Here is a 56,484-nt window from a genome sequence, read left to right as displayed (position 1 = left end):
TGGATGGCAGCATGAAGCTTACCAAAGACTCTAACATTGAATTTTCCATGATGCAAAGATAAGATTTTTTTTCTTTCCCCACTATTTATCGGGTGAGCCGTAATTAAAGCATGTTTGGTATTTAGCATATTGTTTTTGTTATTTACCGTTAAGGCTAGTGCCGCAGGTTTAGATGAGATTCATTATATAGGTAATCAGCTACATCTGACATCAACAAAAGTTGATGAGAGTAGTGTGGGCAATCAGGTGCCGCGTGCTCCTATGGCACCGTTGACTATAAGTATTGACGGCAATACGCTTTATCTGTATGAACAGTTTACAGAAATGTCGCTTGAACTTTCTGATGAAAGCGGTGTTGTCTTTACTGACTATATTGCCGGAGGTGCATACAATACAAGCCTTCCTTCAGACCTTAAAGGCACTTATGAGCTTTTGATGAATGATGGTGAGTATATTTATACATGTACTCTTGTTATAGAATAAATTATACTTTATAAAATATATGTCCGTGTAATACCTATGTTTACATTTTAAACTAAGAGTCTAAATCTCTCTCGAATTAAGGTTTGTTGATTATTGCACGGACGGGTTAAATTGAGATTTTCTCTCAATCGGCACAAAACTTTTATATATATATGAAAGCGCAGCAGTTTTGTATTAATTAATACAGGCTGCTGCTGTTTTTCTTTTGGTATTTTGACAGGTGGTTATTGCTTACTAACGATAAAATGCAGTCTTTATATCTTTAAGATGATATCAAAAAATGTGATTATGTTATGCTGCCGCATAAATCTTTCGTGTAAAGCGACTCTTTGCGTGTATAAACTAAAATATAAGGTCGTTATGGAATATACGATTTTCTTGGCTGAATGCTGAATCGTTAATCCTGTGGGCAATTTGTTATTTTGGATAAAATCGTTTTTTGTTACAGACTTTGTGTATAATCCTCTTGACTATTGTTAGGGGAGTGGGAGCTGTGCATCGTAGTTTGACGTCAGATGTCCCTAATATTTACGTAACCGTTCATTACAGCATAGATGGTAAGTGCCGACACACTTTTCACTTGGAGCTTTTCCATGATATTGTGACGGTGTGTTACAACTGTAGACAGGCCGATGTTAAGTTTGTCGGCAATCTCTTTATTTATAAGCCCTTTGACAATAAGGGACATCACTTCAATTTCTCTGTCAGAAAGAATTTTGGCGTGCCTCACGGCATTGGTCTTTGGCAGATGGCGTCCTTCAGAATGGGCCATCTGTTCGAGCCATAAAAGAGATTTGATTAGCTCGTTTTCTTTCTTGTCTGTATATAGACAATGAAAGGCTGTAAGCTGTTGGTTAATATCAGCTGACGAACTAGTCAGCATGATTGTTTTCTTTATATTACTTAAGTAAAAGTCTTTATCTTCAAGAATGATGTTAGCTGAGGCAAAATAATGATAGTATTTATCCGGTTGTGCGTTCAGCAAATCCTGGGTTGAATTGAATATTTCGACAGACATCATGGGAATAATATTCTGTAGAATGCTTTTCAGCCCAATGGCTGCAAGCGTATTGTTGTCGATTATGGATATCTGAGGAAATTTGCTGTACATATGTGATGTGTGTTATGTTATCTGTTGAAAACAAATGTAGGGACAAAAACATCAGTTTGTCCCTACATTTTAATTTATACCTTTGATTTAATTTTATTGAATCCTTATGACAAGAATCCGAGAAGAGCACCGGCAGCAACGGCTGAACCGATAACTCCTGCTACGTTCGGACCCATAGCGTGCATCAGAAGGAAGTTGTGGCGGTCGTATTCGAGTCCCAGGTTGTTTGATATACGCGCACTCATAGGTACGGCGCTGACGCCGGCATTACCGATAAGCGGGTTTATCTTCTTGCTCTTGGGCAAGAACAGGTTCATCAGTTTCACGAAGAGTACTCCTGATGTAGATGCCACGATGAAAGAGAATGCACCCAGAACGAAGATGAATATTGTGTTCATTGTGAGGAACTCGCTTGCCTGAGTTGAGCATCCTACAGTAAGGCCAAGCAATATTACGACGATATCGTTCAGTGAACTGCCTGCAGTTTTTGCCAGACGTGTTGTCTTGCCTGATTCTTTCAGAAGGTTACCGAAGAACAGCATACCGAGCAGCGGCAGACCTGACGGAACGATGAATGTGGTAAGCAACAGACCGATAATAGGGAACATAATACGCTCTGTCTGGCTTACGTGGCGTGCCGGCTTCATGTGGATTACACGCTCCTTCTTTGTTGTGAGCAGACGCATCAAAGGAGGCTGGATAACCGGTACCAGTGCCATGTATGAGTAAGCACATACTGCAATGGCTCCCATGAGGTTCGGACTCAGCTTGGATGACAGGAAGATAGCCGTAGGACCGTCGGCACCACCGATGATGGCGATACCTGCAGCCTGATTGGGCTCAAATCCGAATGCAAGTGCAAGCATATAAGCTCCGAAGATACCAAACTGAGCTGCTGCTCCGATAAGGATAAGCTTAGGGTTGCTGATCAGTGCAGAGAAGTCTGTCATTGCACCAATGCCAAGGAATACCAAAGGAGGATACCATCCTTGACGTACACCCTGATAGAATATGTTAAGTACAGAATTGTCTTCGTAAAGTCCTATTTCAAGTCCGGCTTCAGCCTTGAACGGAATGTTTCCGAGGATGATGCCAAGGCCGATTGGAACAAGCAGCAATGGTTCGAAGTCTTTTTTAATGGCCAGCCATATGAAGAATATGCCGGCAGCAATCATGATGATGTTACCCACTTCGGCATTTGCGAATCCCGTATAGGTAATGAAATCATAAAAATTGCTTTGAATAAAATCTATAAATCCCATGGTAGTTAAATTATCCGATTGTTATTAAAGCATCACCTTCCATTACGGTGTCACCCTTGTTTACTAAAACAGATGTAACAGTACCGCTGCATTCAGCTTCGATATTGTTTTGCATCTTCATAGCTTCGAGTATTATTACAGTGTCACCGTCTTTCACAGTATCGCCAACTTTAACTTTGATGTCTGTGATCGTTCCTGGCAGCGGAGCAGTAACCTTCATTCCTGCACCAGCTGGAGCTTCAGCCTTGGGCTTGTCGGCTACCGGAGCAGCAACAGGCTGAGCAGCAGGAGCTACCGGAGCAGCAACCTTAGGCTTATGAGGCTTTGTTGCCGGATTAATAGGACGTTTCATCTCCACTTCGAATGAAATGCCGTTTACATTAACTTTGGCAATGTTGCCTTCTACATCCACGATCTCAACGTCATAGTCAACGCCTTGTACTTTATATTGATATTTGTTCATTTCTTTATTTTGTTAAAGGTGTTAGTAAATATTATTGTTGTTTTTCCTATTAAGGTATTATTGGTTCTTCAGGATGAATGTTCCAATATGTATGGTGAGGTTTGATCGTTATCACGTTGCTTTCTATATCGTGTACGTCATCTTCGTATTGTTTCAGTGCCATGGCGATGACGGCGATATAAATTTCTTTGTCGATACCTCCAGTCTGCAAACCGTCTTTAAGGATAACCTTAGTCTTATGTCCGGTTTCGGCAATCTTTTCACCTGTTTTCACAGCGGCCTTGATAGGCTGAATCTTGCCGGCTTTCTTAATGGCTTGTTTATGTGCCATAAACAGACCTAATATTCTGAAGAACACATACAGCAGTGCGAGACAAGAGAACACAATGCCCATTGACAGAACAGTTATACCAAATCCGTGTGGGTCTTCTCTTTTCAGTTTGGCAATCTTTGTCTCATTTGCGTGGATGTAATTTTCAATTCCGGGTGTTACGCAGTCAGACGTTTTAACAGCCCATTGGTCGGCACCGTCTTTAATTCGTGCATAAGACTGGTTGGCAGCCAATGGCGGAACTGTTACTGAGTCGATAATGTCGACGGCATTTCCGTCATAGAGCGCAATCCAAGTAGGCTTGTCCTTGCTGATCTGGGCTGACAAATGTAGTGTACCGTGAGAAGGATTGCTGTTGAAGAAGAACAGCAAATGTTCGCGCGCAGACATTGATGTGCGGTTGTCTCCGTTAGGAATACAACTCATCATCTTGATGCGTTGCGGAACAGAAAGTCCTTTGTTAAGAACTCTGCGGTCTGTTGTGATGTACATACCGCGTACGTCATAAGTGGAAAAAGAAGTATTGGCCAATTCAATCCAGGCCCTTCTGTTTCCGAATTCGTCTTGAAGGTTAGCTGTGTTGTTTGTCAGCACTTCATTTATCTTAATGTTTTTGGCTCCTTGGCCATACATCGTCAGAATGCCGGCAAACATGGTACAAAGCAGTAAACCAAACTTTTTCATATTAGAGTATTAAAATTAAGTAATTATATTCCGCAGAAGAACAGCACAATGATTTGTGCAGTGAATATTCTAAGGAACATGCTCAGCGGATAAACTGTAGAATATCCTATTGATGGCGCTTCCTTCGAACATATAGAGTTAGCATAAGCAAGTGCAGGTGGGTCGGTGTATGTTCCTGCAATCATACCCATTATTGTGAAATAATTAAATTTATATTTCTTTCTTGCAATGATGCCTATAATAAGAATAGGTATAATGGTTATCAAGAAACCTGTGTATACATATTTAACTCCGTCTCCTTGTATCACAGTCTCAAGGAATCCGTCACCGGCCTTGATTCCGACACTTGCCAAGAATAGCATCAATCCTATTTCTCGCAGCATCATATTGGCACTTGTCGTAGTGTACGTTACAAGATGCACTTTGTAGCCGTAGCGTCCGATAAGGATGGCTATGATAAGCGGTCCTCCGGCTATACCTAATTTTATAGGTACAGGAATACCAGAAATGGCCACAGGTATGCTTCCGAAAAGAATACCGATAAATACTCCGACAAATATTGTTGCGATGTTAGGAGCATCGAGACGCTTGATAGAGTTTCCCATAACGGCAGCCACTCTATTTACAGCGTCTTCTGGTCCTACAACCATTATGCGGTCGCCAACCTGTAATGACAGGCTAGGGATGGCAAACAAGTCCATACCCTGACGTGTGACACGAGTGACATTTACTCCATAGGCACTTGAGAAATGCATCTGTCCGAGAGTCTTTCCGTTTATTGAAGAGCGGGTAACAAGGATTCTCTTGCTGACCATAGGCTCATCCTGCTTTTTCCAGTCGACATTTATTGTCGGACCGATAAATGCAATGATAGCTTCTGCGTCATTTTCAGCGCAAACAACAAACAGTTTGTCGCCAATATGGAAGATGGTGCTACCGTTAGGTATGCTTACGTGTCCGTCATGCAATATGCGTGAACATACGAAGTCGCGGTTAAGGAAGTTGTGGACCTGAGCCAATGTCTTTCCTTCAAGGTATAGATTGGTTACCTCAAGATCCATAAAATGAGGCTTTACGTCATCATTGTCCTCTTCTTCTTTGGCCAACTCTTCCTCCTCCTTTTCCAACTTTATACCGAATATGTATTTTATGGCAATTGTTGCTCCGATAATGCCCAGTACACCTAATGGATATGCACAGGCATAACCAGAGGCTATCTGTGGCACTTCGCCTTTGTCGAAGATAGAGTAGAGCGTCTCATTGGCAGCTCCAAGACCCGGGGTGTTTGTTACTGCACCATAAAGAGTACCCACCATCATCGGTAAGTTCTTAGGGTCTGATGTGTCAAAGAAGATGTAATAACATGCAAACATCACAATAACGTTCAGAACAACCATTACGGTTGACAGGAGGTTTAGGGTTATTCCGTCTTTTCTGAAGCTCTCCAGAAAACCAGGACCGACCTGAAGTCCGATCATGAACACAAAGAGTATCAGTCCGAACTCTTGGAGAAATGATAGAATGTTTGTTGGTGCGGTAAAGCCAATATGTCCTGCGGCAATACCTGCAAAGAGTACAAATGTCACTCCGATGGAAATACCTCCGATTTTTATTTTCCCAAGGTATACTCCCACGGCAATCACAATCGCATAGAGCAGCACTATGTGTGCCACTGAATCTGTAGTAGTAAATAAATTAATCAGCCAATCCATAACATGTTTTTACGATTTTGCAAAAGTAGATAAAATATTACTCATTTAATAATTTTTGTGCAATTATTTTATGCCTAATTTTCCCGTTTTTGTATTTTTCACGGTTATAAATTAATTTCTGTTCTTTTTTTGTCGTTTGTTTGAAAAAATACTATCTTTGCAAAATAGAATTACGTGATTTCCAAGTGTGATGATTTCATTTTGTCATTTTGGTCGTTGTGTGTTCTATATTTGACGGTTAGAATGCGTGTGAGCCTTAGCCGCATTTATAATGCCCTGTCTCACGCATCGTGTCCTTTGCCGTGTTAACGAAGCTGATATATATAAAAACATAAAACAACTTATATAATATTACACTTATGTCAAACTGCAAAGAAAAGCTCTTTACTGAGTTTGTTGCGCCTTCCAAGCAAGAATGGCTTGATAAGATTCAGGTCGATCTGAAAGGTGCCGATTTTGATAAACGCCTTGTATGGCGTACGAACGAGGGTTTCAACGTGCAGCCTTTTTATTTAAGAGAGGATGTTGAAAAGTTGAAGACACCAGAATCTTTACCAGGAGAATTTCCTTTTGTTCGCGGTAACAAAAAGAATGACAACGAATGGTATGTGCGCCAGAATATTAAGGTAGATGACGCCAAGACTGCTAATGAGAAAGCCTTAAGCTTGCTCAACAAGGGTATTGACTCTCTGGGATTCAAGATTTCCGGAGATAATGTAAATAAGGATTTTGTAGAGACTCTGCTGGATGGTATCGTATGTGATGCCGTTGAACTGAACTTCTGCACATGCAAACGTCATACATTGGCTTTGGCTCAGATCCTTACAGAGTATTTTGAGCAGAAAGGCTATGATAAGGCTAAGATTGTAGGCTCTCTTGACTGGGATCCTATGGAGAAGGTGGTTATGAAGGGAAAGGACGTTACTCCTATCTTGGACATAGCTCCTGAACTTGTAAAGGCTTTGGTCGCTTATCCTAATTTCCGTTGCATTGCAGTTAATGCTGTTTCTTTGAATAATGCCGGTTCTTATATCGTTCAGGAATTAGGATATGCTTTGGCATGGGGAAATGATTATCTTAACAAGCTCGTTGAGGCTGGTGTTGATGTTGACCTCGCAGCAAGTAAGATAAAGTTCAACATGGGCATTTCTGAAAACTTCTTTATGGAGATTGCCAAGTTCCGCGCTGCACGTATGCTGTGGGCTGAAATCGTTAAGCAGTATGAGCCGAAGAGCGATGAGTCATGCAAGATGTGCGTTAATGCCGTTACTTCAAAATACAATATGACATTGTTCGACAGCTATGTTAACCTGCTCCGTTCTCAGACTGAGACAATGAGTGCTGCATTGGCTGGCGTTCATTCTATTGTCGTAACTCCGTTCGACGCTGTATATGAAACTCCTAATGAGTTCTCAGAGCGTATAGCACGTAACCAGCAGCTGTTGCTTAAAGAGGAAAGCCACTTTGACAAGGTTGTTGACCCGGGTGCAGGAAGCTACTTTATCGAGGAACTTACAACATCTCTTGCTAACGAAGGATGGAAGATCTTCTTGAACGTAGAAGATAACGGCGGCTTCCTTGAAGCTGCAAAGAAGGGCATGATTCAGGACGATATAAATGCTACCAACGCCAAGCGCCATGAGGCTGCTGCAAAGCGTAAGGAATTTATCCTTGGTACAAACCAGTTCCCGAACTTTACAGAAAAGTCTGAAGGCAAGCGTGCTCTGACATGTTGTTGCTCTTGTGGAGATGAACATGAGGCTGCATTTAAGTCTATCAACTCTTCACGTCTGGCTGCTGATTATGAAGACCTTCGTATAAAGGTTGAAAACAGTGAGAAAGTGCCTGTTGCATTTATGCTTACTATCGGTAATCTTGCCATGCGTCAGGCTCGTGCTCAGTTTAGTTGTAACTTCTTGGCATGTGCCGGTTATAAGGTTGTTGACAACCTTGGATTCAGCACAGTCGAAGAAGGTGTTGATGCCGCATTGAAAGCCGGTGCAGACATTGTTGTTCTGTGCTCAAGCGATGACGAGTATGCAGAATATGCAATTCCTGCATACAAGTATCTTGACGGCAGAGCCATGTTTGTTGTTGCCGGTGCTCCTGCTTGCATGGAAGACCTTAAGGCTGCCGGCATAGAGAACTTCATACACGTACGTTGCAACGTTCTTGAAACATTGAAAGAGTATAACGCTAAATTGGGTATAAAATGAGAAAGAATTTTAAAGACATCGATATATTTTCAGGAATAAATCCTGTTGATGGAAACGAATGGCAGAAAGCCAACGGGATAACTCCTAATTGGAAAACTCCTGAACACATAGAGGTTAAGCCCGTATATACAAAAGAAGATCTTGAGGGCATGGAGCACCTCGACTATACAGCCGGACTTCCTCCTTTCCTGCGTGGTCCGTACAGCATGATGTATCCTTTCCGCCCGTGGACTATCCGTCAGTATGCCGGTTTCTCAACTGCAGAGGAGAGTAACGCATTCTATCGCCGCAACCTGGCCAGTGGACAGAAAGGTTTGTCTGTTGCGTTCGACCTTCCTACCCACCGTGGTTACGACCCAGACAACGCACGTGTAGTAGGTGACGTAGGTAAGGCAGGTGTGTCTATCTGTTCTGTTGAAAATATGAAGGTTTTGTTCAACGGAATTCCTTTGAACAAGATGTCTGTTTCAATGACAATGAACGGTGCCGTTCTTCCTGTTATGGCATTCTATATCGTTGCCGGACTGGAGCAGGGCGCTAAGCTTGAAGAAATGGCCGGAACAATTCAGAACGATATTCTGAAAGAGTTCATGGTGCGCAACACATATATCTATCCGCCTGCATTCTCAATGAGAATCATCAGCGATATCTTTGGCTATACGTCAAAGCTGATGCCTAAGTTCAACTCAATATCTATTTCTGGTTATCACATGCAGGAAGCCGGTGCTACAGCTGATATCGAGTTGGCTTACACAATTGCCGACGGTCTTGAGTATGTTCGTGCCGGTGTCAATGCAGGTATCGATATCGATGCTTTTGCTCCGCGTCTGTCTTTCTTCTGGGGTATCTCAATGAACCACTTCATGGAAGTTGCCAAGATGCGTGCCGCACGTATGCTTTGGGCTAAGGTTATCAAGCAGTTCAACCCGAAGAATCCTAAGTCTCTTATGTTGCGTACCCACTCTCAGACATCAGGTTGGTCGCTCACAGAGCAGGATCCGTTCAACAACGTAGGCCGTACATGTATCGAGGCTATGACAGCTGCTTTGGGCCATACACAGAGCTTGCACACCAACGCTCTTGATGAGGCTATTGCACTGCCTACTGACTTCTCTGCACGTATCGCACGTAATACTCAGATCTATATCCAGAACGAGACAAAGATCTGCAAGCATATCGATCCTTGGGCTGGTTCATATTATGTTGAGAGCCTTACAAATGAGCTTGCTCATAAGGCATGGGAGCATATTCAGGAAATCGAGAAACTCGGCGGTATGGCTAAGGCTATTGAAACCGGTGTGCCTAAGATGCGTATTGAAGAGGCTGCAGCCCGCACTCAGGCCCGTATCGACAGCGGCGCACAGACCATTGTCGGCACAAACAAGTATCGTCTTGAGCACGAGGATCCTATTGATATTCTTGAGGTTGACAACTCTGCTGTTCGTCAGGAGCAGGAAGAAGGACTTGCTCAGTTGCGCGCAAACCGTGACAACGAGAAAGTTAAGCAGACACTTGCTGCTCTTACAGAATGTGTCCGCACTGGCGAGGGTAACCTTCTTGAAAAGGCTGTTGAGTGTGCCAAGGCAAGAGCAACTCTCGGTGAGATAAGTGATGCCTGCGAGGAAATCGTTGGCCGTTATAAAGCAGTTATTAGAACAATTTCAGGCGTGTATTCATCAGAAAGTAAGAACGACTCAGACTTTGCTAAGGCATGTGAGTTGACAGAAGAGTTTGCAAAGAAGGAAGGTCGCCGTCCACGTATCTTTATTGCTAAGATGGGACAGGATGGTCACGACCGTGGTGCTAAAGTTGTTGCAACAGGATATGCTGACTGTGGTTTCGACGTCGACATGGGTCCGTTGTTCCAGACCCCGGCCGAGGCTGCTCGTGAGGCTGTAGAGAACGACGTTCATATCGTAGGTGCAAGTTCTCTTGCTGCAGGACACAAGACTCTCATTCCGCAGCTTATTGAGGAGCTGAAGAAACTTGGACGTGAGGATATCATGGTAATTGCCGGAGGTGTTATTCCTGCACAGGATTACGACTTCCTCTATAAGGCAGGCGTTGCTGCAATCTTTGGTCCTGGTACTTCTGTTGCCAAAGCTGCATGTGAGATGATGAACATCTTGCTCGATAAAGAATAAGTTTATTGATTGCAGTATTATATAAACGTGGAGCCGTAGATTTTTTTACGGCTCCATTTTTATTTGCCCCCAATCGGGCATTATGGTCCAGCCCGTATTTCTGTTTTATATTGATCGCATTTTTAATTCTTTGCAACTATATTAGACTGTGACTAAGAAAAGCGGCAATAGAAAACAAATAGTCGACAGAAAGTATAGATGCCCCAAACAGATGAAACTATATGCAGCCTAATTACAATTTGTGTTTATCGTTGTATGAATATAATGTTTTTCGTATTGTGAAACGTGACAAATCGAATTACAGAATGTATGCTTTTACACGATAAAATACGGCTTTTTACATCACAAAAGCACACCTTTTGCGGATGCCATAGATATCTATGGCATATAATGCTAAATAAAGTTTTTAAGAAACTCGTCACTCGTCACATTTACGCTTAACATATTGTATGTCAAAGTATTACAGCGTGATAAGTTGCGTTTTGAACTCATCACGCAAATACCATGCAAGCCATGTGTGATGAGTTGAAGTCTTAACTCGTCACATCGCAAATGTTTGGATCACAGGCGATTATGCTATGATGTGACGAGTGATGAGTTTCTTAAAAACTTTTTACAGTTATTGCATTGTCTTTTCCCAAATTTGGTTGACTTCAAAGAGTCCTTTCCCTGATTAAAGTTGACTTCTGTTAAACTTGTAACTGTTATTGGTTGTCAATACTTTATATTTGATACGCATATTTTTCCAAGCAACAATTTTATGTATAGGCGCTAAGAAACGTGCTTTGCAGATATAAACAAAGGCATCTGTAGTAATTACAGACGCCTTTGTTAATGCTGTTTAAGAATATATTATTCGTTGATAGCAGCAACACCGGGAAGAACTTTTCCTTCGATAGCTTCGAGCAGAGCACCACCACCGGTAGAGATGTATGACACTTTGTCTGCCATACCGAACTTGTTGATACATGCAACAGAGTCGCCACCGCCGATGAGAGAGAATGCTCCCTTAGATGTAGCTTCTGCTATAGCCTCAGCAATTGCTCTTGAACCGTCAGTGAATTTCTCAAACTCAAATACACCGGCAGGACCGTTCCACAGAATTGTCTTGGCGTCTTTGATTGCATCAGCAAATGCCTTGCGTGTCTCAGGACCTGCGTCCATGCCTTCCCAGCCTTCGGGAATGTTGTCAGACATGCAAACCTGTGTGTTTGCATCGTTAGAGAAGTCGTCAGCAGCAACGCAGTCTGTACCCAGAACCAAGTTAACGTTGTTCTCTTTTGCCTTCTTGATAACATCAAGAGCAACGTCCAGCTTGTCGTTCTCGCAGATAGAGTTACCAATCTTACCGCCCTGAGCCTTTGCGAATGTATATGTCATACCACCGCACAGAATCAGGTTGTCAACTTTTCCGAGCAGGTTCTCGATGATACCAATCTTTGTAGATACCTTAGAACCACCCATGATGGCAGTGAACGGACGCTTGATGTTGCTGAGAACATTGTCAACGGCGTTAACTTCTTTTTCCATCAAATATCCCAGCATCTTGTGGTCGCCGTCAAAGTATTCGTCGATAACAGCTGTTGATGCGTGCTTGCGGTGAGCTGTACCGAATGCGTCCATTACGTAGCAGTCAGCGTAAGAAGCAAGTTTCTTTGCAAATTCTTTCTGACGCTCTTTCATTTCTTTCTTTGCAGCATCGTATGCAGGGTCTTCTTTGTCTATTCCTACGGGTTTTCCCTCTTCTTCAGGATAGAAACGCAGATTCTCGAGCAGAAGTGCCTCTCCTGGTTTCAGGGCAGAAGCTTCAGCACTTGCATTTGCGCAGTCAGGGGCAAATTTCACTTCAACGCCCAGGTGCTCAGAAACGTTCTTAACAATCTGGCTGAGTGACATTTTAGGGTTAACCTTACCTTTTGGCTTGCCCATGTGGCTCATCATAATAACGCTACCACCGTCTGCAAGAATTTTCTTCAGTGTAGGCAGGGCACCACGGATACGTGTGTCGTCTGTAACGTTACCATTTTCATCCAATGGCACATTGAAGTCAACACGGACAATAGCCTTCTTACCGGCAAAATTGAATTGATCGATTTTCATATTAGTTTCTATTTATTTTATATAAGTTATAAACTGTCAGTTTTTATTTTGCACGCAAAGTTAGCAATTTTAATTGATATACAATTAAGTGTAAATGATTATTTTAAAATTTTTGACATGATGTTAATCTGAATGTAACCTCTGCTTAGCAATCGGGCATTAAATATTTCTTTGTCGTTATTGCAAACCTCTGGTGTTAACTGTCTGCTGATTTTTCTTATTCCTATGTGATATAGTATTTCTGCACCTTTGAATTTTGGGTGTGCAGCGGTCTTAATGCGTACATGCCGTTATGCTGAATGCTGGAATTTCAAAGGCAATTATGAGCGTTCCATCTTTCAGCAAGCTGTGTAATTTGCAGCCATGTCTGATAGTTCCTGATTAGAAAGCTTTGTCTGAAGGCATAAACCTAAATCGGAAATTAGACCGCATATTACTTTATCAATTTTGTGCATTGATGCTTTCAGCCTGTCTTTTTGTTTCTATTGGCGTCTTTTTGTCATATTTTCTAGACATAGTCCACTGTGCCTGCGAAAAATATAATGAAAATCCGCTCAATATAAAGCAAAAATACAGACCGAATCCTAGTGACAGATTTGGGATAAAAAACATCCCCATCACCTCTTTATGAACAAGATTTTTGGTGGGGATGTTCTTCTGTTTACAGTTTTACGACAACGCTTAGTTGGCGCTTTCTCCTATATATTCTGATTCAATTGCAGGAGTTGTTCCTGCTGTCAGTTCCCATATGTTTTCAGCTTTCCATGTGGAGCCGTCAGCTGCCTTAAGGTCATCTACGCTATTGATTAGTGTTTCGTAATTGTTACCTCCGGCTTCAACGCAATGGTCTGGGTCATATGATTTAGATTTGCCGACAAGCTTTATGGATGTAATGCCGTCAGGCAGCACTGCATAGCAAGATGTGACATGTCCGCTTGTATATCCTGCGATAGATCCTATGCCTGATTCGTCGCCGCTGACACTGCCGTAAAATCCCACATGGGTTGAATAGCAACCATAAACATAGGCTGATTCGTTGTAGTTATAACCGACAATTCCTCCCATGGCCTCTGCCTGTAAATATGCGTCTCCAATGGTTGAGTAGGCGGAGTAGCTGGCTACGACATCTCCACGTGTGTTATAGCCAACAATGCCGCCAAGACGCACACTTTCTTTTGATGTGCTTGATGTTATATTTAAACGGTTTGCCACGCATTGGGCTACAATTCCGAAACTGTTTTCTCCGGCAATGCCTCCGGCCAATACGCCTGATATGGTTGCGCCGTCTACGGCACATTTCAAAAGTCTGCCGCTTGTCTCAACTCCACTTTCTTGCGATGTTGAGCCTACGATGCCTCCTGCGCGTGAGCTGGTGCCGCCAGCTGTAATTGTAGAACTGCCAGATACTGTGCAGTATTCAATTTTACCGTAACTTAAAGCGGCAATGCCTCCGGCGATGTTATTTGCACTGACGGTTGCGTCTGATACGTCGCAGTTGTTAACCTGCACGCTGTTGTTGCCCGTTATCGCCCCCGCACAATATCCTGTTACCGTAGCCTTGTTTATGTCGCAATTGTTGATTATGCCGAAGCTTGCACCTGCAACAACGCCGGCATACGATGAAGATAGGTTTCCTTCTACCGATGCATTTGTAAATTTGATGTCATGCACTTTGGCATTGGAGCCCAGTCCGCTGAAGAACCCTATGTTTGAGGCTTCGCTCTTTATGCTTAATCCGTTGATAGTTTTGTTGTTCCCGTTGAAGTCGCCTGAATATCCGTTTTGCATATTTGTGCCGACTGGTGTCCAGCTTATACCGGACATGTCAATGTTGTTTTCTATGACAACGTTGCTTGTAAGGCAGTCTTCTTGTTTTGCCCATTCCTCCAGACCGGCGGCGTTGAATATGTGGTATGTGCCGTCCGTTTTAGAGTATGAAGCAAATGTTTCGGCATTTATCGTACCTAAATCAAGTATGTGTCCGGCAGTAAGATTTGTTTCTTTCTTGCCTGAACGCATGTAGCCATTGCCGTTTTCGTCATGTAATGTCAGAGTCAGTCCGTTGCTTAGCGTGCCCGGAGCTACAACGAGATAGTATGTACTGCCTGAAATGAAGTCGCCCGTAAGCGTCACTTCTGAAGCTGCTCCCTCTGCCTGTACTGAAGCCGAAGGATCGTTTGATGCTGCATCTATTACAATGGTGCCGGCTAAGGGTTCTCCGCCATTGCCTCTGAACACAGCCTTTTTCACCACATTGTTGCCGCTGTTCAGTGTGAACTTCACCACGGCGCATGTGTTCTTGAATACCAGTTCCCTGTTGGTGGCTGTTGCTACTGACGGATTAAGGCCCTTGGCAAAACTTCCTGCTTTTGATGTCTGAGTGGCATTAAGCGATGTAGTTATTGTTGTGCCTGAAATTGTAGCCTTCGCATCATAAGGATACAGAGCGTAATACGTTGAACTCGTTTCGTCTGCTATACCGGTAAACGTAACAGATGGTCCGCTTTGTGATGTGCTGAAGCGGTTGTTGTCAGACGGGTCGAATAATGAAATTTCATCACCAGTTTCCCATTCAACGCTGTTGCCTTCAGTGAGCTGAGTGCGGGTTATGCTGCCTGAGCCCGCAACAAAACTTGTAAAAACTTTTTTGCCGGATTGTGTGTCGTCCTTTTCGTCTTCGGTACACGATACAAATGCAGTCAGCATTGCTGCAAAACACAGAATGCTGATCATATTAGTGTTGTTTGTCATTTTTGTCTAAGTTTCTGTCTTTAATTTTTTGTCTGAAATATACTTACCATTCATATTCTTCTTCTTCAAAGCCTTCGTGTGTGGCCGTTTCACCGTATCCGCTTCCACAGATAATCTGTTCTGCTTCAATTTCGATGGTTTTGCATGATGGTGATTCGTAATTTTCTTCTTTAGTTTTCATAATTTTATAATTTTAAATTATTGTTATAGGCTTATTCTGGTAAAATCATATTGTATATTGTAATGACTTTGTGCGTTTTGCTTTTTAATCGTAAATCTTATTGCGGTTTTAATAATATGATGTTATTCGTCTGCAGTAAAACAAAGGTATGAGGTTTTTTGCTATGTCTGCTATATTTAGTGTTATTTTTTGTAAATTTGATGAAACTTTTTAACAAGTAGACTTGACATGCTTACGGAAACGGCTTTTAGTGTATGATAGTGGCAATGCATAGTAATAGTAGTGTATAAACAGAATTAACTTTATGTGTAAATTTATAGCTGAAATATATCAGATTTACGTTTTTTATTATTAATTTTACGCCATAAATAGAAAAACGCAAGAACGTAGTTTACGTTGGTTTGCCTGCGTGTTTAGTTGGCACGTTGTGTGTCTTGTGCTTATTTTGATGATTATTATATAAAAAATATAGACGATATGAAAGATTCTATTATTATCGTGAGCGGTGGAATGGACAGCGTTACGCTGCTGTATGAAATGAGGGAGCGGATAGCTTTGGGTATTTCTTTCGATTATGGCAGCAACCATAATAAGCGTGAAATTGCATTTGCAAAGTTGCATTGTGAAAGATTAGGAATAAAGCACATTGTTATTGACCTGGATTTCATGGGCAAGTATTTTAAAAGTTCGTTGCTTGAGGGAGCGGAGGCTATACCCGAAGGCCATTATGAGGCAGAAAACATGAAGTCTACGGTGGTGCCATTCCGAAACGGCATTATGCTTTCTATTGCTGCCGGTATAGCGGAGAGCAACGGACTTAAATATGTGTTGATTGCAAATCATGGAGGCGACCATGCCATTTATCCTGACTGCCGTGCTGACTTTATCAAGGCGATGAGCGACGCCACAAGACTTGGAACTTATCCGGGCATTGAGGTCATGGCTCCATATACCGATATAACCAAGACGGATATTGCGCGCAGGGGAAAGGCTTTAGGCATAAACTATGCAGAGACATGGAGCTGCTATAAGGGCGGAGAGAAGCATTGTGGCAAGTGCGGCACCTGTGTTGAACGTAAAGAAGCCTTGCGTGATGCCGGGATAGATGATCCTACTATATATGAAGGTTGGCATCAGTATTATTGATTTTACTTATTATAATAGGTTTATACAGGCTGTAGGTTCGTATAAATCATGTTGGCTTTGCCAGATAGGAGTGTCTGGATTTGCACTTTGGATATTAATTTTTGCAGATATAAAAAAAACAGGTTGCGTAAATAAGACGCAACCTGTTTTTTATTTTGTGTTATTATTAGAAACTTAGAAGTTATAATATACACCTAATGAAATATTGTTTCCGTCGAAGTCCATACCCCAGGCACTTACGTCAGTGTTGTCGTTCTTTGTATATCCGATGAAGCCAACACGTGCAACAAGGCTAAATTTGTCAACCTTGAGTTCAACGCCCGGTTTCAATCCTATAGACAATACGTCGTCAGCTCCGTTGTAGTGCTTGTATCCGAAACCACCTTCGCAGAATACATTGATAAGTTTGCTGTGCAGGAATGTATAACGTGCATAGGGGCTGATTTCAAATGTGTGAGTAGTAAGACGCTCTGATGTAGCAAACTCGCCATTGTCAATCTGGAGTCCAGCCTTAGACCATCCGAACATAACACCGGCAGCCCAGTTGTCGTTGAACTTATATCCAATTTCAGGAAGCAGGCTATAGATTGTTTCATCGTCGTCGCCGCCGTAATCAACACTTGCAATACCAACATTACCACCTAAATAAACCTGTGCGTTAGCGCATACTGCAATCATAACGACAGCTAAAGTCATGAAAAATTTCTTCATACTAAATCCTTTCTTTTCTTTAATGGTTAATTAACTATTGTTTTTATGCAGGCCGTTTGCAAAAACAGCATGCATGTGATTGCAAAGATGGATATTTAATTTAACATTAGCAAATGTTTTATCCCTTTTTTTGTGTGTTTTGGCAATATGTGTTAAATATTTGGAATAAACGGACAAATTATTTATCTTTGCAAATCTTAATCAATATGTGAAACTTTTAAGATGCAGCGAGTTTTCATAGCAGGCCCATGTGTTATAGAGTCGCAGGATTTATTAAATCGTGTGGCAGAGTGTCTTGTGCGTATAAACAAGAAGTTTAACACTGATATTATTTTCAAGTCGTCTTTTGATAAGGCGAACCGTACTTCAATCAGTTCTTTCCGTGGTCCAGGTATCGACCGCGGACTGCAGATGCTGTCAGACATAAAAGAACGGTATGGCTTGAGGATTTTGACAGACATACATGAGAGCTGGCAGGCTAAGCCAGTTGGAGAGGTGGCTGACGTTATTCAGATACCGGCATTCCTTTGCCGGCAGACTGATCTGCTTGTTGCTGCGGCCAAGACAGGACGCATTGTCAACATCAAAAAAGCGCAATTCTTAAGCGGAAAGGATATGGTTTATCCTGTGGAGAAAGCAAAGGATGCAGGTGCAGTAGATGTATGGCTTACCGAACGCGGCAATATGTATGGCTATAATAATCTTGTGGTGGATTTTAGGAATATTTCCGATATGCTCGACATCGTTCCCACTGTCATAATGGATTGTACGCACAGCGTGCAGAGACCTGGCGGTGGAGGAGGCAAGACTTCTGGCGACAGACGTTTCGTGCCGTCAATGGCTCTTGCTGCCAAGGCTTTTGGTGCAACCGGATACTTTTTTGAAGTACATCCTGATCCTGATAAGGCATTGAGCGATGGTCCAAACATGTTATGTATTGACGATTTGGAAAAAGTTATTGAAAGTATTTGTAAATAAAGTATTTATTTTATGATGGTCGCTAACGAAAGATTAACTCATGTAAGAGAGTATGCCGTCCAGTGTATAAAGGATGAGGCTCAGGCCGTAATGGAACTTCTTCCGCAATTGGATGATAACTTCGATAAGGCCGTTGCCTTGATGTATGGATGTCATGGCAAAGTGATAGTTACTGGAGTTGGTAAGAGCGGGCATATTGGTGCCAAAATAGCTGCAACATTGTCAAGTACCGGAACACCGTCATTCTTCATTAATCCGCTGGATGTCTATCATGGCGACCTCGGAGTTATGACAAAGGATGATGTCGTCTTGGCCATAAGCTACTCCGGACAGACTGACGAACTATTGCGCTTTATCCCGATGGTGCTTCACATGAACATTCCTATTATTGGCATGAGCGGAAATCCCGGTTCATTGTTGGCTAAATATAGCACGGTGCATCTTCATGTGCAGGTAGAGAAAGAGGCGTGTCCGCTTAATCTTGCACCAACGAGCAGTACGACTGCTACTCTTGTTATGGGCGATGCTTTGGCTGTTGCCCTTATGCGTGTACGGGATTTCAAGCCAAGAGATTTTGCTCAGTTCCATCCCGGAGGCGAACTCGGAAAGCGTCTTTTGACAACGGCATACGATGTTATGCGTACAGATGATATGCCTGTCGTTCCGCCGACGATGCATCTTGGTGAAGCTATAATCCATGTGAGCAAATGCAAACTTGGTCTGGCTGTGGCTGTCGTAGACGACAAGATTGTCGGTCTGATAACAGATGGCGATATCCGTAGGGCTATGGAAAAATGGCAGGCGGAATTCTTTGACCGCACGGTCAGTGATATTATGACGCGTACACCGAAGGTAGTTTCGCCGCAGACTAAGATTAGTGACATTCAGAATATAATGAACAAGTATAAGATACATTCGGTGCTGGTGGTTGACGACAACAATCGGCTTTTAGGAGTCGTTGACCATTATCGCTGTATGTTGTGATAATGTATAGCGCCTGCTTTGGGGCAGGCGCTGTTTTTATAAGGTATGAAGATTTGTATTTTTTCAGTATTATTATTTTTTACGTGTAACGTCTGTGCACAGACTTCTGACTCGTTAATTGTTGAGAATTTGCGCAATGAGGGCATAACATTCTCTCATAACAATTCCGTTACACTTTTGATGAGCGGACAGGAGAAGTTCGACGATATGTTTCAGGCCATACGACAGGCACGGAGCAGCGTACATCTTGAATATTTTAATTTCCGTAATGACTCAATAGCATCTTTGCTGTTTCGTCTTTTGGCGCAAAAGGCGAAAGAAGGTGTTGAGGTGAGAGCCTTATTCGACGGTTTCGGTAATGATTCAAACAACCGCCCGTTGAAGCGTAAGCACCTTAAGCAGATGCGTTCAGTGGGGATTGAAATATATGAGTTTGATCCGGTAAACTTTCCCTGGGTGAATCATGTGTTCCACCGTGACCACCGTAAAATTGTCGTAATAGACGGTAAGATAGCATACACGGGCGGAATGAATGTGGCCGACTATTATATCAACGGAACAGAGGTCGTTGGCGAATGGCGCGACATGCATTGCCGTATTGAAGGGGATGAAGTGAACACCCTGCAGAAGATATTCCTACGTATGTGGAATAAAGTGACAGGGCAGAATGTGTATGGTGCAAAATATTATCGTGGTTATCATGGTGCCGACTATATCACAGGACTGAAGCCAGATACATGTTGTACGGCAGGAAAGAAGATGGTAGGCATTATAAACCGTGAACCGCGTGTGACGAATAAGATTATACGCAAGTTCTATACTGATGCCATCAATGAGGCCAAGGACAGCATAAAACTGGTAAATCCTTATCTTACTCTTAACAATACACTGAAACGGGCCTTGCGCAATGCCGTCAAGCGAGGCGTAAAGGTAGAGATTATGGTTTCTGCCCATAGTGATATTCCGCTTACTCCTGACTGTGTCTTTTATAACGTGCATAATCTTATGCAGCATGGTGTGGATGTATGGATATATAAGAAAGGCTTTCATCATACGAAGATCATAATGGTAGACGGGCGTTTCTGCACAGTCGGCAGTGCTAATTTGAATGCCAGAAGTCTTAACTTTGACTATGAAGAAAATGCTGTAATCATAGATCCGTGTACGACAAAAGAGCTTAACGATATGTTTGAAAGGGACAAAGCCGAATCGTTTAAGCTGACAGAAGAGACATGGGATGAATGGCGAACTCCGTGGCAGAAGTTTGTTGGATGGTTTGCCAGTCTGCTCACACCATTCTTGTAGCAGGTCGTTTGCCGACAGATGTTAATTTGTTTTGGCCTGGTCTGCCATTTAGTCAAAGACCACAATGTTCTGACTATTGCCGTTAACATGTGTGTGGCTATAGAATAATAAATAAAAATGTCGCGCAAATTATAAGATTTTTTCTTATAGTTTGCGCGACAATTTTGTAATGACAAGGAAAACAGATAATTTCCTTTATTCCTTTATCAGGTCTGTCATCAGCAAGATGTCAATTTCATCAATGCCGTGTGAAAGCAGAAATTTTCTGTCTTTTGCCAATTCGTCGTATAAGGTTGTTGACGTATCCTTACTTTGGCAAGACATGAACTTCTTAAACATCTCTACGGCTTCGCTTATGTTTCCGAGAAGCCATTGGCAGTATCCGGCATTTAGCCAGTCGCCATTTTCTGTGTCGTTGCTCTTCAGTATGCGCCTGTATGCCTTTTCCGCCTGTTGAAGTTTGTCAAGTCCCATAAGGTTCCATGCAAGGACTCTTGTTACCGGAATAGAGTCGGGATACTCTATGTCAAGCTTAAACAGCAAGTTGGTAGCCTCAGAGTATCTTTCGGCTTTTGACAATGCAACACAATAGTTAAGTGCGTTTGCCTGGCTTTGAGGGTTCTCGTTATACAGAACCTCATACCATTTAGCCGCATCATCATAGTTTTCTGCTTCAAAGCAGGCACGTGCGAGCATCGACTTTGCACGCCGGTTGTCAGGCTGAAGTTCCAGAGACTTTTCGAGATATTCTGCTGCAGATTTAGGGTTGCCGCAATAATTAAGTTCATAGATGCCGTGAATCAGCATGCATTTAGAGTCGTTCGTGTCGTTATATTTAGGCAGCAGATGCTCCAGGGCATTCTTGTTCTTGTGCTTAAGCATGAAATAGCACAGGTCGGGGAGCACCTTCTGTATTTCTGTTCCATTGAAAAGGTCATCGGCAACAAATATAGAGTTCGACTTGTCGAACGGGTTTACAAGTTGTCCACGCTGATGGAAAAGGCGGAAGAAACGATACATATCCTGCAGAATCATGCGTCGTATATATGCCGGCTGCCTTTGGTCTTCATCGCTGACTGTCTGGCCGAGAGCCTCTTTCGTGTTGAACATCTCGCGCATGTTGGCCGGTATATGACTGATGACAGATGCCACGGCAAGCGTGAACGAATATTTGTCGCTGTCGCAGAACGGGCCGTTGTTTAGAATGTTTGTCAGCAACGGAGTGTCTTTCAGCTTGTCAACCGTAGATGATATTTCCGGATGCTCAAGGTAGAAAGGACAGAACCAGTTGGCTGCATGATAGAAGAACGGGAAACGCTTCATCTGAGAGAAACCTCCGAAATAGATGTCTGAGCCTGCTTTCTGCATGTTCATCATCTTTTGGAAACTCTCTTCCATTTTCTCCATTGCACGGTCTGACGCACCCGGATCAAAGATGTCGTTCATCGGGTCGTCTTCTTTCTCGGTAATGCCGAATCGTGTAATGTTCAGGTTGTTGTTCTTCATCAGCTCCGGCATTATGTCGCGCTGAATGGTGTTGTTGTCCTGTTCGGCGTTCATGCAGAATATTATCTGCTTCTGCAGGTCGGCTATCTCGTTTGCCACGCCGTTGCCTTCAAGTACAGAAGCTACCATCTCCCGCATCTGCGGATGCAGTCGCGGACCGGCTGAAAGCGCAAACACCCATCCGACCAGTGCCCGCTGGCGCAGCTTGCTGTCGGTTGTCTTCTTATAGACGTTGATCAGAACATGAAACTTGTTTATGTCCATGTTGTTCATCGTGGCCAGCATTATCGCACTTGTAATCAGCTGCGCGTCAATGATGTCTGTGGCAGGCGACAGCAGTATGCCTTCAAAGAAATCACGCTCGTTGTCGGTCCATTGTCTTGAAACTATGATATAGCCGAACAGGGCCTGTATGAAATCGTTGTGGCGACGGTAAATCTCTTTGCTCTTTTCTGTCCTTGCAGGTTCAGGCTCAAGACTTAGCATGGCAACATCTGTAACAAAAGTCTCGAGAGCTGTCTTGATACGCTCTTCGGAGAAAGACTGATTGACAGACTTTCGTGTGGCTTCGGTGTAAAAAGATATGTTTTGGGCCATATACGCTATGCGCAGGTTGCTAACGAAATTGTATAGCCTTGCCAGCAGTTTGCTGTAAATATCCTTGCGCTGCGGATCGTTGAAGCCCCGCTTCATATATTCCAGCATCAGGTTATAGTCGCGCTCGATGTTTTCAAGTTCATCGTCATACATCATGTATGGATGTGCGCTTACAAACGACCGTGTGGAATGAATGCAGTAGCCCAGTTTTTTTCTGCCGAGCTCTTTGATTATATTGTCAAGCTGTTTGATGTCCTTCGTGTCCATAGGTCTTTATTGTTTTTTAAGCCATTTGTCGGCTGTGTCGATGTCTTTCTGCCTCGGAGGCGTAGCATGCTCAAATTTGATTTTAGGCAGAGCCTTTATTGTACGGCTGTCTATTTTGTAATATTTTTCAAATATCGGTGCAAAGTGCTGCAGCCCATATTTATTTATTGTGTCGCATGCGGCATTGTATCCTTTCAGAAACTCCTGCAGTTGCTGCTTTCTCCTCTTGTCTGTCATGGCCTTGCTTCTGAATGCTATCACGCCCAGGCGCATGTCCTTGTCGCGGCTGTCCATGAGCACGTCGTTCTTATATATTCGTGCCGTCGTTGCCTGCGGCTCTGTCAGCAGCATTGCGTCCATCTCGTTGTTGAGAAGCATCTGCAGCCTTAGCGCTACGTCGTTAATCTGCACCTTGAACACCTCTTCCGGTTTTAGCTTAACGCTGTCTGTGGCATAGTCGGCAAGCAGGGCCGTGGCAGAAAATCTTGCCATGGCTATCATCTTGTCGTTAAGCTGCTTTATGTTTCTGATACGCGCCTTGCGGTTGCTTATCAGCTGCCAGTAAGTGTTGGTGGCACTGATGTAGTCGAGACCGGTGCCTTTGGCTTTCATGCGCTGTCCTCTTACCAGGTCTGTAATTCCGCCTTCAGTCTTTTCCGCCTTCAGGGCCGCGTCACAGTCAATCTGCGACATAAACTGCTTTAGCCTTATGTCTGCCTTGGCCGTGTCGAAGAGACATTGCTCCTTGGCAACATACATGGGGAGACAGTCGAGCGTGGGCAGCACTCCTACTTTAAGTGCCAGCGAGTCTTCTTTCTTCCTTTTCTCATATTCGGCCTTTGACTGTTTCCTGGCTTCCTCATACGATTGTCCGCATGCAGTAAGAATCAAGGTTGACAGTAGGAAAATGACAATATGTTTGGCTTTCATATTTTTTTATAAAGATTAAAAGGGCAGCCCGGCTTTTATACACGGGCCGCCCTTCCGGTTTTATTATTAATGTGCGATATTAGTCATCCGTATTTATTGATGTTGCAAAGTTAGCGATTTATTTTGTAACTCAAAAAATAATCACTAATTTTGTATCGAAAAGGATAGTGGGCGGTGAATGTCTGTTTATTGCCTGACATGTCGGCGATTAGTGACTTTTCGTTTTTAAGGCCTTCATGTGCCCCCTTTACGTTTTTATATTATATAAAGGTTATGGCTAAAGACAAGATAGCTTATGTATGTTCCAACTGTGGTCAGGAGTCGACAAAGTGGATTGGCAAGTGTCCGAGCTGCGGTCAGTGGAACACGTTTAAGGAAATCAGAATTTCATCAGACGCAGGCCAAATGGCTGCCACGTCGGCCGCTGCTACAGTGAGACGCACATTAAGAAACGGCGAAAGCCGCGCCGTGTCTCTTTCGGAGATAACGGCTGTAGACGAGCCTCGCATGGACATGCACGACGCCGAGCTGAACAGAGTGCTTGGCGGCGGGCTTGTGCCTGGCTCGATAGTGCTGCTTGGCGGAGAGCCTGGTATAGGAAAGAGCACGCTCACGCTTCAGACGATATTGCGGATGCCCGAACGTAAGATTCTGTATGTTAGCGGTGAGGAAAGCGCCCATCAGCTGAAGATGCGTGCCGACCGCATTGAGCATGGCGACAACGACGGTTGCCTGATTCTTTGCGACACCTCGCTCGAGAGCATATTCAGACATATCAAGGAAATAGCGCCGGAGATAGTTATCATTGACTCTATACAGACAATAAGCACCGAGACCGTTGACAGCTCTGCCGGAAGCATCTCACAGGTGCGCGAGTGCGCATCGGCCTTGTTGCGCTTTGCCAAGTCGAGCGGCATACCTGTTCTCCTTATCGGGCACATCAACAAGGAAGGAAGCCTGGCCGGACCGAAGATTCTTGAACACATCGTTGATACGGTGATACAGTTTGAGGGCGACCAGCATTATATGTACCGCATTCTGCGCTCAATAAAAAACCGATTCGGAAGCACTTCGGATCTGGGCATTTATGAGATGCGCAACGACGGGCTGCGCCCCGTGAGCAATCCGTCGGAACTGCTGCTTACGCAAGACCACGACGGACTGAGCGGCGTGGCCATATCCTCGGCCATTGAAGGCGTGCGCCCGTTTCTTGTAGAGACGCAGGCGCTCGTGTCGACGGCTGCATACGGAACGCCGCAGCGCAGTGCGACGGGCTTCGATCAGCGAAGACTCAACATGCTTCTGGCCGTACTCGAAAAGAGAGTGGGCTTTAAGCTGATGCAGAAAGACGTGTTTATAAACATTGCAGGCGGACTGCGCGTAACTGATCTTGCGATGGACCTTAGTATTATTGCTGCCGTGCTGTCGAGCAATGTCGACACGGCCATCGAGAGCGGCTGGTGTATGGCAGGTGAAGTGGGACTGAGCGGTGAGGTGCGCCCTGTTAGCCGTATTGAACAGCGTGTGGCTGAGGCCGAGAAGCTTGGCTTTACGCATATAATAGTTCCGGCAAACAACATGCAGAGCCTTAACAAGGCAAAGAGCAACATAGAGATTGTGCCCGTGCGCAAGGTTGAAGAAGCGCTGAGAGCATTGTTCGGATAGCAGTGTAGGGCGCCTTAGAGTTTTCTGTTTTTCTGACGTTTAATGCGTCCAGAATGGCTATGCTGACGGCAAAGTCGTTGCTTGGCCGGAAAATATACTGTTTAATGTATTTTTGTGTAATGCGCTTATATACAGCGTGTTACATAAAATACAAGGGAAAGCCGTGTTGCATTAATTTATAAAAGGTATGCTTTTACAGCCTAAAAGGTGGCCTTTTAGGTTGCAAAATGTATGCTTTTGCCCCTCCGTTTGGCTTGTTTAGTTCTTGAAATTCATTGGTTTTTGCCCTGAAACACACTGATTTTGGCGTTATATGGGCATATTTTTGTCATTTATTGCATGTAAAAGTGTAATATATTTCTCTATTTCGCAAATTTATATTGTAATAACTTTTTACTGCGTTCGGTGTGCCTTCCGTCAAAAAGTTTTCTGTTCTTGGTTTCCGTCGTGCAATGCCTCCAACAGCTGAAGCATGTTCATCAGTATGCCGTTTTTATATAAAAGAGAATTATCCTGCTAAACGCTGTGAGGCCGTTTTTGTGTCCTGCCGTTTCTTGTTTCGGCAGATTAAATATTGTCAGTATTATGCAGCTGCGGCAATGCCGTGTAAGTTGAAGCCCGTCGGCGCAAGATGCAAATGCAGCATTAATGCTTGCACATTTGCATGGATATGTGCCGTTTATCAGGTTAAATGCCGTGCGGGGCTTAAAGTTTTTTATGAAAATACGGCAGTTATTCAGACTTAATACTTATCTTTGCGAAATGTTTTAAACAAAAAATAATGTTATAAAATATGAAACTGATCGCTGACAGCGGAAGTACAAAAACAGACTGGTGTGTGATGGACGGCAGCCGTGTCGTCCAACGCATGGCGGGGCAGGGCATCAACCCCTTTCAGCAGTCCCCGCCGGTTATCCTTAAAACAATAACAGACGACGTTGTTTCAAAGATTACGTGTGCCGGAGATATTGACGAGGTATATTTTTATGGCGCAGGATGCCGTGAGGAGATGAAGCCCATGATGCGTGGCGTATTGTCAGAGTGTTTCCCGGGTGCCGTAAAGGTGGATGTAGAAACCGACATGCTCGGTGCTGCCCGTGCCCTGTTTGCCGATGAACCCGGCATTGCCTGCATATTGGGTACAGGGGCAAACTCGTGTATGTATGACGGTAAGAACATCACAGGCAACGTGCCGCCGCTTGGCTATATCCTTGGCGATGAAGGCAGCGGGGCTGTGCTGGGCAAGCTCTTTGTCAACGCGATGTTCAAGGGCGGTGTTTCTGATGCCGTGCGCGACGGCTATCTGAGCGAGTCGGGACTTACGCTTGCGGATATAATAAACAGAGTTTACCGCGAGCCTCTGCCAAACCGCTTTCTGGCAAGCATGTCGCTGTATGTTCACAGGCATCTTGACGATGAGAGAGTAAGGCGGCTCGTGGTGGACAATTTCCGTAATTTCTTCAGGCGCAACGTTGCCCTCTATAGCCATGACGGCTATGCCGTAGGCTGTGTCGGCAGCATGGCATATTGTTATGGCAGTCAGCTGGCAGAAGCAGCGCGTATGGAAGGTTTTGAGGTGGCAAAAGTGCTTAAAAGTCCGATGGAAGGACTCGTGGCATATCATTCTCGTTGATAAGGTGCATGTTTTTGTAAAGATAAAGTTATTTGGCTAAATAAAAAATGTGTATTTATGATTAATCTTTGCAAAATAAATTGTACCTTTGCATGCGTTTGTATATAATTACATTTTTTAAATAAAATATATATGTATTTTATCTTGTTAGTTACCGTTTTGATAACGGCTGTTTTCTTGGTAGTGGCTGCTTTTGTCATCGCTAAGTTGATAGGTCCGCGTACGTACAACAAGGTTAAGGGAGAGCCATTCGAGTGCGGTATACCGACTCACGGTTCTTCATGGATACCTGTGCACGTGGGCTACTATCTGTTCGCAATCCTTTTCTTGGTCTTCGACGTGGAAACAGTATTCCTCTATCCGTGGGCCGTTGTAGTTAAGGAGTTCGGCGTGATGGCTATGGTCAGTATCGGATTCTTTTTGTTAGTCTTAGTGTTTGGCCTTGCTTATGCATGGCGGAAAGGAGCGTTGGAATGGAAGTAAAGAAACCAGTAATCAAGAGTATTCCTTATGCAGAGTTTAAGGATAACGAGACCCTTGAGAGAACCATTCAGGAACTTCATGAGGGCGGAGTCAACGTCATTGTAGGCTCTCTCGATGAAGCCATCAACTGGGGACGCTCAAATTCTTTGTGGTCATTGACTTTTGCCACAAGTTGCTGTGGTATCGAGTTTATGGCAGTAGGTTGCGCCCGTTATGACTTTGCGCGCTTTGGCTTCGAGGTTACACGTAACTCTCCACGTCAGGCCGACCTCATAATGTGTGCCGGTACGATTACTCATAAAATGGCTCCTGTGTTCAAGCGCCTTTATGACCAGATGGCAGAACCGAAATATGTTGTTGCCGTCGGCGGATGCGCTATATCAGGCGGACCGTTCAAGAGCAGCTATCATGTTGTGAGGGGAATCGACGAGATTGTGCCTGTAGACGTTTACGTTCCGGGCTGTCCTCCGCGCCCCGAGGCAATTCTGTATGGCATGATGCAGCTTCAGAGAAAGGTGAAGATAGAGAAGTTCTTCGGTGGAGTTAACCACAAGGAGAAGAAGCCTATCATTGTTGACGGTAATGATGTTGACGAAGAAAAACTGAAGCAGGCATCGGCTGCGCTGAACGATGTTGATTCGTCTGTTTCTAAATAATTAAAAGGGAAGCAATGAAATTAGAAAATAAAGTATTCGAACTGAAGGATTTTGCCCGCGAGATGGCAAAACTGAAGAATGAGAAGCATTTCGACTTCCTCGTTACTATCGTAGGTGAAGATTTTGGTGAAGAAGGACTGGGAGCTGTTTACATCCTCGAAAACACCGAAACACACCAGCGCATGAGCGTAAAGGCTGTTAATGCCGACCGCGATAACGCCTATATCCCAACAGTGAGCAATCTGTGGAAGAGCGCCGACCTGCTTGAACGTGAGGTTTACGACTTCTACGGAATAAAGTTCCTCGGACATAAGGACATGCGCCGCTTGTATCTTCGTTCAGATTTCAATGGATATCCTTTCAGAAAGGACTATGACATGAGTCCTGAAAACAACAAGTATACATTGGAGGATGATCCGGAGCCCGACTACACCGTTGAGTATAACCTTAACGAAGACGGCACGCTGAGCGAGACGAAGCACAAGCTCTTCACAGAAGACGATTATGTGATAAACATAGGTCCTCAGCACCCTGCCACTCACGGTGTGCTGCGTCTGCAGACAATCCTCGACGGTGAGGTTATCAGAAAGGTTTATCCTCATTGCGGATATATCCACCGTGGAGTAGAGAAGATGTGCGAGAGCTATACATATCCGCAGACATTGGCTCTGACCGACCGTCTTGATTACCTTTCAGCCATGATGAACCGTCATGCGCTTGTATCGGTTATCGAAGAAGGTATGGGCATTGAGCTTTCTGACCGTATTAAGTATATCCGCACCATAATGGACGAGCTTCAGCGTCTTGACTCTCACCTGCTGTTCTACAGCTGTTGTGCTCAGGACCTCGGAGCGCTCACTGCATTTATTTATGGTATGCGCGACCGCGAGCAGGTGCTTAACGTTATGGAGGAGACCACCGGCGGACGACTCATTCAGAACTATTATCGTATTGGCGGATGCCAGGCCGACATCGACCCGAACTTTGTCAAGAACGTTAAGAAACTCTGTGAGTACATCAAGCCGATGTTCAAGGAATATCACGACCTCTTTACAGGCAACGTTATTCTGCAGAACCGTTTCAAGGGTGTTGGCGTGCTCTCTAAGGAGGATGCTATATCTTATGGATGTACCGGAGGTACCGGACGTGCTGCAGGATGGCACAATGATGTCAGAAAGTATCATCCTTACGACCTCTACGGCAAGGTTGATTTCAATGAAATCACTTACAACAACGGTGACTGCTTTGACCGTTATATGGTTCGTATGGACGAGATGGAGCAGAGCGTGCGCATACTCGAACAGCTTATCGACAACATTCCTGAAGGCGACTTCTATATCAAGCAGAAGCCTATTATAAAAGTTCCTGAAGGCGAATGGTACACAAGTTGTGAGGGCAGCCGTGGCGAAATTGGTGTTTATCTCAGAAGCGACGGCGGCAAGAATCCTTGCCGACTCAAGTTCCGTCCTATGGGATTGCCGTTGGTTTCAGCCATGGATGAGATTTGCCGCGGTGAGAAGATTGCCGACCTTATATCAATCGGTGCAACTCTCGACTACGTCATCCCTGATATTGACAGATAATCAAAAATATAAAAGTGCATGATGGCCGTACGGCTCTTGAATGCCTTTTATTATTTGAATTTCATAATATATTTAAATTTAAGCAAAGTGTTCGATTTTAGTATAGTAACAACGTGGTTTGACAGCCTTCTCAGAGATACTCTGGGATTGGGCAATTTCTTGTCAATCCTTATTGAATGCGTTTTGGTTGGGCTTATTATTCTTATGGCCTATGCCATGCTCGCCATTGTGCTTATATATATGGAACGTAAGGTCTGCGCCTTCTTCCAGTGCCGTCTTGGCCCGATGCGCGTAGGAAAATGGGGTATCTTCCAGGTCTTTGCCGACGTGGTTAAGATGCTTATAAAAGAAATCTTCCCTGTTGACAAGGCAGATAAACTTTTGTATGCAATAGCTCCGTTCCTCGTTCTTATCGGAAGTGTTGGCGCTTTCTCTTTCATGCCATGGAACAAGGGAGCTGCTATTCTCGATTTCAACGTAGGTATCTTCCTGCTTACAGCTATATCAAGTATAGGTGTAGTTGGTATCTTCCTTGCCGGTTGGGGTTCTAACAACAAGTATTCTGTTGTGTCTGCTATGCGTGGAGCCGTACAGATGATATCTTATGAGATGTCTTTGTGCCTCTGCCTTATCACGGCCGTAGCCTTGACTGGAACAATGAGCCTGACTGGTATTGTTGAGTCGCAGAACGACGGATGGCTTGTTTTCAAAGGCCATATCCCTGCTATTATAGCTTTCCTCGTATTCCTCGTTGCAGGTAATGCTGAGGCTAACCGTGGTCCGTTCGACTTGGCTGAGGCTGAGAGTGAGCTTACCGCCGGTTACCATACAGAGTATTCTGGTATGGGATTCGGTTTCTTCTACTTGGCAGAATACCTCAACATGTTTATCATTGCAGGCGTTGCGTCAACAGTGTTCCTCGGAGGATGGATGCCTCTGCATGTAGCAGGACTTGACGGATTCAATGCCGTAATGGATTACATCCCCGGCATTGTATGGTTCCTGGCCAAGACTTTCTTCCTTGTATGGATACTGCTTTGGATCAAGTGGTCTTATCCTCGTCTTCGTATCGACCAGATACTGAAGCTCGAGTGGAAGTATCTTATGCCGCTGAGTCTGCTTAACCTTGTGCTGATGACTATCGTCGTTGCTCTGGGATGGCATTTCTAAGATGTTAAATTACTGAAAATTAAAAATTATTGAATTTACAGATTAAATGCAGAAAACTGTTGTTCATTGATTCTTTAATTTCTTAACGTAAAAAATAATGGAAGATAATAATAAATCTTATTTTGGTGGAATTAAGTTTGGTCTGAAGTCTTTGCTTACAGGTCTTGGTGTCACCTTCCGTGAGTATCTTACAAAGAAGGTTACCGAGCAGTATCCGGAGAACAGAAAGACCACGCTCCATGTTTCGCCGCGCCATCGCGGACGCCTTATAATGCCACAGGATGCTGAAGGCAACAATAAGTGCATCGCATGCAAACTTTGCGAGATGGCTTGTCCTAACGGTACGATTAAAGTCGTACAGAAGACAATTGAGACAGAGGACGGTAAGAAAAAACGTGTCCTTGATGATTATATTTATGATTTGGGCGAATGTATGTTCTGTGAGTTGTGTGTAAACGCATGTCCTCATGAGGCCATTAAGTTTGTGAACGACTTTGAGAACTCAACCTTTGGAAGAGACAAGCTTGTCTTGCATCTTGACAAAGAGAAGTTTGAGCCTGCATTGCCGAATATCGAGGATGGCGGTACTCCATTGGAGATCGGTGTCTTTAATACTAAAATTAAATAAAAGGAGAACGTAGATATGGCTAATATGGTAATGTTTATAATTCTTGCTGTTGTCATTTTAGGTTCTGCACTTATGTGCGTAATGACAAAGCGGATAATGAGAGCGGCCACTTTCTTGCTGTTCGTTCTTTTGGGTGTTGCTGGTTTATACTTCCTTCTTGACTACACTTTCCTTGGCGCAGCCCAGATAAGTGTTTATGCCGGAGGTGTAACTATGATTTATATTTTTGCAATACAGCTTGTAAGCAAGCGCACATTGCAGGGACTTGTAGAGCGCTTGAAAGGTAGCCGCGTTGTATGTGGCGCGCTTATAACCTTGATAAGTCTTGTTACGGTCGTTGCAGTGTTCTTGAAGAACAAGTTTATCGATATGGCAGTGCAGATGCCTGATGAGGAAGTTTCAATGAATGTCATTGGCAACACTTTGATGGGTTCTGAGAAATATCAGTATGTGCTTCCGTTCGAGTTTATCTCTGTATTCTTGCTGGCTTGCATTATTGGTGGAATCGTAATATCTAGAAAGGAGTAATAATTTATGATACCAGTAGAATATTTCTTTGTGCTTTCAGCACTGTTGTTTTTTATCGGTGTATTCGGATTTATAACCCGTCGCAACCTGATTGCAATGTTGATTTCTGTTGAGTTGATTCTCAACTCTGTTGATATCAACTTTGCAGCATTCAACCGCTTGTTGTTCCCCGGACAGATGGAAGGTTTCTTCTTCACTTTGTTCAGCATCGGCGTAAGTGCTGCGGAAACAGCTGTTGCAGTGGCAATTATTATTAATGTTTACCGCAACTTCAATAGTGATCAGGTGAACTGTATTGAAAACATGAAAAATTAGTGCGTTATGGATTATGGTTTTGTATTTTTAATACTCTTGTTACCGGCGCTGACATTTATTTTACTCGGATTGGCGGGTATGAAGATGTCGCATAAAGTGGCCGGTCTTATCGGAACATGCTCTATCGCTGTTGTTACAGTGCTTTGCTACTACGCTGCGTTTGAGTATTTTCTGGTTCAGGGAAGAGACGCTGCCACAGGTCTTTATCCTACGGTAACGGCATTTGATATTACATGGCTTAGATTTTCTGAGCTGCTGACATTTAATATCGGTTTCCGCATCACTCCGATTTCTGCGATGATGCTTATCGTTATATCAACAGTCAGCCTGATGGTCCACATCTATTCATTCGGCTATATGCATGGAGAGAAGGGCTTTCAGCGTTACTATGCGTTCTTGAGCCTGTTTACAATGTCAATGCTCGGATTGGTTGTAGCTACAAACATCTTCCAGATGTATCTGTTCTGGGAGCTTGTGGGAGTTTCTTCTTATCTCCTTATCGGCTTCTACTATCCTATGCATGCCGCAGTGGCAGCTTCAAAGAAGGCATTTATCGTAACACGTTTTGCCGACTTGTTCTTCCTTATCGGTATTCTTATCTACAGCTTCTATGTAGGTACATTTAATTACGATCTGTCTCAGATGTCACCTGCACAGATGACAGCGCTCAATCAGGCCGGTTGGATTATGCCTACAGCATTGTTCCTTATGTTTATCGGTGGTGCCGGTAAGAGTGCAATGTTCCCGTTGCATATCTGGTTGCCCGATGCTATGGAAGGTCCTACACCTGTCAGTGCTCTTATCCATGCTGCAACCATGGTCGTTGCCGGAGTTTATCTCGTGGCAAGTCTGTTCCCGATATTTGTCAAGTTTGCGCCGGAGGCTTTGCACTGGGTTGCCTATATAGCAGCGTTTACAGCTTTCTATGCAGCAGCCGTTGCATGCTGTCAGAGCGATATCAAACGTGTGCTTGCATTCTCAACAATTTCTCAGATCGGTTTCATGCTTGTTGCTCTTGGCGTATGTATGCCAGATCCTGAAACAGGAGCTGTTGCCATGACTGCAGAATATGCTGATGCAAACGGACTTGGTTATATGGCCGGAATGTATCATCTGTTCACACACGCCATGTTTAAGGCTTGTCTGTTCTTGGGTGCCGGTTGTATCATCCATGCCGTTCATTCTAATGAGAAGATGTACATGGGCGGACTGCGTAAGTATATGCCTGTAACACATTGGACATTCCTTATCTCATGTCTTGCAATTGCAGGTATACCGTTCTTCTCAGGATTCTGCTCTAAGGATGAAATCTTGGTAGCTTGCTATAACTTCTCACCTGTAATGGGTGCGATAATGAGCGGCATTGCTGCTATGACAGCATTCTATATGTTCCGTCTGTATTATGTAATCTTCTGGGGCAAGAGCTATTATGAAACTCACAAGGCAGAGGGCGCACATCAGCCTCATGAAGCTCCGCTGACAATGACAGTACCTCTTATAATTCTTTCTGTCATAACAATGTTGGTAGGTATCTTCGGTACATTGCATGTATTTGAGTTTGGCGAGTTTGTTTCTGCCAACGGTGTTGCATTCGGCACACATACCAACTGGTTTGTTGCAGGAGTCAGCACAGTGCTTGCAATATGCGGTATCGGTCTTGCTACTTATATGTATAAAGGTGAGGAGACTCCTGTTGCAGACATGCTTGCCCGTAAGTTCCCGAAACTTCATCGTGCAGCTTACAAGCGTTTCTACATGGATGAGGTATGGATGTTTGTTACACATAAGATAATCTTCAAGTGTGTGAGCACTCCATTGGCATGGTTCGACCGCCATGTTGTTGACGGAGCTATGAACTTTATGGCTTGGGGTACGAATGAAGCCGGAGAAAGCATACGTGGCTGGCAGAGCGGTGACGTGCGCCAGTATGCAGTATGGTTCCTCACAGGTGCTATTGCATTAGTGTTGTTATGTATTTGTCTATAAAAGAAAACCGGTAAAATGAGTATATTAAGTTTATTTGTAGTTTTTCCCGTACTGATGCTGTTGGGTCTTTGGCTGGCCCGCAACCTTAATCAGGTACGTGGCGTAATGGTTGCAGGATCATCATGTCTTTTGATTTTGTCAATCTGGCTTACGGTAACATTCATACAGATGCGTGCTGGAGGCAACACAGACGAGATGTTGTTCACATACAGCATTCCTTGGTTTGCGCCGCTGAACATTGCCTACTCTGTAGGTGTTGACGGTATATCTGTGGTTATGCTTCTGCTTTCAAGCATCATCGTGTTTACTGGTACTTTTGCATCTTGGCAGCTGAAACCCATGACAAAGGAATACTTCCTGTGGTTTACTCTGCTGAGCACCGGTGTGTATGGCTTCTTCATCAGCACCGACCTGTTCACAATGTTTATGTTCTATGAGGTTGCCCTCATCCCTATGTATCTTCTTATCGGTGTATGGGGTAGCGGTAACAAGGAGTATTCAGCAATGAAGCTTACTCTTATGCTCATGGGCGGATCTGCATTGTTGATTCTTGGTATTATCGGAATCTATTTCGGTAGCGGTGCAACCACGATGAACATCCTTGAGATTGCAGCAATGCATAATATTCCTGTTGAAGTTCAGAAGGTGTTCTTCCCGTTCGTGTTTATCGGATTCGGCGTTCTCGGAGCACTGTTCCCGTTCCACACATGGAGCCCCGACGGTCACGCATCAGCGCCTACAGCTGTGTCAATGCTTCACGCCGGCGTGCTTATGAAGCTTGGAGGTTATGGCTGCTTCCGCATTGCCATGTTCCTTCTGCCTGATGCAGCTCACGAGCTTGGATGGATATTCCTGATCCTTACAACAATCTCTGTTGTATATGGTGCTCTGTCTGCATGTGTTCAGACTGACTTGAAGTATATCAATGCATATTCTTCTGTTTCTCACTGCGGTCTTGTATTGTTCGCATTGCTTATGATGACCAAGACAGCTTGCACAGGAGCTATTCTTCAGATGCTTTCTCACGGATTGATGACAGCCTTGTTCTTCGCCCTCATCGGTATGATCTACGGCCGTACACACACACGTGACGTACGCAAGCTTGGCGGTCTGATGAAGATTATGCCTTTCCTCAGCGTGGGTTATGTTATCGCCGGTTTGGCTAACCTCGGTTTGCCGGGCTTCTCAGGATTCGTAGCTGAGATGACAATCTTTGTCGGTTCTTTTGCTAATAACGATGTGTTCCACCGTACATGTACAATCGTAGCTTGTACAAGTATTGTTGTTACGGCTGTCTACATCTTGCGTGTTGTCGGCAAGATTCTTTATCAGAAGGTTGCTGATCCGCATTATCTGACACTTACCGACGCAACATGGGATGAGCGCGTGGCTGTATGCTGCCTTATATTCTGCGTAGCAGGACTTGGTCTTGCTCCGTTGTGGGCCAGTGAGGTTATCGACAATGCAATGATACCAATCCTTGACCAGATTAACAATGTTTCAGCTATTGCATCAATATAATAAATCAGCAGAAAAATGAATTACAGTCAATTTCTTAATATGATTCCGGAAGCCACATTGATGGCTATCCTTATTATCGTCTTTATTGCCGATTTTGCATCATCGCGCAACAGTGAGCGCAAGTGGTTCAATCCGCTGGTTTGCATTCTGATGCTTGCTCAGGTGATTATCAACATCTTCCCTCAGGAGCCGGTTTCGGCATTTGGCGGAATGTATGTTACAACATCGGCTGTGAACGTTATGAAGACTATTCTGGCTGCAGGTACACTCATCGTGCTCATTCAGAGCCGTAAGTGGCTGAGCCGTCAGGATACATCTTTCAAAGAAGGCGAGTTCTACATGCTAACTGTTTCAACCCTGCTCGGTATGAACATGATGATGAGCGCCGGCCACTTCCTGATGTTCTTCCTCGGACTCGAAATGGCATCTGTGCCTATGGCATGTCTTGTTGCGCTCGACAAATACCGTCATAATTCAGCTGAGGCAGCAGCCAAGTTTATCCTTACTGCTACATTCTCAAGCGGAATAATGCTTTATGGTATTTCGTTCATCTATGGTGGAGTAGGTACTCTCTATTTCGATGACGTTGCAACAGTTCTTGCTCAGAAGCAGAACCTTACAATGAACGTAATGGGTATGGTATTCTTCATGAGCGGATTAGGATTCAAGATCAGCCTTGTTCCTTTCCACTTCTGGACTGCCGACACATATCAGGGTGCTCCTACAACGGTTACAGGTTATCTTAGCGTAATCTCTAAGGGTGCTGCCGCATTTACACTCATGGCTATCCTCATGAAGGTGTTTGCTCCGCTCACTCCGTATTGGACTTACGTTATGTACGTGCTCGTTGTGCTCAGCATCACCATTGCCAACCTGTTTGCCATCCGTCAGAAAGAGCTCAAGCGCTTCATGGCCTTCAGTTCTATCTCACAGGCAGGTTACATCATGCTGGCAGTTATTGGCGACAATGCTCTTGGCGTAGCTGCCCTGTCTTACTATGTGCTGGTTTATGTAGTGGCCAACCTTGCAGTATTCACCGTAATCAGCGTTGTTGAGGAAAACAACAATGGTGTTACCAAGATGGATGCATACAACGGCTTCTATACAACTAACCCCAAACTGTCATTGCTTATGACGTTTGCGCTGTTCTCTCTCGGCGGTATTCCTCCGTTTGCAGGTATGTTCAGCAAGTTCTTCGTCTTCATGGCAGCATTGGAGGAAGGTTCTGTACTTACTCACATAGTAGTGTTCGTTGCTTTGATCAACACAGTGATAAGTCTTTACTACTATCTTCTCATTGTTAAGGCAATGTACATCAAGTCTGCCGAGAATCCTCTGCCTACATTCAAGAGCGACTGCAACACAAAACTGGCTCTTGCCATCTGCACAGCCGGTGTGCTTCTTTGCGGTGTATGCAGCTTCTTCTATGACTGGATATGGGCATCAATTTAATGTTGAAGTTTAGTTGACAAAAACATTATAACAAGCGTGGCCAAAGACATGGTTTTACACCGGTCTTTGGCCATGTTGTTTTTCAGAGCCTTGCATCTCAATTTATGTCTGCCTTGCATCCCATGTTTTTCCTTTGGTTATAAATCGTCCATTTCTGATAGATTTGCCGGTAAAAAATATTGTCAAAATTATTTTCCGTTCTAGAAAAATAAATCCACAATATTCTTGTTTCTTGCCGTTTTTCATGCACTTCAGCCTGCTTGTTCATGCATATTTTTGTTGTTTTTTGCCTGAATTACATTGGTTTGTGCAGCAAAAAGCAGCCTTTTGCGTTGCAAAAGACGGCTTTTTGCATTGTAAAATGTGCCCTTTTATGATGCAAAACGTGGTCTTTTGCATTGTCTGATTTCCCGCTATATTTTCTTGTTTGGGCTAATCTCTTGATATACAGCGCGTTAAGCGTGAAGCGCGATTTTACGATAAATCTTTCTTTTAGGCTGTTATTTTCTCGCCATGCCACTTCTGGAACCCTTAACCGGAAAGGGGCTATAAGCTGATTGTTCCTGAATATCCCATTCTGTTCAGAATATTTTAGCCGCAGTTGCGGCTCATTATTCGTGCATGTAAGCTCATATTTGTTGGTAAATTATCGTAGAATGTCGTTATTTTTATGTATGTTTGCATCACGAAAAAATGATTTGCGATGGAGAATCTGAAAGATAAAAAGATTGCAGTACTGCTTTCCGGCGGAGTAGACAGCTCAGTGGTGGTTTATGAGTTGGCCCGTCAGGGATTGCATCCCGATTGCTTTTATATAAAGATAGGTCCCGAGGAAGAAGAGGAGTGGGACTGTTCGAGCGAGGAAGACCTCGAGATGGCCACAGCCGTTGCTGCCAGATATGGCTGCAGGCTGCAGGTGATCGACTGTCATAAGGAGTATTGGGAGCAGGTTACTAAATATACTATGGACAAGGTGCGCAACGGTCTTACGCCCAATCCCGACGTGATGTGCAACCGTCTGATAAAGTTTGGAGCTTTCGACCAGAAAGCCGGGCACGATTATGACTTGATAGCAACAGGGCATTATGCACAGACCGAAATTATAGACGGGCAGAAGTGGCTCGTTACAAGTCCCGATCCGGTGAAAGACCAGACCGATTTTCTTGCCCAGATATACGACTGGCAGTTGCGCAAGGCATTGTTTCCAATAGGACATTACATGAAGGAAGAGGTGCGCGAGATTGCCGAACGCGAACATCTTGTTAATGCAAAGCGTAAGGACAGTCAGGGCATCTGTTTTCTTGGAAAGATAAATTATAATGATTACATACGGCGCTATCTCGGTGAAAATCCCGGCGACGTGCTCGAGCTGGAGACTGGAAAGAAGCTTGGCAAGCACAAAGGCTTGTGGTTTCACACTATAGGTCAGCGCCACGGACTCGGTTTCGGAGGCGGACCCTGGTATGCAGTCAAGAAGGACATGAAGCAGAACATACTTTATGTAAGTAAGGGATATGAGCCGCTTACGGCTTATAAGAAAGACTTCAGCATACATGATTTCCATTTCCTTACATGCAATCCTTGGGGCGATGCCGGTGAGGTAAGCGTAACGTTCAAGATACGTCATACGCCAGAATATCATCCGGCAAGGCTCGAACGTAAGGCAGATGGCGAATATGTGGTGCATTCAGAACATCTTATACAAGGTGTTGCTCCCGGCCAGTTCTGTGTGGTTTATGATGAAGACCATCACAAATGTTTCGGCAGTGCTGAGATTTCATGGAGCGAATAGCTCGCTCCACGGATATTGTCGTCAGCAATTATCTTGATGTAAAGGAAAGAAAAGTGTAACAGAAAAATCATACGATTATGTTATTGTCAACAACTCAGACCATTGAAGGCAGACCTGTAAGGGAGTATCTCGGCGTAGTAACGGGCGAGGTTATTGTAGGTGCCAATGTGTTTAAGGATTTTCTGGCTGGTGTCAGAGATTTCTTCGGAGGCCGTAGCAGCTCTTATGAGGGAGTGTTGCGCAAGGCTAAAGACAATGCGCTGGCAGAGATGACGCAGCGTGCCGAGGCTCTTGGAGCCAATGCCGTTGTCGGTATTGATCTCGATTATGAAACTGTAGGCGAGTCAGGCTCAATGCTTATGGTGTCGTGCAGCGGAACAGCAGTGATTCTTTAGGATGTATGTCTGTGGCGTTATAGCCAATTTTGCTTTATTGATTTTTATGACGGCTGCTTATTCTGTAATGAGTTTGTAAGCCGTCAAGTGGCTTATGCTAATAATTCTTAACTTTAAATGTTTGCCTATTTTGTGTAAATGTTGTAACTTTGCACTCTAAAATTAAATCAAAGAAATAAATTAAAGATGACTCACAATTTGTTGAAAGGTAAGCGCGGTATTATTTTCGGCGCGCTTAATGAAGAATCCATAGCATGGAAAGTAGCCGTGAAGGCTGTAGAAGAAGGCGCCTCAATAACCTTGAGCAACACAGCAATGGCGCTGCGCATGGGTACACTTGATCAGCTGAGCAAGCAGCTCAACGCTCCTGTCATAGCAGCTGATGCTACAAGTGTTGAGGATTTGGAGAAGGTATTTGCCGAGTCTGTTCAGCTGCTTGGCGGAAAAATCGACTTCGTGCTCCATTCTATCGGAATGAGTCCTAACGTGCGTAAGCACCGTACATACGACGATCTTGATTACAATTATCTGCAGAAGACTCTCGACATTTCTGCCATCTCTTTCCACAAGATGTTGCAGGTTGCCAAGAAGCAAGATGCCATTGCCGAGTATGGTTCAGTGGTTGCCCTCACTTATGTTGCAGCTCAGCGTACATTCTTCGGTTACAACGATATGGCAGACGCCAAGAGCATGCTTGAGAGCATAGCACGCAGCTTCGGATATATTTATGGACGTGAGAAGAATGTCCGCATCAACACAATCTCTCAGTCACCTACACCTACTACAGCAGGTAAGGGAATTAAGGACATGGACAACCTCATGGATTTTGCCAACAAGATGTCTCCGCTCGGCAACGCTGATGCTGAAGAGTGTGCAAACTATTGCGTAATGATGTTCTCTGACTTCACACGTAAGGTGACAATGCAGAATCTTTATCATGACGGTGGGTTCTCTTCAATGGGTATGAGCCTTCGTGCCATGAACCAGTATGCTAAGGACCTTGCTCCTTATGAAGATGAAAACGGAAAGATAATCTACGGATAATACGTTTTTTCAACAGTACTATTATAAGCGAAAGGACAATGCCCATGTGGGTATTGTCCTTTTATTTATGTTTGCCAACTAAAGATTTTTTGTTCTTTACAGTTATTCTGGTCCTGCGGTATTTTGTTTTTTCGTTAGCGGTTTTTCCAGTTTTCGCTTAGTATATCCCACGAATCCCTGAATGAAGGCATGCTTTCAAATATCAAGTTGGCTCCTTCGTCTGCAAGCATCTTTTGTGGCAGCGGACCTGTGTTTACAGCAACGGTGAATACGTTGGCAGCAACTCCGGCTCTTACTCCCAGTGGAGCATTTTCAACAACAATGGCTTCCCACGGCATGACGCCCGCCTTCTTCAGTCCGCAGAGGTAGGGCTCCGGGTTGGGTTTTCCGTGTTTCACGTCAAAGCTGCTGATTATCAGTTCATGGTGTATAAGTCCGTTGAACTCGCTTTCTAATTTTTCCAGCAAACTTCTTTGCCCGCTTCCTGTTACAACAACAATTTTCAGACCGTCAGTTTTTATTTTTCTCATAAGTTCTTCAACGCCATCCATCTTCTCTGCTTTGGGGCATTTTCTGAACTCGTTTGATTTCTCTTCATACATGTTGGCGGCTTCTTCGTCTGTCAGTTCTTTGTTCCATTGGCGCTTGGCCAATAGCTTTATCGTTTCAACACCCCTCATCCCTTCATATTGGTAGGCTTCTTCCGGTGAGATATTCAGTCCGAACCTCTCCATCGACTTATGCCAGCTGACAGCATGAAAGGGCATGCTGTTATATAGAACTCCGTCCATGTCAAAAAGAACGGCTTTGGGCTTAAAAGCCTCAAAGCCGTGTCTTTCTAGATATTGTTTAATTTCTTTTTCAAACATAATATGTCATATAGTTTGATTATACGCACATACGCAGATTTACTTGCGCTTATTTTGCGCTTTTAGCGTACCTTCTTAGTCCTTTAGCCATGAATCGCTCATGGCTTTTCCGGATATGATTATTTCTCTTTTGCGAGGCGTTCCTTTATTGCTTTGCTGTCTTCCTCGTATCCGGGTTTGTCAAGAAGGGCAAACATATTCTTCTTGTAAGCCTCAACACCGGGCTGGTTAAACGGATTAACTCCTAATATATTGCCGCTTATACCGCAGGCTTTTTCAAAGAAGTATATAAGTTGTCCGATGTAGTATTCATTCAGCACGGGGACTGAAATTCTGATGTTTGGCACACCTCCGTCAACATGTGCGAGGCGTGTTCCGAGCTCTGCCATCTTGTTCACTTCGTCAACACGTTTGCCGGCAAGGAAGTTCAGACCGTCAAGATTTTCCTCGTCGTTAGGGAAGAGGAGTTTCTTTGCAGGCTCTTCAACGCTGATAACAGTTTCGTATATTGAGCGTTCGCCCTGCTGAATCCACTGTCCCATAGAGTGAAGGTCTGTCGTGAAGTCGCATGAAGCAGGGAATATACCCTTGTTGTCCTTACCTTCACTTTCGCCGAACAGCTGCTTCCACCATTCGCTGATGAAGTGCAGTTTGGGCTGGTAGTTAACCATTATTTCGATTTTCTTACCTGCCTGATCATAAAGTCCGTTGCGTACAGCAGCATAAACGGCTGCCGGGTTCTCTTCATAGGCAACATCCTTTCCGCATGCTTTTTCCATATCAGCAGCACCTTCAACAAGTTTTGTTATGTCAAATCCAGCACATGCTATTGGCAGAAGACCTACAGGAGTGAGCACAGAGAAGCGTCCGCCTACGTTGTCTGGAATAACAAATGTTTTGTAACCTTCCTTGTCGGCAGCTGCTCTTGCAGCACCTTTCGTTGCATCAGTAACGGCAACTATGACTTTCTTTGCCTCTTCTTTGCCTCTTTGCTCCTCGCATTGTTTCTTCAGCAGTCTGAATGTGAGGGCAGTCTCTGTTGTTGTTCCTGATTTAGATATGTTGATTACGCCAAATTTTTTGTCTTTAAGATATTCAGTCAGTTCATACAGATAGTCTTCGCCGATGTTGTTTCCTGCGAAAAGAATTGTTGGGTTGCTCTTGTCGCCGATTAACCATGAGAAAGAGTTGCTCAAGGCTTCAATCACTGCACGTGCTCCAAGGTAGCTTCCGCCGATACCTGCAACGACAATAGCCTCGCAGTTTTCGCGTAAAGTGTTTGCGCAGTCTTGTATTTCTTTCAGAAATTCAGGTGTTATAGATGATGGCAAATGTAGCCAGCCTAAGAAATCATTGCCAGGGCAAGTGCCGTTTTCAAGAGCCTCTTGTGCCTCTTTTACTTTAGCTTCATAATTTTTTACTGTTCCTTCTTTAAGAAACTGAACGGCTTTAGATACATCTAATGTGATATTTTTCATTGCTTATTGATTTTTGTGATTCTTATCTGAAAGAATCGGTTAATAGCTTTATTTCAATTTGTGGAGATATGCGTTCGTACAAAATGTTGTAAACGGCATCAAGGATAGGCATGTTTACATGGCAGTGGCGGTTAATCTCTTTCATGCATTTTGTGCCAAAATAGCCTTCGGCAATCATTTCCATCTCAATCTGAGCGCTCTTTATGCTGTATCCTTTGCCGATCATTGTTCCGAATGTGCGGTTTCGCGAGAAGTTGGAATATCCCGTAACAAGCAGGTCGCCAAGATAAACTGAGTCGGTTATGTTACGGTCTATGGGATGTATTGTCTTGAGAAAGCGCGACATCTCCTGTACCGCATTTGACATAAGTACCGATTGGAAGTTGTCTCCATACTTAAGGCCGCTGCATACTCCGGCTGCGATCGCATAGACATTCTTCAGCACAGACGAGTATTCAATGCCGATAACATCGCTGCTGATTTTAGTCTTGATGAATTCGCTGGCCAGTATCTCAGAGAACGCCAGCGCCTTTTCGCGGTCGCTGCATCCTACAGTCAGGTATGAAAGACGCTCAAGAGCCACTTCTTCGGCATGTGACGGACCTCCAAGACATGCCAAGTTTTCGTAAGGAACATCATAAACCTGATGGAAATATTCTGAACACACCAGGTTCTCGTCAGGCACAATACCTTTTATTGCGGTAATTACGAATTTGTCTTTAATTCGTGTCTTCAGCTTTTTCAGATGATTTTTTAGGTAAGGTGAAGGTGTAACGAATATAAGAGTGTCGTATGCCTGAACGATTTTGTTGATGTCGCTCGAGAATTCTATTTCGTCAATGTTGAAGCGAACGCTTGTAAGATATGCCGGATTGTGTCCGAGCCTCCTGAAGTCTTCTATGCGGTCGTCACGGCGCATATACCATCCTAAATGATGTGTGTGCCCCACCACAATCTTGGCAATGGCGGTAGCCCAGCTTCCGCCGCCAATAACTGCTATTCTTCCGCAATCGTACATCTTTTCGATTTATGATTTATTGTTTATAATCCGTGCATAAAATGTATTTATGCATTGCGGTGACAAGCCGGCAGACTTTACGGCCTGCCGGTGTGTCACCGCATAAGAATTATTCGTTATCAGAATTGTTTACGTTCTCAATCCATTTCGCAAAATCGTCTACTTTGGGATTTTCGTAGCCGAGTTTGTATTTCTTGTTTATTCCGCATACGTCCATTTGCAGTTTCTGCGGATTAACATCCTTGATGTCTGATGTAAGATTATAGCCGCATTTGTTGAACACGGGCACCCATTCTTCAGGCACACCAATAGCCTGCCATTCTGCAACGGTGCTCTTCGGAGCCTTTTTCTCCGGGCGCATCTGCGGGAAGAACAACACTTCCTGAATAGACATTTCGCCTGTCATGAGCATAACCAGACGGTCGATACCGATGCCGATACCGCTTGTAGGCGGCATTCCGTACTGCAGCGCACGCAGGAAGTCCTGGTCGATGATCATTGCTTCGTCGTCGCCCTTGTCGGCTAGTTTCATCTGTTCGATGAATCTTTCCTCCTGGTCAATCGGGTCGTTAAGCTCAGAATATGCGTTGGCAAGCTCCTTGCCGTTTACCATAAGCTCAAAGCGCTCTGTCAGTCCGGGCTTGCTGCGGTGCATCTTTGTCAGAGGAGACATCTCTACAGGGTAGTCGATGATGAATGTTGGCTGTATGAATGTACCCTCACAGAATTCGCCGAATATCTCGTCTATCAGCTTGCCTTTGCCCATGGTGTCGTCTATTTCCATGTTGAGCTTCTTGCATACTTCGCGTATCTGGTCCTCGTCCATTCCGTTGAGGTCGTATCCTGTCTTCTCTTTGATGGCGTCAAGGATAGGCAGACGGCGGTATGGAGCCTTAAAGCTTATCACGTTGCCGTTGACTACGCTTTCGGGCTTTCCGTTTACGGCAATACATATTTTCTCAAGCAGCTGCTCTGTGAACGACATCATCCAGTTGTAGTCCTTATACTGTACGTACAGCTCCATGCAGGTGAACTCGGGATTGTGAGTGCGGTCCATACCTTCGTTGCGGAAGTTTTTGCCTATTTCGTAAACACCTTCGAATCCTCCTACAATGAGTCGTTTCAGATACAACTCTGTTGCGATACGCATATACATCTCAACGTTCAGCGCGTTGAAGTGGGTTATGAACGGGCGTGCAGATGCTCCGCCTGGGATAGACTGCAGTATTGGGGTTTCAACTTCAGTGTATCCTGCCTCGTCGAGAGAGTTTCTCAGAGTTCTCAACACGGTGGCACGTTTCAGGAATGTCTCCTTCACGCCGTCGTTGACAACGAGGTCTACATAGCGCTGGCGGTAGCGCAGCTCCGGGTCTTCAAACTTATCGTATGCCACGCCGTCTTTATATTTAACGATAGGCAGCGGCTTTAAGCTTTTCGACAGCAGTGTCAGGCTCTGTGCGTGTACGCTGATCTCGCCTGTCTGTGTTCTGAATACGAAGCCTTTAACGCCGATGAAGTCGCCGATGTCGAGCAGTCTTTTGAAGACCTTATTATACATGTCTTTGTCTTCGCCGGGGCAGATGTCGTCGCGTGTGATATAAACCTGTATTCTTCCCTTTGAGTCTTGAATCTCGGCGAAAGATGCTTTACCCATTACGCGGCGGCTCATCATGCGGCCTGCTATGCACACCTCTCTCTGCGGCTCTTCGTCTTTGAATTCCGCTTTAATGTCTGTTGAGAAAGCATTTGTTGGATACTCGGCGGCAGGATACGGGTCGATTCCCATATCGCGCAGCTCCTGAAGACTTTGGCGTCTGCCAATTTCCTGTTCACTTAGTTCTAAAACGTTCATACTTAGAATTGTTCTTTTTTGATGAATGCAAAGTCTTCTCGCTTACGGTGACTGATAGGTCTGTCAGCGGAGCAGACTTTTCATACGGTAAACAACCTGGACCTAATGCAGACAAAAGACTTTTGTCTGAAAAGATGTTGTTTGGCTTGTGCAAAAATACAAAGAATTTTGGAATATAGGGACGTTATTTTGAAGAATATCTCAAAAATATCTTAAATAGGTGATGTTGTCCTTCGGCGTAGTGTTGCGTGTGGTTCGCATTTTCCGCTTTTTGCTTTCTTTTTGATTTTTCATGACGCTCTCATACTGCATAATTCTGTATTCTAAATCTTTTTTGCGTAAATATCGCGGTATGGAGTGTGCATCCGTAAAATGCAGTATGCCAACGGTATACTGCCGTTGCAGTGCAAAGTGTGCAGCTGAAGGGTGTCCTGTATAATGTAAAAGGCCACCTTTTGCACTCTAAAAGGTAGCCTTTTACGCCTTAATATGTAGTATTTTATATGACGATTTATATTGTTTTATCCCCCCAAAAGCTATGTTTTAGCATGGCTGATGCCTGATTTTAGGCTGAAAATGGTCGTTTCCTGCGCTCAAATGGCACGTGTGCTGCCGTTCTGTTTGCTATTTTGCCCGCCTGAGAGTGCATACAGTCAACTTACGTTTTGTGCGGAATGCAGCCGGTATTCTTACATTCTGCATTCTTATGTTGCCTCCTTATACGGCCCGTCGCATATGTTGCCAGCTTGGCGTCAGACATGAGTTTCTGTCGGTTGGACGTGTTATTTTATCACCGTTGCACGTATGATTTTTATGTCTTCAATGGGGCGGTCGTTCTTGTCGGTCTCAACCCATTGTATGCTGTCGACGGTTTCAAGCCCTTCAATTACTTCTCCGAATACCGTATACTGTCCGTCGAGGTGAGGGGTACCGCCTAAGCGCTTGTAGGCTTCTCTTATTTCGGGTGTCAGTTTCACTGTTCCGCCTGTGTTCTTGTCCAGTTTCAGCTGCACGTCGTCGAGCATGCTGTCGTTGAAACGGCGGCCGTAGACGATGTAAAACTGAGATGCCGACGACTCTCTTTCGGGGTTTACATTGTCGCTTTCGCGTGCTGCTGCCACGGCTCCGCGCTTGTGGAATAGGGCAGGATACGTTATTTCGGCCTTCACCTTGTAGCTTTCGGGCGAGTCGCCAAGCAGCTGTCCCGGGGCGGCATGTCGGCTCGCGCTGTCGCCTGTCTGTATCATGAATCTGTCTATCACGCGATGAAACAGCAAGCCGTCATAGAATCCTTCCCTCACAAGCTTGATAAAGTTGTCGCGATGGCGCGGCGTCTCGTTGTATAGTGCTATGCGTATGTTTCCCTTTGTCGTTTCAAGCATCACCTCATGGCGAAGCGTGTCTGCCGTCTGTGCCTGTCCTGCAACAGACATCAGCAGGGCCAAGGCTGTTATTATAAGTGTCTTCATCTTTATCCTTTGTTTGCTGTCGTTGTTTTTATGGTCGTTTGTCGTGGCATAGTCATTCTGCAGTCTCCTCTGCATATATCCTGTCGAATATTTCTTTCAGCCGCGCAGGCTGTATTATCAGGTCTCTTATCTGCTTCAGGCTTTTCTCGTTCTCCGATCCGGGTATCCAGAGCTTGATATATCCGTGGGCTGAATACTTGTTTTCAAGATGTTCGCAGAAGCGTTTCCATTGTTCCTCTTTGTTCTTTTCTGGATAGTGGTCTATGCCATATTCTATTGTCCTTCTGAACACGGTTTCTGGCTCTAGGTCGCGGTCAGCCTCGGCCACTATCTTTCCGTAGATGCTTCGTGGCGCGTGCGAGGCTGATGCCCTGTGGTCTTCAACTGCCTCTTTCATTATTTTTATCTGCTCTGTCGAGAACCATTTGCGCAGGCGCATGTCGGCAGCCAGAATCTTTCCGCTCGTTACGTGGTGTATGGCGCGCGGCCCTTCCAGTCCAAGGTCGTGGTATGCTGCCGTGGCATAAGCCATGTTGACGTCGGCACCAATCTTCTGCGCCAGCTTGATTGAGCGGTTTATCACGCGTGTAACATGAGTAAGATTGTGAGCTTTGTCAAATTCGGCATAGCGAGGCAGTATATCTGTTTCGATAAAAGCCATAAGGTCCAGACTTACATTCTTGTCAATCATAGCTTTAAGAATCATTAATTTCTTGCAAATATACGATATAATGTTTACTTTTGCAAGTGATTCGCCCGTGGATGTTACCTGAAGCATTAATTTATAGGTGTTGTGGCTTGATAAGGGTTTTAGCCGGCAGCATGCCTTTGCTTGTCATCCCTTCTGTGCGCCATGAGGTACGCCGGCATGCCTTTCTCTTGGAGAAGGTAGTGTGTAAGGCATAGCTTGTTTACGTCCGGCGGCATTGCGGTCTGTCCTATGGGCATAATATAAAAGATTAAATCATGAACGAAAAACAAATAGATACAAACTCGGCAAAAGCGTGGATGCTGGCCTCGCGTCCGAAGACGCTTACTGGTGCAGCCGTGCCTGTTATGATAGGTTTGGCATTTGCGGCAAGAGACCTCGGGCTCGACGATTTCGGCTGGATGCCGGCCTTGTTGTGTGTGTTGTTTGCATTCATTATGCAGATTGATGCCAACTTCATTAACGACTATTTCGACTTTGTCCGTGGCAACGACGACGAGACACGTCTCGGGCCGCGCCGTGCGTGCGCACAAGGCTGGATAACACCCAAAGCCATGCGCCGTGCAATAATAATAACAACGGTGATAGCCTGCTGTATAGGCCTGCCGCTGGTGATATATGGCGGCTTGGAGATGATACTTGTCGGGGCGTTCTGCGTGGTGTTTTGTTTCCTTTACACCACATTGCTGTCATATCTTGGTCTTGGCGATGTGCTCGTGTTAGTGTTTTTCGGCATTATTCCCGTGTGTGTTACCTATTATCTCCAGACCGACAGGTTTACGTTTGAGGTGTTTATAGCCTCGTTGGCCTGCGGCTTTGTCATCGACACTTTGTTGCTTGTCAACAACTATCGCGACATCGACAACGATGCAAGGGCAGGCAAGAAGACGCTCATTGTTAGGGTGGGTGCCGAAGCCGGGCGCACAGCCTATCTCTGTTCTGGCATAATGGCATTGGTCTTTGGCGTTGCGTTTTTGCTCGAAGGACACATCTGTGCGTTCTTGCTTCCTTTCCTTTATCTCATACCACATTACGCGGCTTACCGCAAGATGGTGCGTATAAATAAAGGTAAGGCTCTCAACATGGTGCTCGGCGACACCGCTCGCAATATGTTTATCTATGGTCTGCTCCTTTCTGTGGGCGTATTGTTGAATTGGTAATAATGTCATTTTATGAGAAAAATATTATTCTTGTTCCTTTTTGCTGCGTTTTCGGCCTGTGCCGTTGCTCAGGAAACGCGCGACCCTGAAAACAATCATGTGCGTCTAACTCTTACAGACGGAAGCACGGTGGAAGGATATGTTCAGACTTATTGGGTGGACGGCAAGCTGTTTAAGCGCATGAACACATCGTTCACGTTGTCTCCTGCGCCCGACGGCAATAATGCCGTTTCATATAGCGCCGACAATGTGAGGAGTATAGATTTTATGAAAAAGACGTCGGCCAGCGGCAAGTATGACCATCTTGAGTCGCATCTTGTGGCTAATCCGTCGCTGCTTAAACCCAAGAAAACCATACGGCAGTTTGTATATAAAGAAGGTGAAAACGAAGTCGGCAAGATGTATTGGTGGAATGGGGTAGACTCGCAGAACATGCAGCTTGGCAAGATGAACATATCTACAATCTACGGCATAAGCCTTGCCGGCGACAGCGTTGTGGTTCCGTTCATGACGGGCAATGTCATAAGTCTTAATGCCATGCGCATACGTTACAAGAAGACAAATCCTGAACTTGTTGACTATGTGGACAAGCGTGTGCTTAAGGGTGGCAAACGGTTGTGGGAGACAATAGCCGCTGAACCAATGCTGTTTTTAGAGATTTGCAAAGATTTCTTTAATAAAAAGAAGAGCCTTTAAGGCCGTTGTCTAGTTGATGCTGACCGGATGGCGTGGTCATGGATGCCGTTCGTTTTAATTAAAGAAATATTAATATATGCCCTTCAATTTATTATTTCTGATTTTGTGTTGTCGGGATATTTAATTACTTTTGCACGATTTTATCAGCCCGCAGGGGTAAGATAAATATAGTTTTTTATCAGATTTAATTTTATAAAGGATAATATGAGAAGTAGAACATCAACATGGTTTGAGTGCAAAATACGTTACGAAAAGACGATGGAAGACGGAAGTCAGAAGAAAGTAACGGAGCTGTATGTTGTCGATGCGCTCAGTTTTACAGAGGCAGAGGCAAGCATAATTGAAGAAATGTCATCTTATATCAGTGGCGAGTTTGAGGTTAAGGATATTAAGAAAGCCGCTTATGGTGAAATCTTCTTCAGCGACTCTCCTTCTGCCGACCGCTGGTACAAGACCAAACTGCAGTTTATCACCATTGACGACAAGACTGAAAAAGAGAAAAAGTCTAACGTAAATTATCTCGTTCACGGCAGCACATTGCCAGGAGCTGTAAAGAGCATCGACGAGGTTATGGGCGGAACAATGATCGACTATGTTATCGCCAGTATTGCTGAAACTCAGATCATGGACGTGTTTGAGCACAATCAGATGCTGAAGAAGCCTGAAGTTGACGACAAACCTGAGTATGAACAGGACGGACAGAAAGCGGAGGAGGCGCTTCAATAATGAATGTTGACGTTGCGGCTAATCTGAAAAAAATAACCGACACTCTGCCTCAGGGCGTGCGCCTTGTGGCCGTGAGCAAGTTTCATCCCGATGAATATGTCGAGGCTGCATATAATGCCGGGCAGCGCGTTTTCGGTGAAAGTCATGAGCAGGAACTGTCAAAAAAGCAGCAGACCTTGCCTGATGACATCGAGTGGCACTTTATAGGACATCTTCAGACCAATAAGGTGAAATACATAGCACCTTATATTTCGATGATTGAAGCTGTCGATTCTCTGAAACTTCTGAAGGAGATAAACAAGCATGCCGCAAAGCATGACCGCGTAATCAAGGTGCTGCTTGAGCTGCATATTGCCGAAGAGGCAACCAAATACGGGCTCACCCTTGATGCCTGCCGCGAGCTACTTGAGGCAGGTGAGTGGCGCGAGCTTCACAATGTTCAGATCTGCGGCTTGATGATGATGGCCTCTAATGTTGACGATGAGGATCAGATTAGGCGCGAGTTTAACACGGCAGCCGAATTCTTTGATGAGGTTAAGGCCCGTTATTTTGCCGATGATGATGCTTTCTGCGAGCGTTCATGGGGAATGAGCGACGATTATCAGATTGCCGTTCAGTGCCGCAGCACGATGGTTCGTGTAGGTACAGCCATCTTCGGTCCGCGTGTATATTGAATGAAAATAATATACCTTTTGGGGACGGACATGTCTGAGAACTCTCGGGCAGTTCGTCCTTCTTTATTTTACTGAAGTAATTTAGATTAAAGACACAGATATTATGAAGGTTTTATTGGTAAACGGAAGCCCTAAGGCTAACGGATGCACACATGCCGCTTTAGAGGTTGTTGCAGGAGAGTTGGCCAAGTGTGGCATTGATACAGAAATATTCTGGTGCGGCAATAAGCCCATAATGGGCTGTATAGGCTGTGGAAAGTGCAGCCAGACAAAGCGCTGTTGGTATGACACAGACACTGTGAACAGATTTCTTGAAAAGGTTGACGAGGCAGACGGATTTATCTTTGGCACTCCTATTCACTTTGCCGGTCCGTCGGGTTTCATAAAGCCGTTTATGGACAGGGCGTTCTGCAGCAAGGCATCGCTTTATACCAACAAGCCGGCAGCAACGGTTGTAAGTTGCAGACGTGGCGGCGCCTCTGCCGGATTTGACGACCTTAACAAGTATTATGGTATATGCAACATGCCTACAGTGCCTTCTGTTTATTGGAATCAGGTGCACGGCAATAAGCCGGAAGACGTGTTTATGGATGAAGAGGGCATGCAGACCATGCGTCGTCTTGGGCAGAACATGGCCTGGCTGCTTAAATGTATAGAGGCAGGAAAGAAAGCCGGAGTAAGTCTGCCGGAAGTTGAACCTACTATACGCACCAACTTTATAAGATAACTGCTGTTGTCTTTTTCAGCAGATATTTCCGTTGCTGTTGTTATAGTTATGGTAAAATATCTTACGAAAAAACTCATCACACATAACATTCGTCAGTAAGTTGCTTAAACTCAGATTGTTGTCGTGTGATGAGTTTATGATTCAAGTCATCACGCCATAATATATTAGTAGCCAGATTGTTACATGCCTTTGCGATGAGTGATGACTTTTTATGCTAAAAAACATTTGCTCACGTTCTTTAGTGTGAGAGCATAGGTTTCGTTTTGCGATTAATGCCAAATGGAGCTCTCAAAGGGCATCTTTTGTATTGCAATATGCGGCTTGTTGTATTGTGCTTGGATATGCCCGCTTTGATGTAACTTTTACCGTCTTTCGTTCTTTTCGAAGAAATATTGTCCCTTATTCTTTGTCCTGCCGCCGTATTCTATGGCATGTTTGGGACAATGATGATAGCAGGCGAAGCATGACAGACACGAACCGTTATGCTTCCATTTAGGCATGGAACCCTTACTCCAGATTATGTCGTTTACAGGACATGCTTCGGCACATTTGCCGCATCTGATGCATAAGTCTTCTGTTACATGGAATGGCTTGTCTGTTATAAGGTGCTTTACGAAGAAACTGCCGATGAGACGGCTGTTTATTTTTGGCCATCGCCCTATGACAAGGTCTTTTACGCCAGTCTGGCGCTTCATGATCATATCAGTAAAACGTTCAAGGTCTTCTGTCGCCTTTTCTTTTTTCTGTTTTTCTTTGTCGCGTGTGTCAACATCCATGAAGGGCAGACCGACATACGATTCGGGCATGATGAGCGAGAAGGCGCTGTCTAGATGAACACCAATTCTTTTGAGGTCTCTTTCGAAAATGTCAACAGCCTCGCCGACGTTGTCGCCAGTTGTACAAAGGACATAGCAATAGTGGCCTTCAGCATTTATTATTGAAAGCCTTCTGATGAAATTTCTTACAATGAGTGGCGGCCGCCATCCATGCACAGGAAAGCAGAAGCCAAGGCGTTCGCCTTCCTCGAGTTTGTAGCTTACATCGGTTCCGGCGATGTCCGTTATGTCAATGAGCTTTTCGCCAGTCTTTTCACTGAGTGTGGTGGCTGCCCATCTTGTGTTTCCTGTTCCTGAGAAATATATAATCATATCGCAAAGATAATGTAAAGCCGGCGCAAAACAAAACGAAAGCCGCAGTTTTTTCTTTTTGTTATGTTTTGTAATGGTCTTGGGTGTTGTTTTAAATAAAATAGTCGTGACATGTTTGTTTCCTGTCTGTGCTTTTAACGTAAATATTATAACTAAAAACCTTATGCCATGGTGGTGGCTTTAGAGATAAATTTGTATATTTGCATAACTGCAAACGGCTATTCAGTATAGTCTTGTTGGCCTTAATAAATGAAAACAAACGGACAAATACAGCTTTATCCTGTCTTGCGTGTGGCTTTGTTCCTTGTAGCAGGCATTGTGTCGGGCGAGCTTCTTTATGGGGCTGTGTCTTGTGATGCGTGGTTTGCGGCGACGGCTGTGTCTTTAATGTTTGCTTTATTAGCGTATAGGAATTGTGTATTTCAGACTGTTCTTATATTTCTTACTTGCTATTTCCTCGGAGCCATGCTTGTTGGTAGGGAATTGGATGAAGTCAATATGTCCGTGCCCGGGGAAGATACGGCATATTCGGCTGTGGTGGTCAGTCAGCCTGTCGTTGCGGGAAAAGTCGTGAAATGCGACTTGATAACGGTAAATACGCATCGTCCTATGAAGATAAAGGCCAGCATATACAGAGACGGACGTGCAGACAGACTGCGTATAGGCAATGGTATAGAGGCTGTCTCGTTACTTGAAAAGCCAACAAATTATGCTGGTACTGATTTTGACTATGCGCGGTATTTGCTTTATCACGGATATGTTGCCACCACATTTATATATATAGACGAATGGAAAGGGGCTGCGGTTGACCTCAGTCGGCTGTCTGTTGTTCAGCGTGCACGCATATCCGCATTAGTTTTCCGTGACAAACTGCTGCAGCGTTTTAGTGACATGGGCTTCAACGGGCAGGCGTATGCCGTGCTGGCGGCAATGGCGTTAGGCGATAAATCCTCGCTCTCGGATGAGTTGAAAGAGGAGTATTCTGTGTCGGGAGCGTCGCACGTACTGGCTTTGTCGGGTCTGCATCTCGGCATAATCTACGCAATATTGTCGCTGTTGTTTTCGCGCCGCCGGTGGCAGATTGTTTCTCAGGTGCTGATTCTGCTTGCAATATGGTCTTATGTCTTTATCGTGGGTATGTCAGCTTCCGTGGTTCGTTCAGCCGTAATGCTTACGGTCTATTCGTTTGTAAGCTTGCTTAACCGCAACAGACTGTCGCTCAACACGTTGTCTGTGGCTGCTGTTGTCATATTGGCCGACAGTCCGCTATATCTTTATGATGTAGGCTTTCAGATGTCGTTTGCCGCCGTATTGTTTATCATCATATTCTATCGTCAGCTCCTGGAAGTTATGCCCGGGAGCATCCGCAACATTCCTATAATAAAACAGATATGGCAGATGACGGCTGTATCAGTGGCTGCACAGATAGGAGTGGCCCCGCTGATAGCGTTTTATTTTGGCCGTTTCTCATGCTATTTCCTCCTTACCAATATGATTGTAGTGCCTGCAGCCACAGTTATCCTTTATGGGGCTGTACTGACGGCTGCTGTGAGTTTCCTGCCTTGGCTTCAGACGTTGTTGGCCGGACTGCTGCTTAAAGTGGTGATATTGCTTAATGCCTGCGTATCCTTTGTGGCGGCTTTGCCCGGGGCAAGTGTTGACGGCATTAGGATAGGACTGCTGCAGCTGCTTCTTATTTACATTCTGATATTTGCTTTGTCTGTGTTGGGGCATTATTGCAGGAAGATGATAAGATAAGTATCTGTGCCATTGTGCCGGCGAGTTTAGTCATAAAAACTTACGGAAGGAGAGCTGTAAAGGCTTATGGAAATGTCCGTCAAGATGATTTATTTGTTTTCTTTCGCTCGTCAATATATCTTTAGTTTATGAAAAATATGTAATTTTGCACACGGATTATTCATATAGTGCGTAATACATGCAGAGATATTTTGTTTATTTTAAATATGACGGCACGGCTTATCACGGATGGCAGGTACAGCCCAATGCCGTTTCTGTTCAGGAAAAGTTGCAGGATGCCTTGTCAACTCTTCTGCGTGAAGAAATACAAGTGGTAGGAGCAGGCCGTACAGACACCGGTGTTCATGCCAGAATGATGGTGGCTCACTTTGACACGGATAAAGATATTGACGGGCCACAGCTGGTATATAAGCTGAACAGACTTTTGCCGAGAGATATTTCTGCAGATAAGGTTATTCCTGTCAGTCAGGATATGCATGCTCGTTTCAGCGCCAGGTCGAGAACCTATCATTATTATGTTCATCAGCATAAAGATCCGTTTTTGCGCCATTACTCATGCGAACTTTTTTACGACCTTGATTTCGAAAAGATGAATGAGGCGGCCGCAATGCTGCTGGAGTATGACGACTTTGCCGCATTCTGCAAGAGCAACACCGACGTGAAGACCACTTTGTGTGATGTAACAGAGGCCAGATGGGTGAAGGACGGCGAGTATAGTTGGCATTTTGTCATTACGGCCAACAGATTTCTGCGTAACATGGTAAGGGCTGTTGTAGGGACTTTGGTTGATGTTGGCCGAGGGCGGATAAGCGTGCAGGATTTCAGAGCTGTTATAGAAGGTCGCCGGCGTTCGGGTGCCGGTGAGAGTATGCCTGGCAATGCTTTGTTTCTGGAAAATATCGAATATTAAGCCATAGCGGCTATAATGTAAATAGGTAAATATAATTTTTAAGGTAAATGTGGTTATTATTAGCTTTTATGTCGGCAGCCCTGTTGGGCTTTTACGACTCGTTTAAGAAAAAGGCATTAGACGGCAATGCCGTAATACCGGTGTTGTTTCTCAACACGCTGTTTTCATCGCTTATTTTCCTTCCGTTCATAATCCTTTCGTATAATACGAATGTTCTTGACGGAAGCATATTTCATGTAGGAGGCGGAGGATGGGAAGTTCATAAATATATTGTCCTGAAAAGTCTCATTGTCTTGTCCTCGTGGATTTTCGGATATTTCGGAATGAAGCATCTGCCCCTGACCATAGTAGGGCCGATTAATGCCACTCGTCCGGTAATGGTGCTGGTCGGTGCGCTGCTGGTGTTTGGCGAGCGTCTTAATGTATATCAGTGGATAGGTGTGGCTCTTGCGGTGGCGTCATTTCTTATGCTCAGCAGGAGCGGAAAGAAAGAAGGCATTGATTTTAAGCACGACCGCTGGATATATTTCATCGTGCTTGCTGCCGTACTCGGTGCTGTAAGCGGACTTTACGACAA

48 protein-coding genes (1 of these 48 cut by a window edge) are annotated in these 56,484 nt (G+C 44.5%); 30 read left to right on the top strand and 18 right to left on the bottom strand.

Translation table 11 applies throughout. The annotated features are described in order from the left end of the window. Positions 1-135 precede the first annotated feature (135 nt). Complete coding sequence (locus ACZMIG_RS10925) at positions 136-483, top strand: hypothetical protein (protein ID WP_487889544.1); 348 nt, start codon at positions 136-138, stop codon at positions 481-483. Positions 484-994: 511 nt separating this feature from the next. On the opposite strand, the gene ACZMIG_RS10920 is transcribed toward ACZMIG_RS10925, so the two are convergent. From ACZMIG_RS10920 to ACZMIG_RS10900, 5 genes are all read right to left on the bottom strand, one after another. Next, the gene (locus ACZMIG_RS10920) at positions 995-1,594 is read right to left on the bottom strand and encodes a response regulator transcription factor (RefSeq protein ID WP_418874118.1); all 600 of its coding nucleotides are present in this window, start codon (positions 1,592-1,594) and stop codon (positions 995-997) included. Positions 1,595-1,698: 104 nt separating this feature from the next. Continuing rightward, positions 1,699-2,856, bottom strand: a complete 1,158-nt coding sequence (locus ACZMIG_RS10915) for a sodium ion-translocating decarboxylase subunit beta (protein WP_021853606.1) — start codon at positions 2,854-2,856, stop codon at positions 1,699-1,701. A 10-nt stretch (positions 2,857-2,866) separates the two neighbouring features. Further along, positions 2,867-3,319: a biotin/lipoyl-containing protein gene (locus tag ACZMIG_RS10910; protein WP_287601966.1), complete on the bottom strand. Its 453-nt coding sequence runs from the start codon at positions 3,317-3,319 to the stop codon at positions 2,867-2,869. Between the two features lie 49 nt (positions 3,320-3,368). Continuing rightward, positions 3,369-4,334: an OadG family protein gene (locus ACZMIG_RS10905; RefSeq protein ID WP_021853608.1), complete on the bottom strand. Its 966-nt coding sequence runs from the start codon at positions 4,332-4,334 to the stop codon at positions 3,369-3,371. Positions 4,335-4,357: 23 nt separating this feature from the next. Next, a complete protein-coding gene (locus ACZMIG_RS10900; protein WP_487889543.1) occupies positions 4,358-6,046 on the bottom strand; it encodes a putative transporter in 1,689 nt (562 codons plus the stop codon). A 359-nt stretch (positions 6,047-6,405) separates the two neighbouring features. Here ACZMIG_RS10900 and mutA point away from each other — a divergent pair, with 359 nt between their 5' ends. Continuing rightward, positions 6,406-8,262: a methylmalonyl-CoA mutase small subunit gene (mutA, locus tag ACZMIG_RS10895; RefSeq protein WP_418874673.1), complete on the top strand. Its 1,857-nt coding sequence runs from the start codon at positions 6,406-6,408 to the stop codon at positions 8,260-8,262. Continuing rightward, complete coding sequence (gene scpA, locus ACZMIG_RS10890; RefSeq protein ID WP_021853611.1) at positions 8,259-10,406, top strand: methylmalonyl-CoA mutase; 2,148 nt, start codon at positions 8,259-8,261, stop codon at positions 10,404-10,406. The genes mutA and scpA overlap by 4 nt, the downstream gene beginning before the upstream one ends. An 852-nt stretch (positions 10,407-11,258) precedes the next feature. On the opposite strand, the gene ACZMIG_RS10885 is transcribed toward scpA, so the two are convergent. From ACZMIG_RS10885 to ACZMIG_RS10875, 3 genes are all read right to left on the bottom strand, one after another. Beyond that, entirely contained in the window at positions 11,259-12,506 is a 1,248-nt protein-coding gene (locus ACZMIG_RS10885) for a phosphoglycerate kinase (protein ID WP_021853612.1), read from the bottom strand. A gap of 681 nt (positions 12,507-13,187) precedes the next feature. Beyond that, positions 13,188-15,239, bottom strand: a complete 2,052-nt coding sequence (locus tag ACZMIG_RS10880; RefSeq protein WP_487889542.1) for a fimbrillin family protein — start codon at positions 15,237-15,239, stop codon at positions 13,188-13,190. Between the two features lie 61 nt (positions 15,240-15,300). Further along, a complete protein-coding gene (locus tag ACZMIG_RS10875) occupies positions 15,301-15,438 on the bottom strand; it encodes a hypothetical protein (protein ID WP_370799854.1) in 138 nt (45 codons plus the stop codon). Between the two features lie 477 nt (positions 15,439-15,915). Here ACZMIG_RS10875 and queC point away from each other — a divergent pair, with 477 nt between their 5' ends. Next, a complete protein-coding gene (gene queC / locus ACZMIG_RS10870; protein WP_053398489.1) occupies positions 15,916-16,584 on the top strand; it encodes a 7-cyano-7-deazaguanine synthase QueC in 669 nt (222 codons plus the stop codon). A gap of 174 nt (positions 16,585-16,758) precedes the next feature. Here queC and ACZMIG_RS10865 read toward each other — a convergent pair whose 3' ends face one another. Next, positions 16,759-17,295 carry an outer membrane beta-barrel protein gene (locus ACZMIG_RS10865; protein WP_053398480.1) on the bottom strand — a complete coding sequence of 179 codons (537 nt, stop codon included), beginning with the start codon at positions 17,293-17,295 and terminating at the stop codon, positions 16,759-16,761. A gap of 222 nt (positions 17,296-17,517) precedes the next feature. Here ACZMIG_RS10865 and kdsA point away from each other — a divergent pair, with 222 nt between their 5' ends. From kdsA to cls, 3 genes are read left to right on the top strand one after another with little or no spacing between them, the layout of a single operon-like run. Then, positions 17,518-18,273, top strand: coding sequence for a 3-deoxy-8-phosphooctulonate synthase (gene kdsA, locus ACZMIG_RS10860; RefSeq protein WP_021854193.1), 756 nt, complete (start codon positions 17,518-17,520; stop codon positions 18,271-18,273). 12 nt (positions 18,274-18,285) lie between these two features. Beyond that, entirely contained in the window at positions 18,286-19,257 is a 972-nt protein-coding gene (locus tag ACZMIG_RS10855) for a KpsF/GutQ family sugar-phosphate isomerase (protein ID WP_021854192.1), read from the top strand. Between the two features lie 45 nt (positions 19,258-19,302). Next, positions 19,303-20,562 carry a cardiolipin synthase gene (cls, locus tag ACZMIG_RS10850; RefSeq protein WP_125104013.1) on the top strand — a complete coding sequence of 420 codons (1,260 nt, stop codon included), beginning with the start codon at positions 19,303-19,305 and terminating at the stop codon, positions 20,560-20,562. A 195-nt stretch (positions 20,563-20,757) separates the two neighbouring features. Here cls and ACZMIG_RS10845 read toward each other — a convergent pair whose 3' ends face one another. Continuing rightward, the gene (locus ACZMIG_RS10845; protein WP_418874675.1) at positions 20,758-22,932 is read right to left on the bottom strand and encodes a tetratricopeptide repeat protein; all 2,175 of its coding nucleotides are present in this window, start codon (positions 22,930-22,932) and stop codon (positions 20,758-20,760) included. A gap of 6 nt (positions 22,933-22,938) precedes the next feature. Next, entirely contained in the window at positions 22,939-23,862 is a 924-nt protein-coding gene (locus ACZMIG_RS10840; protein ID WP_053398477.1) for an ABC transporter substrate-binding protein, read from the bottom strand. 273 nt (positions 23,863-24,135) lie between these two features. Here ACZMIG_RS10840 and radA point away from each other — a divergent pair, with 273 nt between their 5' ends. From radA to ACZMIG_RS10765, 15 genes are all read left to right on the top strand, one after another. Next, positions 24,136-25,527 carry a DNA repair protein RadA gene (radA, locus tag ACZMIG_RS10835; protein ID WP_487889541.1) on the top strand — a complete coding sequence of 464 codons (1,392 nt, stop codon included), beginning with the start codon at positions 24,136-24,138 and terminating at the stop codon, positions 25,525-25,527. 793 nt (positions 25,528-26,320) lie between these two features. After that, positions 26,321-27,160, top strand: coding sequence for an ATPase (locus ACZMIG_RS10830; RefSeq protein WP_418874676.1), 840 nt, complete (start codon positions 26,321-26,323; stop codon positions 27,158-27,160). A 132-nt stretch (positions 27,161-27,292) separates the two neighbouring features. Further along, positions 27,293-27,643 carry an NADH-quinone oxidoreductase subunit A gene (locus tag ACZMIG_RS10825; protein ID WP_021854186.1) on the top strand — a complete coding sequence of 117 codons (351 nt, stop codon included), beginning with the start codon at positions 27,293-27,295 and terminating at the stop codon, positions 27,641-27,643. Continuing rightward, positions 27,634-28,299, top strand: a complete 666-nt coding sequence (locus ACZMIG_RS10820; protein WP_021854185.1) for an NADH-quinone oxidoreductase subunit B — start codon at positions 27,634-27,636, stop codon at positions 28,297-28,299. The genes ACZMIG_RS10825 and ACZMIG_RS10820 overlap by 10 nt, the downstream gene beginning before the upstream one ends. 14 nt (positions 28,300-28,313) lie before the next feature. After that, positions 28,314-29,882, top strand: coding sequence for an NADH-quinone oxidoreductase subunit D (locus ACZMIG_RS10815; protein WP_021854184.1), 1,569 nt, complete (start codon positions 28,314-28,316; stop codon positions 29,880-29,882). Positions 29,883-29,969: 87 nt separating this feature from the next. After that, complete coding sequence (gene nuoH / locus ACZMIG_RS10810) at positions 29,970-31,052, top strand: NADH-quinone oxidoreductase subunit NuoH (RefSeq protein ID WP_053398488.1); 1,083 nt, start codon at positions 29,970-29,972, stop codon at positions 31,050-31,052. 97 nt (positions 31,053-31,149) lie between these two features. Next, on the top strand, positions 31,150-31,680 hold the full coding sequence (locus ACZMIG_RS10805) for a NuoI/complex I 23 kDa subunit family protein (RefSeq protein ID WP_021854182.1): 531 nt from the start codon (positions 31,150-31,152) through the stop codon (positions 31,678-31,680). Positions 31,681-31,695: 15 nt separating this feature from the next. Continuing rightward, on the top strand, positions 31,696-32,208 hold the full coding sequence (locus ACZMIG_RS10800; RefSeq protein WP_418874677.1) for an NADH-quinone oxidoreductase subunit J family protein: 513 nt from the start codon (positions 31,696-31,698) through the stop codon (positions 32,206-32,208). A gap of 6 nt (positions 32,209-32,214) precedes the next feature. Beyond that, a complete protein-coding gene (nuoK, locus tag ACZMIG_RS10795) occupies positions 32,215-32,523 on the top strand; it encodes an NADH-quinone oxidoreductase subunit NuoK (RefSeq protein ID WP_021854180.1) in 309 nt (102 codons plus the stop codon). A gap of 6 nt (positions 32,524-32,529) precedes the next feature. Then, positions 32,530-34,509, top strand: coding sequence for an NADH-quinone oxidoreductase subunit 5 family protein (locus tag ACZMIG_RS10790; protein WP_021854179.1), 1,980 nt, complete (start codon positions 32,530-32,532; stop codon positions 34,507-34,509). 15 nt (positions 34,510-34,524) lie between these two features. Then, on the top strand, positions 34,525-36,030 hold the full coding sequence (locus ACZMIG_RS10785; RefSeq protein ID WP_021854178.1) for a complex I subunit 4 family protein: 1,506 nt from the start codon (positions 34,525-34,527) through the stop codon (positions 36,028-36,030). A gap of 15 nt (positions 36,031-36,045) precedes the next feature. Continuing rightward, positions 36,046-37,482 (top strand): NADH-quinone oxidoreductase subunit N, encoded by a 1,437-nt coding sequence (locus tag ACZMIG_RS10780; RefSeq protein WP_021854177.1) that lies wholly within the window; start codon positions 36,046-36,048, stop codon positions 37,480-37,482. Positions 37,483-38,185: 703 nt separating this feature from the next. Beyond that, positions 38,186-39,274, top strand: a complete 1,089-nt coding sequence (gene mnmA / locus ACZMIG_RS10775) for a tRNA 2-thiouridine(34) synthase MnmA (RefSeq protein WP_125104019.1) — start codon at positions 38,186-38,188, stop codon at positions 39,272-39,274. A 77-nt stretch (positions 39,275-39,351) separates the two neighbouring features. After that, positions 39,352-39,669 (top strand): heavy metal-binding domain-containing protein, encoded by a 318-nt coding sequence (locus ACZMIG_RS10770; protein ID WP_021854174.1) that lies wholly within the window; start codon positions 39,352-39,354, stop codon positions 39,667-39,669. 186 nt (positions 39,670-39,855) lie between these two features. Then, on the top strand, positions 39,856-40,713 hold the full coding sequence (locus ACZMIG_RS10765) for an enoyl-ACP reductase FabI (protein ID WP_125104020.1): 858 nt from the start codon (positions 39,856-39,858) through the stop codon (positions 40,711-40,713). 134 nt (positions 40,714-40,847) lie between these two features. Here ACZMIG_RS10765 and ACZMIG_RS10760 read toward each other — a convergent pair whose 3' ends face one another. The 6 genes from ACZMIG_RS10760 to ACZMIG_RS10735 all read right to left on the bottom strand — a co-directional run bounded on the left by ACZMIG_RS10760 (position 40,848) and on the right by ACZMIG_RS10735 (position 48,090). After that, entirely contained in the window at positions 40,848-41,582 is a 735-nt protein-coding gene (locus tag ACZMIG_RS10760) for an inorganic diphosphatase (RefSeq protein ID WP_418874870.1), read from the bottom strand. 119 nt (positions 41,583-41,701) lie between these two features. Next, positions 41,702-43,060 carry a glucose-6-phosphate isomerase gene (locus ACZMIG_RS10755; protein ID WP_302023620.1) on the bottom strand — a complete coding sequence of 453 codons (1,359 nt, stop codon included), beginning with the start codon at positions 43,058-43,060 and terminating at the stop codon, positions 41,702-41,704. Between the two features lie 22 nt (positions 43,061-43,082). Then, positions 43,083-44,078 (bottom strand): NAD(P)H-dependent glycerol-3-phosphate dehydrogenase, encoded by a 996-nt coding sequence (locus ACZMIG_RS10750; RefSeq protein ID WP_053398469.1) that lies wholly within the window; start codon positions 44,076-44,078, stop codon positions 43,083-43,085. A gap of 109 nt (positions 44,079-44,187) precedes the next feature. Beyond that, positions 44,188-45,930: a lysine--tRNA ligase gene (gene lysS / locus ACZMIG_RS10745; protein WP_021854169.1), complete on the bottom strand. Its 1,743-nt coding sequence runs from the start codon at positions 45,928-45,930 to the stop codon at positions 44,188-44,190. A gap of 782 nt (positions 45,931-46,712) precedes the next feature. Next, complete coding sequence (locus ACZMIG_RS10740; RefSeq protein WP_487889545.1) at positions 46,713-47,399, bottom strand: peptidylprolyl isomerase; 687 nt, start codon at positions 47,397-47,399, stop codon at positions 46,713-46,715. Positions 47,400-47,451: 52 nt separating this feature from the next. Then, positions 47,452-48,090 carry an HD domain-containing protein gene (locus ACZMIG_RS10735; protein WP_053398468.1) on the bottom strand — a complete coding sequence of 213 codons (639 nt, stop codon included), beginning with the start codon at positions 48,088-48,090 and terminating at the stop codon, positions 47,452-47,454. Positions 48,091-48,365: 275 nt separating this feature from the next. Between ACZMIG_RS10735 and menA the strand changes: the two genes are divergently transcribed. The 5 genes from menA (at position 48,366) to ACZMIG_RS10710 (ending at position 52,091) form a co-directional block, all read left to right on the top strand. Beyond that, on the top strand, positions 48,366-49,268 hold the full coding sequence (gene menA / locus ACZMIG_RS10730; protein ID WP_021854166.1) for a 1,4-dihydroxy-2-naphthoate octaprenyltransferase: 903 nt from the start codon (positions 48,366-48,368) through the stop codon (positions 49,266-49,268). Positions 49,269-49,280: 12 nt separating this feature from the next. Next, entirely contained in the window at positions 49,281-49,964 is a 684-nt protein-coding gene (locus tag ACZMIG_RS10725) for a hypothetical protein (protein WP_487889540.1), read from the top strand. 204 nt (positions 49,965-50,168) lie between these two features. Beyond that, positions 50,169-50,690, top strand: a complete 522-nt coding sequence (locus tag ACZMIG_RS10720; RefSeq protein ID WP_021854164.1) for a DUF4494 domain-containing protein — start codon at positions 50,169-50,171, stop codon at positions 50,688-50,690. After that, positions 50,690-51,364 (top strand): YggS family pyridoxal phosphate-dependent enzyme, encoded by a 675-nt coding sequence (locus tag ACZMIG_RS10715; protein ID WP_125104025.1) that lies wholly within the window; start codon positions 50,690-50,692, stop codon positions 51,362-51,364. Before ACZMIG_RS10720 ends, ACZMIG_RS10715 begins: the two co-directional genes overlap by 1 nt. A gap of 103 nt (positions 51,365-51,467) precedes the next feature. Continuing rightward, positions 51,468-52,091, top strand: a complete 624-nt coding sequence (locus ACZMIG_RS10710) for a flavodoxin family protein (protein WP_021854162.1) — start codon at positions 51,468-51,470, stop codon at positions 52,089-52,091. A gap of 362 nt (positions 52,092-52,453) precedes the next feature. Here the strand turns inward: ACZMIG_RS10710 and ACZMIG_RS10705 are convergent, their stop codons facing one another. After that, on the bottom strand, positions 52,454-53,239 hold the full coding sequence (locus tag ACZMIG_RS10705) for an EFR1 family ferrodoxin (RefSeq protein ID WP_288172576.1): 786 nt from the start codon (positions 53,237-53,239) through the stop codon (positions 52,454-52,456). A gap of 249 nt (positions 53,240-53,488) precedes the next feature. On the opposite strand from ACZMIG_RS10705, the gene ACZMIG_RS10700 reads away from it, so the two are divergent. From ACZMIG_RS10700 to ACZMIG_RS10690, 3 genes are all read left to right on the top strand, one after another. Beyond that, positions 53,489-54,997 carry a ComEC/Rec2 family competence protein gene (locus tag ACZMIG_RS10700; RefSeq protein WP_487889539.1) on the top strand — a complete coding sequence of 503 codons (1,509 nt, stop codon included), beginning with the start codon at positions 53,489-53,491 and terminating at the stop codon, positions 54,995-54,997. Positions 54,998-55,175: 178 nt separating this feature from the next. Next, positions 55,176-55,907, top strand: coding sequence for a tRNA pseudouridine(38-40) synthase TruA (gene truA / locus ACZMIG_RS10695; protein WP_302023626.1), 732 nt, complete (start codon positions 55,176-55,178; stop codon positions 55,905-55,907). Positions 55,908-55,954: 47 nt separating this feature from the next. Continuing rightward, positions 55,955-56,484, top strand: the 5' portion of a protein-coding gene (locus ACZMIG_RS10690) for a DMT family transporter (RefSeq protein WP_021854158.1). The gene runs 388 nt beyond the window's last position; only the first 530 of its 918 coding nucleotides appear in the window; it begins with the start codon at positions 55,955-55,957; the stop codon falls past the right edge of the window.

It is taken from the genome of Xylanibacter sp. (assembly GCF_057607445.1).
This window is presented reverse-complemented; position numbering and strand designations above follow the sequence as displayed.

Bases quoted from the DNA above. Each gene is read 5' to 3' on its own strand.
- ACZMIG_RS10910 (WP_287601966.1), bottom strand. From the start codon at position 3,319: ATGAACAAATATCAATATAAAGTACAAGGCGTTGACTATGACGTTGAG.
- ACZMIG_RS10760 (WP_418874870.1), bottom strand. From the start codon at position 41,582: ATGTTTGAAAAAGAAATTAAACAATATCTAGAAAGACACGGCTTTGAG.
- ACZMIG_RS10740 (WP_487889545.1), bottom strand. From the start codon at position 47,399: ATGAAGACACTTATAATAACAGCCTTGGCCCTGCTGATGTCTGTTGCA.
- ACZMIG_RS10830 (WP_418874676.1), top strand. From the start codon at position 26,321: ATGAAACTGATCGCTGACAGCGGAAGTACAAAAACAGACTGGTGTGTG.
- ACZMIG_RS10845 (WP_418874675.1), bottom strand. From the start codon at position 22,932: ATGGACACGAAGGACATCAAACAGCTTGACAATATAATCAAAGAGCTC.
- ACZMIG_RS10915 (WP_021853606.1), bottom strand. From the start codon at position 2,856: ATGGGATTTATAGATTTTATTCAAAGCAATTTTTATGATTTCATTACC.
- scpA (WP_021853611.1), top strand. From the start codon at position 8,259: ATGAGAAAGAATTTTAAAGACATCGATATATTTTCAGGAATAAATCCT.
- cls (WP_125104013.1), top strand. From the start codon at position 19,303: ATGAAGATTTGTATTTTTTCAGTATTATTATTTTTTACGTGTAACGTC.
- ACZMIG_RS10800 (WP_418874677.1), top strand. From the start codon at position 31,696: ATGGCTAATATGGTAATGTTTATAATTCTTGCTGTTGTCATTTTAGGT.
- kdsA (WP_021854193.1), top strand. From the start codon at position 17,518: ATGCAGCGAGTTTTCATAGCAGGCCCATGTGTTATAGAGTCGCAGGAT.
- ACZMIG_RS10735 (WP_053398468.1), bottom strand. From the start codon at position 48,090: ATGATTGACAAGAATGTAAGTCTGGACCTTATGGCTTTTATCGAAACA.
- ACZMIG_RS10840 (WP_053398477.1), bottom strand. From the start codon at position 23,862: ATGAAAGCCAAACATATTGTCATTTTCCTACTGTCAACCTTGATTCTT.
- ACZMIG_RS10705 (WP_288172576.1), bottom strand. From the start codon at position 53,239: ATGATTATATATTTCTCAGGAACAGGAAACACAAGATGGGCAGCCACC.
- ACZMIG_RS10880 (WP_487889542.1), bottom strand. From the start codon at position 15,239: ATGATCAGCATTCTGTGTTTTGCAGCAATGCTGACTGCATTTGTATCG.
- ACZMIG_RS10815 (WP_021854184.1), top strand. From the start codon at position 28,314: ATGAAATTAGAAAATAAAGTATTCGAACTGAAGGATTTTGCCCGCGAG.
- queC (WP_053398489.1), top strand. From the start codon at position 15,916: ATGAAAGATTCTATTATTATCGTGAGCGGTGGAATGGACAGCGTTACG.
- ACZMIG_RS10920 (WP_418874118.1), bottom strand. From the start codon at position 1,594: ATGTACAGCAAATTTCCTCAGATATCCATAATCGACAACAATACGCTT.
- ACZMIG_RS10750 (WP_053398469.1), bottom strand. From the start codon at position 44,078: ATGTACGATTGCGGAAGAATAGCAGTTATTGGCGGCGGAAGCTGGGCT.
- ACZMIG_RS10900 (WP_487889543.1), bottom strand. From the start codon at position 6,046: ATGGATTGGCTGATTAATTTATTTACTACTACAGATTCAGTGGCACAC.
- lysS (WP_021854169.1), bottom strand. From the start codon at position 45,930: ATGAACGTTTTAGAACTAAGTGAACAGGAAATTGGCAGACGCCAAAGT.
- ACZMIG_RS10805 (WP_021854182.1), top strand. From the start codon at position 31,150: ATGGAAGATAATAATAAATCTTATTTTGGTGGAATTAAGTTTGGTCTG.
- ACZMIG_RS10780 (WP_021854177.1), top strand. From the start codon at position 36,046: ATGAATTACAGTCAATTTCTTAATATGATTCCGGAAGCCACATTGATG.
- ACZMIG_RS10885 (WP_021853612.1), bottom strand. From the start codon at position 12,506: ATGAAAATCGATCAATTCAATTTTGCCGGTAAGAAGGCTATTGTCCGT.
- ACZMIG_RS10825 (WP_021854186.1), top strand. From the start codon at position 27,293: ATGTATTTTATCTTGTTAGTTACCGTTTTGATAACGGCTGTTTTCTTG.
- ACZMIG_RS10905 (WP_021853608.1), bottom strand. From the start codon at position 4,334: ATGAAAAAGTTTGGTTTACTGCTTTGTACCATGTTTGCCGGCATTCTG.
- ACZMIG_RS10855 (WP_021854192.1), top strand. From the start codon at position 18,286: ATGATGGTCGCTAACGAAAGATTAACTCATGTAAGAGAGTATGCCGTC.
- ACZMIG_RS10875 (WP_370799854.1), bottom strand. From the start codon at position 15,438: ATGAAAACTAAAGAAGAAAATTACGAATCACCATCATGCAAAACCATC.
- ACZMIG_RS10720 (WP_021854164.1), top strand. From the start codon at position 50,169: ATGAGAAGTAGAACATCAACATGGTTTGAGTGCAAAATACGTTACGAA.
- ACZMIG_RS10715 (WP_125104025.1), top strand. From the start codon at position 50,690: ATGAATGTTGACGTTGCGGCTAATCTGAAAAAAATAACCGACACTCTG.
- nuoK (WP_021854180.1), top strand. From the start codon at position 32,215: ATGATACCAGTAGAATATTTCTTTGTGCTTTCAGCACTGTTGTTTTTT.
- ACZMIG_RS10820 (WP_021854185.1), top strand. From the start codon at position 27,634: ATGGAAGTAAAGAAACCAGTAATCAAGAGTATTCCTTATGCAGAGTTT.
- ACZMIG_RS10710 (WP_021854162.1), top strand. From the start codon at position 51,468: ATGAAGGTTTTATTGGTAAACGGAAGCCCTAAGGCTAACGGATGCACA.
- ACZMIG_RS10865 (WP_053398480.1), bottom strand. From the start codon at position 17,295: ATGAAGAAATTTTTCATGACTTTAGCTGTCGTTATGATTGCAGTATGC.
- menA (WP_021854166.1), top strand. From the start codon at position 48,366: ATGAACGAAAAACAAATAGATACAAACTCGGCAAAAGCGTGGATGCTG.
- ACZMIG_RS10785 (WP_021854178.1), top strand. From the start codon at position 34,525: ATGAGTATATTAAGTTTATTTGTAGTTTTTCCCGTACTGATGCTGTTG.
- ACZMIG_RS10790 (WP_021854179.1), top strand. From the start codon at position 32,530: ATGGATTATGGTTTTGTATTTTTAATACTCTTGTTACCGGCGCTGACA.
- ACZMIG_RS10765 (WP_125104020.1), top strand. From the start codon at position 39,856: ATGACTCACAATTTGTTGAAAGGTAAGCGCGGTATTATTTTCGGCGCG.
- ACZMIG_RS10770 (WP_021854174.1), top strand. From the start codon at position 39,352: ATGTTATTGTCAACAACTCAGACCATTGAAGGCAGACCTGTAAGGGAG.
- truA (WP_302023626.1), top strand. From the start codon at position 55,176: ATGCAGAGATATTTTGTTTATTTTAAATATGACGGCACGGCTTATCAC.
- mnmA (WP_125104019.1), top strand. From the start codon at position 38,186: ATGGAGAATCTGAAAGATAAAAAGATTGCAGTACTGCTTTCCGGCGGA.
- ACZMIG_RS10700 (WP_487889539.1), top strand. From the start codon at position 53,489: ATGAAAACAAACGGACAAATACAGCTTTATCCTGTCTTGCGTGTGGCT.
- ACZMIG_RS10725 (WP_487889540.1), top strand. From the start codon at position 49,281: ATGAGAAAAATATTATTCTTGTTCCTTTTTGCTGCGTTTTCGGCCTGT.
- ACZMIG_RS10755 (WP_302023620.1), bottom strand. From the start codon at position 43,060: ATGAAAAATATCACATTAGATGTATCTAAAGCCGTTCAGTTTCTTAAA.
- mutA (WP_418874673.1), top strand. From the start codon at position 6,406: ATGTCAAACTGCAAAGAAAAGCTCTTTACTGAGTTTGTTGCGCCTTCC.
- radA (WP_487889541.1), top strand. From the start codon at position 24,136: ATGGCTAAAGACAAGATAGCTTATGTATGTTCCAACTGTGGTCAGGAG.